This window comes from Brevundimonas diminuta (genome assembly GCF_050310045.1).
Taxonomy (GTDB): domain Bacteria; phylum Pseudomonadota; class Alphaproteobacteria; order Caulobacterales; family Caulobacteraceae; genus Brevundimonas; species Brevundimonas diminuta_F.
Genome location: NZ_CP190005.1, coordinates 2,037,054 through 2,092,669, shown reverse-complemented (window position 1 = coordinate 2,092,669; position 55,616 = coordinate 2,037,054). Strand labels below are relative to the sequence as shown.

The window sequence follows — 55,616 nt, the reverse complement described above, 5'->3', positions numbered from 1 at the left end:
CAGAGTCCATCTCGATCATCACCCGGTCCCGCGCCGTCTTGGCCAGGATCGAGGCCGCCGCAATCGACAGCGACCGGCTATCCCCCTTGACCACGGGCGTCACCGGGCAGGGCAGTTTGAAGCGATAATTGCCGTCCACCAGCGCATGAACGGGCGGATGGCCCAGCACCTCGACCGCGCGCCGCATGGCCAGGCCCGTGGCGTGCAGGATGTTCAGTTCGTCGATCTCCTCCACCGAGGCGAACCCGACGCCCCAGGCCAGAGCCTTCGCCTTAATGATCGGCTCCAGCACGGCCCGACGCTTTTCCGTCAGCGCCTTGGAGTCATCGATGCCCGGCGGCAGATCGTCCGGGTTCAGGATCACCGCCGCCGCCGACACCGGCCCGGCCCAAGGCCCGCGCCCCGCCTCATCCACCCCGCAGATCAGACCGTTCCAGGTCGCGCCCGCCTCAAGCTCCAGCATCAGGGTGGGGAAAGGGCGGTCAGGTTTGGTGGAGGTTTTGGACGCAGGCATTCGGAGGCAGTGCCACGAACCGGGCCTGGACAAAAGCTGTGTGTGGTTGCGCGGGGCTGACAAGAAAAGGATGCGTCTGAATGGACGTTTCATGAAGAGGACGGACTCAGGCCCTGTCCCTGTTTTTAGACCCATGACCCATTGATGAGAGGCGCGCGATCTGATTCAGGCTCCCGAGGAGTCTGAATATGAGTGACCTCCATCTGCCGACAGACAAGCAGAAGCCCTCGCCGCAACAGCGCTCTCCTGACTCTGAGGCCTGAGCCTTGAGGCGCACGCCACACTGAAAACTTGCAAAACCTTGATGTCTAGGGCGGTTATCAGCATCCGACCGGGGTTGCGCTGCGGCGGGCAGGCAAGGTCGGCTGTGGATATCGTCCGTGATTGATAGAGATTCCCAACGTTACGCCCACTCCCTGCAGGGGCGTCCCCGCTCAGAATGGGAGACGCTGGCTGAGCATCTGGAGGCGGTCGCCGTTCTGGCCGCTCTGCATGCTCAGGCGTTCGGCATGGCGGGCATCGGCAGGACGTTGGGTCTGCTGCACGACATCGGCAAGGTCGCGCAGGCGTATCTGACCTATATTTCTGCACCGCCGGAGGACGGTCGAAAGGGGCCGGACCATTCCACCGCCGGTGCGCGAGAGGCGCAAAAACTCTACGGCCCGACTATGGGGCGGATGCTCGCCTATGCGATCGCAGGCCACCATGCGGGTCTGGCAGATCCCGAGAGCCTGAATCGTCGACTGTCACCTGATGACTACGAAATCAGGGATTATGATGGATGGCGAAATCATACAGGTCCCCTTCCCTCAGCGTCCGATCTGGCGCCATCACGACAACTGGTTTTAAGTGATGAAAGCGGCTTCACGCCGTTTTTCCTGACGCGGATGCTGTTTTCCGCTCTGGTCGACGCTGATTTTCTGGCGACCGAAGCCTTTTATGCTCGCGCCAACAGGGAAGACGCAGGACGCGGCTCTCATCTGCCCCTAGATGTCCTGCGCGATCGACTGCGATCTTTCATGGCGCAAAAACAGGCTGTAGCGGTGAATACGCCGGTTAACGCCCTGCGCCGGAAAATTCTGGATCACGCAGTTTCAAAGGCCGAGCTTGAGCCAGGCCTGTTCACCCTGACTGTACCGACAGGCGGCGGAAAAACGTTGGCGTCGCTGTCATTCGCCCTGGAACACGCCGCCCGCCACGGCATGCGGCGGGTGGTCTATGTCATCCCCTACACCTCGATTATTGAGCAAACGGCCCAGGTTTTCCGAGACGCTCTCAAGACAGAGGATGACGTTCTGGAGCATCATGCGACGTTCGATTGGGAAGGTCGAGCGGAAGAGGGCGACGACGAGGGACGCGCAGGCCTTTCTAAACTTAAGAAGGCCGCCGAGAATTGGGATGTCCCCGTTGTTGTGACCACGGCGGTCCAGTTCTATGAGAGCCTGTTCGCCAGTCGCACGTCGCGGTGCCGTAAGCTGCATAATCTGGCCGGTGCGGTGATCGTGCTGGATGAGGCCCAGACGCTGCCGCCGCATCTGTTGCGTCCCTGTCTGGCCGCGCTCGACGAACTGGCGCGCAACTATGGGGCGAGCGTAGTGGTCTGCACCGCGACCCAGCCCGCATGGCGCAAACTGGATCAGGCCCTGCCGGACGGGCTGGGCCTGGATATCGGGGCTGAACGGGAGTTGGCGCCCGATCCCGACGATCTCTATCAGCGGCTTCGTCGCGTCACCGTCGAGGTGCAGGCGGAAACCTCGGACGAAAACATCGTCGGCCGTTTTACGGTGCAGCCGCAGATGCTATGCATCGTCAACACGCGCAGCCATGCCCGAAGCCTGTTTGAGGCGATCCGCCATCTGCCCGGCGCCGTTCATCTCAGCACGCTGATGTGCCCGCTTCATCGGCGACAGGTGCTGGAGAACGTCAAGGCGCGGCTTCGGGACGGGCGGCCTGTCCGGCTTGTGGCGACCTCCCTGATCGAAGCCGGAGTCGACGTCGACTTCCCTGAAGTCTGGCGCGTCGAGGCGGGGCTGGACAGCGTGGCGCAGGCGGCGGGGCGCTGTAATCGCGAAGGTCGGCTGGAGACGGGCCGGGTGGTGGTTTTCACGCCTGCGGACGCCAAGACGCCCCAGAGCCGGAAGATCTATCAGCAGGCTCTGCGCCATGTCTCTCGCGCCGGACATGATGATCTTCTGGGGCTGGCGGCCAATCGAGATTATTTCAATGAAGTCTATTTCCAGAAGGGCGTCGACGCCCTCGACGCGCTGGAGATCGACGGCGCGCCGGGCGTCATGCGCTCGGTTCGCGCGGGAGCTGGCAGGCTGAACTTCCGGTTCCGCTCCATCGCCGAGGCGTTCCGCTTGATCGACGATGTGATGGAGCCGGTGGTCGTACCGTTCGACGACAGAAGCAAGGCCATCCTCGCGGAGCTGAAGGCCGCCGATCGCCCGCTGGCGCGTCACCTGCGCGGGCTTCAGCCCTATATCGTCGCCATTCCGAAAAAAGCGCGCGATGAATGGCTCTCGCGCGGCGTGCTGAGGCCGCCTCACCCTGAAATGGGACAGGGCCTGCTGGCCTTCGACGACCTGGCTCACTACCGCGAGACGACGGGGGTGAATCTGGCCGATATCAGTCAGCGCGACCCGATGCTAAATATCCTGGATATCTAGGCCTCTTTCAAAGCTTCACTGTTCGTGGTTACCTGAGGTTGTAAGGGAGGGGCGATGAGTTACGGAATCAGGCTGCACGTCTGGGGCGACAGGGCGTGCTTCACTCGGCCGGAGATGAAGGTCGAGCGCGTCTCCTACGATGTGATGACGCCCTCGTCCGCGCGCGGGATCCTGGAAGCGATTCACTGGAAACCCGCCATCGTCTGGGTGGTGGATCGCATTCATGTGTTGAAGCCTGTGCGGTTCCAGTCGTTCCGTCGCAATGAGGTCGGAGCCAAGGCCAGCGCCGCCAACGCCGCCACGGCCATGAAGAAGGGGTCGACCGAAGGGCTGGGCATCGTTGTCGAGGACAATCGGCAGCAGCGAGCGACGACCTTGCTGACCGACGTGGCCTATGTGATCGAGGCCCATTTCGAGATGACCGGCCGCGCCGGTCCGGACGACACGCCGGCCAAGCATCTGTCGATGTTCAACCGTCGGGCGTCGACGGGGCAGTGCTTTCATCGCCCCTGTCTGGGCGTGCGGGAATTCGCTGCCGACTTCGCCCTGATCCCCGAAGGGGCGGACCTGCCGGACAATCTCTTGCCGCCCGATTGGCGCGACCGCGACCTGGGCTGGATGCTGCACGACATCGACCATGCAGGCGGCGGCGTCTCGCGGTTCTTTCGCGGGCGCCTGAAGGACGGGGTGCTGGACGTTGCGGCCTGTCTGGCTGATGGCGGCGCGGCATGAGCGTCCTTCAGGCGCTGGACCGCTACTATCACCGCATGGCCGCGCGCGGCGAGGCCGAGGCGCCGGGCTGGTCGCGTGAGAAGATCGGTTGGGCGATCGTGCTGTCAGCGGACGGCGCCCCGGTAGATGTGCAGGACATGCACGAGGCCAGCGGCAAGAAGCGGATCGCGCGGCTGTTGGACGTTCCTGCGGCTGTGAAACGCACGATGGGCATTTCTCCAAACCTGCTGTGGGACAAGACCGCCTATGTGCTGGGTCGCACGGCAGGGGAGGGCAAACGCACCGCCGAGGAACGCGCCCGCTTCCGCGACGATCATCTGATCCTGTTGAAGGATGAAAGGGACGAAGGTCTGGCGGCCCTGCGCCGGTTCCTGGAAAACTGGACGCCTGATTGGTTCGACGCCGCGCCGTTCAGTCCCGAAATGCTGGACGCCAACGTGGTTTTCCGCCTGGCGGGCGACAGCGGTTATCTGCATGACCGTCCGGCGGCGCGGCGACTGGTCGAAGCGCGGACGCAGGCGAGCGGGGATCAGGCCTTTTGTCTGGTGACGGGCCAGGAGGCGCCGATCCAGCGACTGCACCCGCCGATCAAGGGCGTTCAGGGTGCGCAAACGGCAGGCGCGGCCTTGGTGTCGTTCAACCTCGAGGCTTTCACCTCTTATAACAAGGCGCAAGGCGCCAACGCCCCGACGTCCCAGGCCGCAGCATTCCGCTATGGGGCGGCGCTGAACCGGATGCTGGACCGGGGCAGCGCCAATCGCCTGCCGCGTCCTGTCGGCGACGCCACGGTGGTCTTCTGGGCCGACGCTGAGGATGAGGAAAAGGCTGCCGCCGCCGAGGATGTCTTCCTGCAGATGTTCGAGCCGGCCCTGCCGTCTAAGGACGCCGACCCCCAGCTCGAGCGCGACCTTCAGGAAGCCGAGGTCATCCGCCAGGCTCTCAGACCCTTTTCCGAGGGGCGGCCCGTCAAGGCGCCGAAACTGGAACTGGCGCGCGGCGTGCGTTTCCACATTCTGGGCCTGTCGCCCAATGCGGCGCGCCTTTCGGTGCGGTTCTGGATCACTGACGACTTCGAGGCCTTCGCCCGCCGTCTGGCCGATCACCACGACGATCTGAACATCGAGCCGAAGCCGTGGCGAGCGACTCCGCCGTCGGTTTCACGTCTGTTGGTCCGAACCACGGCCCTGATGGAGAAGTTCGACAATATTCCGCCCCTGTTGGCCGGCGAGGTGATGCGTTCGGTTCTGACCGGCGCGCATTATCCGCGCACGCTTTTGAGCGCCGCCATCATCCGTCTGCGCGCGGGTGACGATCCGACGACCGGCTGGCATGCCGCCGCCATCCGCGCCGTGCTGGTGCGCGAGCGCAGGCTGAAAAATCCCGACGAAAGGAACTGGCTGATGAGCCTGGAGAAAGACAGAGACGATCCGCCCTATCAGCTGGGGCGTCTGTTCGCGGCGCTGGAGATCGCGCAGAAACAGGCGCTGGGGCAGGTCAACGCCACGATCCGCGATCGTTATTTCGGCGCCGCCTCGGCCACGCCCGCCCATGTTTTTCCGCTGCTGCTGCGCGGGGCGCAAAGCCACCTCGGCAAGCTGAGGAAGGACCATAAGGGCGGTTGGATCGAGCGCGAGATCGAAGACATCACCGCCCATCTGCCGCCTGAACTGCCGCGCAGCCTCAGGCTGGACGCTCAGGGGCGGTTCGCCATCGGATATTACCATCAGCGCAAGGCGCAGTTCGCAGGCCGTCCGGCTGGCGAAACCGACAATGAAGAAGGAGCTGGCGATGTCGACTGAAACCGGAAAAGGCCTGTCTCAGCGTCATGAATTCGTTCTTTTCTTCGATGTGACGAACGGGAATCCGAACGGTGATCCGGATGCCGGCAACCTGCCGCGGCTCGACCCTGAGACCAATCGCGGCCTGGTGTCCGATGTCGCCCTGAAGCGCAAGATCAGGAACTATGTCGCCCTGGCGCGAGGAGAAACGCCCGGCCACGAAATCTATATGCGCGACGGCGCCACGCTGAACGTCGAGCATGACCGAAGCTGGAAGGCCGTCATGCCCGAGGTCGTCAAAGCTGAAGACAAGAAGAAACTGCCCAAGGACGCGGCCAAGGCCCGCGAACTGACGGCCTGGATGTGCGCTAATTTCTGGGACATCCGCACCTTCGGCGCCGTCATGACCACCGGCGTCAACGCCGGTCAGGTGCGCGGTCCGGTCCAGATCACCTTCGCCGCCTCGGTCGAGCCGGTGCTGCCGCTGGAAATCTCGATCACCCGCCTGGCCGCCACCACGGAAAAAGATAATGAGGACAAGGGCGGCCGCACCATGGGCCGCAAGCATATCATTCCCTATGGCCTCTATCGCGCGCACGGTTTCATCAATGCGCCGCTTGCCTCGCATCCCACCAAGGGCACCGGCTTTTCCGAAGATGATCTGGACCTGTTGTTCCAGGCTCTGACCGACATGTTCGAGCACGACCGCTCCGCCGCGCGAGGAGAGATGGCGACACGCAAACTGGTGGTGTTCCGCCATGCTTCGGCGCTGGGCAACGCCCACGCTCATGACCTGTTCAGCCGGGTGAAGACCCTGCGCGCCTTCAAGGGCGAACAGCGCCCGATCGGCGACGATGGCATCGACAACTGGCCCGCCGCCCGCAGCTTTGAGGACTACGCCATCACGATCGACCGCGATGGCCTGCCGGAGGGTGTCGAGATTATCGAGCGGTAATGACCATGGGACCGGCGCAGCTTCTCGATGCCGCTGTTGAGGATGCGCTGGTCCCCATTTCGGCGTTGCAGCACTATCTGTTCTGCCCGCGCCAGTGCGCCCTGATCCATGTCGAGCGTCTGTGGGCCGAGGACGTCGCGACCGCAGAAGGGAGGCTGCTGCATGAGCGCGCCGATTCCGGGCGTTGCGAACGTCGCCCAGGCGTTCGTATCGCGCGGGGGCTGATGTTGCGTTCGGTGGCGCTGGGTGTGACGGGCAAGGCCGATGTGGTGGAGCTTCATGATGGTCGCCCCTTTCCCGTCGAATACAAGCGCGGCCGTCCCAAAAGCCATCGCGCCGACGAAGTGCAGCTCTGCGCCCAGGCGATCTGCCTTGAGGAGATGTTTGCCCGGCCTGTGTCAGAGGGCGCGTTGTTCTATGGTCAGACACGCCGACGTCATGACGTATTGTTCGATGACGATCTGCGCGCGCTCACTTTCAATACGGCTGAGGCCGTCCGGCGCGATATCGTTAATTTTCATACTCCGCCGCCAATCGCTACGCCGCGCTGCAGGCGCTGCTCCCTGATGGAGCTGTGTCAACCTGAGCAGTTGGAAAGGCCGCCTCAGGTTGTGGCTTGGATGGCGCGGCAGATGGCCGCTCTGTCACGTGAAATGGATGCTGGAGGCAGAGTCTGATGAAGCGGATGCTCAATACGCTTTATGTCTCTAGCGAAGACGCCTGGTTGCGCAAGGACGGTGAAAACGTCGTCGTAGAGGTTCAGGGCGTCGAGCGGGGCAGGGCGCCGTTGCACATGCTTGAGGGGCTTGTGGGTTTTGGTCGCCCCGGCGCCTCGCCTGCCTTGATGGCCGCCTGCGCTGAGGCCGGGATTTCCCTGTCGTTCCTGGACCCCAACGGTCGGTTCTTGGCCCGCGTTGAGGGCGCACGAAGCGGCAACGTGCTTTTACGTCGCGCGCAATACCGCATTGCCGATGACGACGCGCGCAAGACCCCGATTGTGCGCGGCATGGTGGCGGCAAAGGTCTCTAATCAGAGAACGGTCATCCAACGCGCCCTGCGCGATCATGGCGCCGGCATGGACCTGGCCCAGAAGTCGTCTCTGGACAGTGCGGTTCGCCGGCTTTCGGATATCGCGCAGCGAACCTTGACCCATGACAGCGTCGATGGATTGCGTGGATTGGAAGGAGAGGCGGCGGCGATCTATTTCAACGTATTCGACAGCCTGATCCGCTCCGATGATGCCGCTTTCCAGTTCGTCGGGCGATCACGCCGCCCGCCTCTGGACAGGGTGAACGCCTTGCTGTCCTTTCTTTATGCAATGCTTGGCCATGATTGTCGTTCGGCGCTTGAAGCGCATGGGCTGGATCCTCAGGTCGGGCTGCTGCACGCTGATCGACCTGGCCGCAACAGTCTGGCGCTGGACTTGATGGAAGAGCTTCGTCCGGTTCTGGCCGATCGTCTCATGCTGTCACTGGTGAACAGGGGGCAACTGAAGAGTGCTGATTTTGTTCACGAGGAAGCCGGGGCGGTACGGCTGAGCGATGATGCGCGGAAGTCTGTGCTGATCGCCTGGCAGGAGCGTAAACGCGAAACCCTGCGACATCCATTTATGGGAGAGACGGTCCCACTGGGTATGGTCGCCCATATTCAGGCGCAGCTTCTGGCGCGACACCTGCGCGGCGACCTCGACGGCTATCCGGGCTTTATCTGGAGATGACCTATGTTGATGTTGGTCGCCTATGATGTCTGCACTCAAACAGTAGAAGGGCGCCGCCGTCTGCGTCGTGTCGCGCGCGCCTGCCTTGACTTTGGCCAGCGGGTCCAGAACTCGGTGTTTGAGTGCGAGGTCGATCCCGCGCAATGGACCATTCTTCGTGCGCGCCTGATAGGCGAGATAGACTTGGCGGCGGACAGTCTGCGTTTTTATCGTCTCGGCGCCGAGGGCCGCCGTCGCGTTGAACATATCGGCGCCAAGCCAACCATCGATTTGGAGGCTCCCCTCATTTTCTGATCCGCGAACCTCAAGCGCGCATGATTTCGTCATGAGGTTCGCGACAAGATTTCCTACTTAAAATACAGACTGTTCTGCCTGTTGGGCCCATTGGAACCATCTTAACAGTTCAGCTTGTGAGGTCGTTTCGCGGAACTAATGTGATTTTGGCCTAAAATTTAAAGGGTTATGTTTAGGCAGTTGCTCCCTCGCGGGAGCGTGGATCGAAACCCCGCCCCCCGCAAATAGGCGACTACTCCTGACGGGTTGCTCCCTCGCGGGAGCGTGGATCGAAACGTCAATGATGACGTGGTGAACAGGATCGCCCCATGTTGCTCCCTCGCGGGAGCGTGGATCGAAACCAGTCGAGTTAGATTGACCCGTCTGCGTCTGCCCGTTGCTCCCTCGCGGGAGCGTGGATCGAAACACCAACCCGCTGAACGAAGAGAGCGAGTCCGTCACGTTGCTCCCTCGCGGGAGCGTGGATCGAAACCCGTTGGTAATCACGGAAGCGCTCACGTCAGGAGTTGCTCCCTCGCGGGAGCGTGGATCGAAACGTGCTGGACTGCCCCGACTTTGTGGGGCCGGGCGTTGCTCCCTCGCGGGAGCGTGGATCGAAACCAGGCCCATGCGTCTCCGTCGACAGTCCACAGAGGTTGCTCCCTCGCGGGAGCGTGGATCGAAACCGGCGTCAGGCCCAGCAGGTCGCCCCACGCCTGCGTTGCTCCCTCGCGGGAGCGTGGATCGAAACATGAACCCAGAGCGTCGCAACCGCCATCAACAAAGTTGCTCCCTCGCGGGAGCGTGGATCGAAACACGCCGGGCGCCAGTTCAGCAGCGCACTCGATTGTTGCTCCCTCGCGGGAGCGTGGATCGAAACAGCCCGAACCATTCCCAAGCACTGGATCCGGCTGGTTGCTCCCTCGCGGGAGCGTGGATCGAAACAGCGTGACAGGGTGTGCAGAAGCAGACTTCTGGAATGTTGCTCCCTCGCGGGAGCGTGGATCGAAACAGGCAACGGTCAACGAGATCAGGCGCACGGTTGTGTTGCTCCCTCGCGGGAGCGTGGATCGAAACTGGCCGTAGAGCATCTCGGCAACGCCATCGACGGTTGCTCCCTCGCGGGAGCGTGGATCGAAACCCGCCCGCCCCTATGGTGACCGTAATCGGTCCAGGTTGCTCCCTCGCGGGAGCGTGGATCGAAACCCCCGCATCATGCCTCAACTTATCCTCTTCGACGTTGCTCCCTCGCGGGAGCGTGGATCGAAACAGGGCCATGATAGGGCTGAGTGATCGGACGATCCCGTTGCTCCCTCGCGGGAGCGTGGATCGAAACGCGTCGGCACGAGCGTCGACGATCTTCTTTCCACCGTTGCTCCCTCGCGGGAGCGTGGATCGAAACTAGCTGCCGCGGTTGCGGCGACTGCGGTCTGCAGTTGCTCCCTCGCGGGAGCGTGGATCGAAACTCCAGTTCAGATTGTCAGGGGTTCAGTCCGGCTTGTTGCTCCCTCGCGGGAGCGTGGATCGAAACAGCAGCACCGACGCCCCGTCGATCCGGCCCAGCGGTTGCTCCCTCGCGGGAGCGTGGATCGAAACGACGTGGTTTTAGATTTGCTCTTCAAGGCTTTTCGTTGCTCCCTCGCGGGAGCGTGGATCGAAACAGGTCGAGGCTCAGAACGCCGCCCGCGATGCTGCGGTTGCTCCCTCGCGGGAGCGTGGATCGAAACTCCATGATCATCGGCGGCGAGTCCTACCTCTATCGTTGCTCCCTCGCGGGAGCGTGGATCGAAACAGGACATCAAGACCTGGATCAACGACAACCTGGGGTTGCTCCCTCGCGGGAGCGTGGATCGAAACTTTGCCGATGGCGGCACGCTGCGCCCCGGCCAAGGTTGCTCCCTCGCGGGAGCGTGGATCGAAACATCGTCCGCCGCGCCACAACGAACCATCAGTCGGCGTTGCTCCCTCGCGGGAGCGTGGATCGAAACTTTTTAACGCCCCCGCCCTGACCATCTGAACTGGTTGCTCCCTCGCGGGAGCGTGGATCGAAACGCCTACATCATGGCCCTCGATCCCGAGGACGACGTTGCTCCCTCGCGGGAGCGTGGATCGAAACTCCAAGGCCGACGCCATCCTCACCGCCCTCGCATGTTGCTCCCTCGCGGGAGCGTGGATCGAAACCATTTTGTCGACAACCTAGCCCGGGCGATCCGGTGTTGCTCCCTCGCGGGAGCGTGGATCGAAACTCCCTGCCCCCGCTGACCCTGCCCGATCTGTAAGTTGCTCCCTCGCGGGAGCGTGGATCGAAACCGAACGCCATTGCGAGAAGCATTGGTCGGCGGCGGTTGCTCCCTCGCGGGAGCGTGGATCGAAACCAGGGTGGGTTCGTGATGAACACGTCAGCCGAGCGTTGCTCCCTCGCGGGAGCGTGGATCGAAACGCCGCCGAGAACGACGTCCAGGTCTGGATCGAGCGGTTGCTCCCTCGCGGGAGCGTGGATCGAAACTGGTGGCGAACCTGGGCGAGCCTGGCGCTCGGGCCGTTGCTCCCTCGCGGGAGCGTGGATCGAAACCGGGCGATCCCCTACATCCCGGATGCGATCCAGGGTTGCTCCCTCGCGGGAGCGTGGATCGAAACCTGGAGGGGCGGCCTCCTGGTGACGGAAGAGCGGGTTGCTCCCTCGCGGGAGCGTGGATCGAAACATCGTTCCGCAAGGTGTAACGTCAATATGCGCTGGTTGCTCCCTCGCGGGAGCGTGGATCGAAACGTATGTCCGCAACGATAACGGCCTCGGCCCGAGAGTTGCTCCCTCGCGGGAGCGTGGATCGAAACCGCAAGAAGTCTCACACATTTGGTCATGGTACTTCGTTGCTCCCTCGCGGGAGCGTGGATCGAAACTATGAGATCGCCTCAGCCATGCGGGAGCGGCCTCATCCAGACTGCGCCACCAATAGAGGCTGTGCAGGACGATGAAGACGGCCAGTCCGGCGGCCAGGATGACGGCGCCGATCGACGGCGCGTGGCCCCAGGCTTCGGGCCAGAACGGAGCGGCGGCAGGGGCGCTGACCCCGACGACGGTCAGGGCGCACAGGACGACAGTCAGGTCGTCCATCTTCTTCTTCTTGCGAGCGGCGGTCGCGCCAGCGGCGGTGATTTCGGTGTTTATGACAAACTCCCTTGTCGTGTTGACAAGTGAGATTTGCCAATGAGGCTGCGTTTACATCAAGCGACGTTTACATCGCGACAAGTAGATTTTCCGTTTTGATGGATTTGGCCTTACAAATCAGGAATCCAGACGGGTTTTTCGACCTGAACCGGGCGGCCGTCGACGGTCAGGCCGCCATCCATGCGGTCCAGCCGCATCAGTGCGATGGCGCGGCCCTCGGCGCCGGTCATGACCTCGCCTGCGCGCAGTTCGCCCTTCAGCACTTCGGCGCCGCGTGCGGGGGCAGGGCCGTCGAAGGCGATGGCCATCATGCGGTTCTTGATCGTGCCGCGTCGCTTCATGCGCGAGGTCGTCTCCTGACCGATGAAACAGCCCTTGTGGAAGTCGATGCCGTTCAACAGGTCGAAGTCCGCCTCGATCGGATAGGTCTTGTCCATCAGGGCGTCCTGCGTCGGGTCCGGCACGCCCAGCGCCAGCCGGTGCGCCTGCCAGTCGGCCTCGGTCGCGTCGGCCTCACCCTGATCGCCCCAGCGGCGAGCGCCCAGTGCGGGCAGGCGCGGATCAGCGACGAAGCCCTCCGGCATATCGGCGCCCCATGCAACGAAGACGGCGTCGGGAATGGGCATGACCGCGACATCGGCCCGCAGCTTGTAGAGCGTCAGGCGCTGGATCAGCGCGTCGCGCCGCTCGGCCGCGACGTCCAGCACGACGCTGTCCTCCTCGCCCCAGATGAACAGGTCGAACAACAGCCGCCCCGGCGGCGACAGCAGGGCGCCGAAGCGAAGCTCGCCCGGCTTTATCGTCTCCACATCCTGCGTCAGCAGATTGTGCAGGAAGGGGCGGGCGTCGGGGCCGTTGATGCGGATCAGGGCGCGACTGTCGAGGCGGGCTATGGACATGGCGTCTAGATAGGCAGGCCGGGCGTTTTCCTCCAGTGCGGCGTCTTGCGTCGATGAGACGAATTTCAGGAAAAACATGGGGCAAGCGCGGGGGGCGCGACGGAGATTGCAGTCCTCTGCGTTTCTCTTTCGATTGAACGCCGATAGACTGCGCGTTCAGCCGCTGTTCAGAGGATCTGGTTTAGACGGCGACACATGATGCGTATTCAAGCCCTTCTTCTGGCCGGCCTGATCGCCCTCGTTCCTCTGACGGACGCGGCGGCCCAGTCGCGCGGCCGTGACCGGGATGACAACGAATCCCGTATGCAGGATCGCCGTGGACCGCCGCCCTCCTATCCGGGGCAAGGCCTGCGCGCGCCGCCGCGCGGCGACAGCGGACCGCGCGCCAATCCGGGCGACATCGCCCGCCGCGTCCAGTCGGGGCGCCCCGGCCGGATGCTGGGCGTTCAGGAACGCGGCGGCGACTATGTGGTGCGGTGGGAATATCCAGGCGGTCGCGTCTCGGATATCCAGGTTGACGGCCGTTCGGGCCGGGTTCGTGGGGACGACTGAATGCGGGTTCTGCTTGTCGAGGACGACGTCGATCTGTCGCGTCAGCTGAAAAGCGCCCTGACCGACGCCGGATACGCCGTCGACCACGCCCCTGATGGCGAAGAAGCCTGGTTCCTGGGCGACACCGAACCCTATGACGTGGTGGTGCTGGATCTGGGCCTGCCCAAGATCGACGGCGTCTCGGTGCTGGAACGCTGGCGCCGTGAAGGCAAGACGACGCCGGTGCTGATCCTGACCGCGCGCGGCGCCTGGTCGGACAAGGTGGCGGGCTTTGACGCCGGGGCCGACGACTATCTGACCAAACCCTTCCACACCGAGGAACTGCTGGCTCGCCTGCGTGCCCTGCTGCGCCGTTCGGCCGGTCATGCGGCGGCGACCCTGACCTGCGGCGGTCTGAGGCTGGACCCGCGCGCGGCGCGCGCCACGGTCAATGGCGAACCGCTGCGTCTGACCAGTCTGGAATACCGGCTGCTGCACTATTTGATGATGCACCAGGGCCGGGTCATCAGCCGCACCGAACTGGTCGAACACCTCTACGATCAGGATTTCGATCGCGACTCCAACACCATTGAAGTCTTCGTCGGCCGCCTGCGCAAGAAGATCGGCGCCGACCGCATCGAGACCGTGCGCGGCCTGGGCTATCGCCTGTCGCCTCTGGCGGGCGAGAGCGACGCGGCCTGAGCGCCGCATGACCGACGCCGCATCGCCTGAAGGACCGTCGCGCGAGGCGCGGCCCGGCAACCGCTGGTTCGGACGGCGCGGCCGGTCGCTGACGCGGCGGCTGATCTGGCTGGCGTCCGCGTGGATCCTGATCGCGCTGGCCGCGGCGGCGCTGGTGCTGACGGCGGTGTTTCAGGAATCGGCGCTGCGGCGGCTGGGCAACACCCTTGGCGACACGATCGACGAGGCGGTGGTCGCCGCCTACATCACGCCCGAGGGCGAGGTCTTCGTCGGCGATATTCAGGACGCCCGGACCCAGCGCCTTCTGTCCGGAAAATACTGGATGGTGGGCGAGCCGACGGCGCAGGGCGGCCTGATCATCCTGGCGCATTCGGCCTCTCTGGGGCGAGCGCATCTGGACTATGCGCCGGATCTGGTGAACCGGCTGCGCAGCGCCTTCGGCCAGACCATCAGCTACAACGCCGAAGACGGCCCCAAGGGCGAGCCGCTGCGCATCGCCGCCAGCATGAAGCAGCTTCCCGGCCGCGACCGGCCAGTGATCTTCTTCGCCGGGATCGACCGCTCGGATGTCGACGCCGACACGCGCCAGTTCGCCACCGTCACCTGGATCGCCATGCTGCTGCTGGGGGCGGGGCTGGTCACGGCGGTCTTCATTCAGGTGCAGGTCGGCCTGCGCCCCCTGTTCGATCTGGGCGACGAGATTTCCGACGTGCGCAAGGGCCGCTCGCACCGGATCGAGGGCGCCTATCCGGTCGAGATCCAGCCCCTGGCCGAACAGGTCAACCGCCTGCTGGCGCATAATCAGGAGACGGTGGAGCGGCAGCGCACCCACGTCGGCAATCTGGCCCACGCGCTCAAGACCCCGCTGGCCGTCATGCTGGCCGAGGCCGGGACGAAGGAAGGCCAGTTGCCCGACCTGATCCGCCGTCAGACGCGGGTGATGCAGGATCAGGTCGACCACCACCTGCGCCGCGCCCGCGCCGCCGCCCGCGCCGCCCACGGCCTTGGCGAACGCACGGCTGTCGCCGAGGTGCTGGACGAGATGGCCGTCATGCTGGAGCGGGTGTTCGAGGACAAGGGCGTCGAGATCGACTGGCGCGCGCCCGACGATCTGGCCTTTCTGGGCGAGCGTCAGGATTTGCAGGAAATCTTCGGCAACCTGATCGAGAACGCCGCCAAATGGTGCCGCCGCCGGGTCCGCATCTCGGCCGGACCGTCCACGCCGGGCCAGATGGTCGCCGTGGTCGAGGACGACGGCCCGGGCCTGCCTCCCGACCAGCGCGACACGGCCCTGAAGCGCGGCACCCGCATGGACGAGGACACGCCCGGCACGGGCCTTGGCCTGTCCATCGTCGACGAACTGACCCGCGCCTACGGCGGCCGCGTCACCCTTAGCGACAGCGCCATGGGCGGCCTGAAAGTGGTGCTGGAGCTGCCCGCGGCGGAGGGGTGAGGGCGGGCCGCTCGGGGTGTTTATCTCTCCGAGTGAGTTCTCTGGGCGATGCAAGTATCAGCTGTCGGGCCAGCCAAAATAAAAATGGCCGACATAGAAAGTTGACCAAAGAAATGACAGATCGTCTTCCCATTCTGAGATAGCTTGGGTGTAGTCTCGACCTGTATTGCGTTTTGCGTTTCTGATTAGTGCTGCGATAGTCTCGGCGAGTTTCTGAAGTCGTCTTGCGGTCCCTGGTTGGCCCCACTCGGCAGTGTAAGCTGTATCATAAACCAGCGGGATACGTTCTTCGAATAAAAATTGCAGAATTTGGCGCCGTGTTTCGGAGGGTATTCCTCGCGTTTTTCCTACATGATATTCAAATGCATCAAGCATACCTGATATTGGCCAATTGCTTTTTACGTTCGAATATCCCGTGACTTCTGATATAATAGTGCTGGGCCAGCGAAAGTATATTTCACTACCATTGACTGCAATTTTTCTTCTATCCCATTCAGATTCCAGTGCGGAAAGAAAGTCTCTATCTCTCCAGGATCTTTCCTGTACTCGAATTCTTGATATGTATTTTGAGAATTTAAGCCAAATCGTAACGATTTCTTCATCGCTGTGATTTGGAGGAAGAGAAAGTTGTTTTTTGAGAATTATCTGATAGATAAGACTTGGGCGATGCGCTGAAGTCGATGCCGGATATATCTATCGGTAGGCCAAAAATTGGGACGTAACGCTCTCGTATTAGAGGGATTGCCGCTTTGCGGGCGGCTATCTTTGAGGCTTGTTTTGTTGCTTCTTCAGCAGATTTTTTTGCAGATTTCTTGGCCTCTTCCTTGGCGAAACTCTCCGCTCGCGCCCGATTAAGTGCTGCATTTTTCTTGTGCTTGTTTTGGGTGATACTTTCTTAGGTGTATTCATTTTAGATTGAGGAGTTATCCTGTTCATATTGAGGATGTGGTAACAAACGAACTCTTCCGAGTGGCCAAGCCCTCAAGTCAGCGCGGTGATCGCTGATTGCATCTCAGTTGTCACTCGCGAAGGGCGATGGGCGCGGGTGTTAGTGAGGCGGGGCCTCAAAATCCCCTGTTAACCGACGACAGGGCACCTTCCGCCTCTTCTGTTGGCGCCGGGGAGCGGAGGGGCGGGAATGGCGGACCTGTCGGTCGCGCAGAGGGCCGCGCTGGCCCGGTTGATCGAGCGGTGCCCGGATCATTTTCTGCCGCCGCTTTCGAAGCTGGCGGGGACGATGGCGGGCGCGCGTTCGGCGGCGCTGCGCGATATGGTCGAGGCCGAGGCCACCGACAGGCGGCGGCGCAATATCGCCTTCGGGCCGCTGCTGCCGCTGTTTCAGGCGCGGGCGGATGGTCTGCCGGGGCCGGAGTTTCCAGCGGCGGTGCTGACGCGGCTGTGGCGCAGCGCCACGCGCAGCGAGCCTGAGCTCCTGCCGCAACTGGATCGTGACGACGACCTGTCGCGGATGATCGCCGACCGTCTGTGCCTCGGCGCCGCATCGGCCCTGCGCGACCGACCGGGCGAGGTCTGGCCCGATGCGTCGGAAGGGCGGACGCAGGCGTTGGCGACCTGTCTGGATCTGGCGGCGACGGCGCGGCGGGCCTTGCCCTTTCTGCCGGAGTGGATCGGGCGGCCCGGAAACGAAGCCGTCGCCGAGTTGAAGCTGGCCCTGCGTCAGGCGGCGGGCGTGGCGCCGGACGGCGCTGTCTGGCTGCTGGAGATTCTCTTCGCCCATCTGGAGGACGCGCGCCTGATCCTGCGCGTGACAGCGCTGGCGTCGTCCGGCGAGGACGGCGGGGCGGAGGTGTTCGTCGACCGCATCCTGATGGCGCTGGCGCGGCGGGCGGCCGATGTCGCCGCCTTTGATCCGGCGCAGGCGGCGGGCGGGGCGGCGGCGTTTAAGACCGATCTGGACTGGTGCGCGGCGACGCTGACGGAGATCGACGTCAGCCTGCCTTTGAAGACCGACAGCGCCTGGGGCCGGGCGGTGCGTCAGGCGCGGCTGAAGACGGCGCTCAGCCTGTCGGAACGGTTCAGCGCGGCTGAACGCGCGGTCGACGCCGTCCTGCCGGTCGAGCGGGCGGCGCTGGTCGGGCGGATGACGCGGCCTCGGCCCCGGCTGGACGGGCCGGTTGATGCGGCGACGGCGGACAGGGCGCGGGCGCTGACAGCCGTGGTCGGTCTGGTGCGCGGTCCGGCGGCCGTCTTCGGCTGCGAGGCCGAGCGGCGCCAGACGGCGGAGGGCCTGACCGGCCGTCTGGCGACATGGGCGGATGAGGCGATGGAGCGGCTGAACGACGGTCAGGCCGATGAGGCGACGGCGCGCAGACACATCGCCCTGAGCGCCGAACTTCTGGCTCTGGTCGGGGCGCAGGAGGCGTCGCGCACGGTGCGGCGCCGGCTGATGGCGTCCGGTGCGGCGTCGCGCGCCTCGCCTCCGGCCGCCTGATCCGCTACAGCGGCGGCCATGACGATCTTCTGGATCATGACGGCTCTTGTGACGGCGCTGGCGGGGTTGGCGGTGCTGTCCGCCGCCCGGCGAGGGGCCGAGGCCGAAAGCGTGGCCGATCGCGACGCCGGCGCGCGCGAACTGGCCGAACTGGACCGGCTGAAGGCGCGCGGCCTGCTGGACGAGGCGGGCTGGACCGCCGCCCGGGCCGAGGCGGGGCGTCGCCTGCTCGCCGCCCGACGCGCGGATCGCCGCCCGGTCGCGGGTTCGGCCGATCGCTATTGGGTGCTGGGCGGGATCGGAGCGACGGCCGCCGCGTCGCTGGGCCTCTACGCCGTCTTCGGCGCGCCGGGCATGAAGGATCAGGCCTATGAGACGCGCGTGCGCGAATGGGCCTCGGCGCCCGAGACGCTGGAGCCGGCCCAGGTCGCGGCCGTGCTGGGACAGGTGGTCAAGGACCGGCCCGACGACCGTCTGGCCTTGGCCATGCTGGGCGCCGCCCGGTTCGAGGCGGGCGACCCCATCGGTGCGGCCTCGGCCTTCCGCCGCGCTCTGGCGATCCAGCCGGACGACGCCCGCAGCTGGGCGCGGCTGGGCGAAAGCCTGGTGCGGGCTAACGGCGGCGCGGTCGACGGCGACGCCGAGGCGGCCTTCCGTCAGGCGATCAAGCTGGACCCGGATCAGCTGGGCGCGCGCTTCTATCTGGGCGAGGCGGCCCTGGCGCGCGGCGACCGGGCCGAGGCCGAGGCCATGTGGACGCCTCTGATCGCCATGGTGGACGCGGCCGATCCGCGCCGCGCCGACCTGCAGCAACGTCTGGCCGGGGCGGCGCGATGAGCCGTTGGCCGACCCTTGCTCCCGCCCTATACGCGGCGATGTATTCCGCCGTTTCCGGATCGTCGACATGAGCTGGTTGCCCAAATCGCCCAAGGCGCGCCGTCGCCTGTGGGTCGTGATCGCCGCGGCGCCCGTGCTGGCGCTGGCCGTCGGCCTGTCGCTGTGGGCGATGAAGGACAATGTGACCTTCTTCTACTCCCCGTCGGAAGTGACGCCGCAGAAGGTGCCTGCCGGTCAGATGATCCGCCTGGGCGGTCTGGTCGAGGCGGGCAGCGTGACCAAGGCCGCTGACGGCTCGGTCGTCTTCGCCGTCACCGACAACGGGGCGACGGCGCGGGTGATCTATCACGGCGACCTGCCCGACCTGTTCCGCGAAGGGCAGGGCATTGTGGCCCAGGGCGCCTTCCGTCCCGACCGCGTGTTCGAGGCCAGTCAGGTGCTGGCCAAGCACGACGAGACCTATATGCCGCGCGAAGTCGCCGACAGGCTGAAGGAAAAGGGCGAGTGGCGGCCTGACGATGCGGCGGCGCCCGCCGTGCCTGCGCAACAGGGGGCGTAAGCGTTGATCGTCGAACTGGGCGCCTTCGCCCTGATCCTGGCGCTGGCGTTGTCGGTGCTGAGTCTGGCGCTGACCACGGCGGGGCGTCTGCGTCTCAGCCCCGTGCTGGCGGGGGCGGGGGGCGGCGCCATGCTGGCCTCGGCCGCGGCGATCACCCTGGCCTTCGGCGCCCTGATCTACGCCTTCGTGGTGTCGGACTTCTCGGTGTCGAACGTGGCCATGAACAGCCACACCGACAAGCCGGTCTTCTACAAGGTCGCCGCGGCATGGGGCAGCCATGAGGGCTCGCTGCTGCTGTGGTGTCTGGTGATGACGGTCTTCGGCGGGGCGCTGGCGCTGGCGCGCGGCCTGCCGTTCGGGCTGAAGACCTCGGCCGTGGCCGTGCAGGCGGGCCTGTCGAGCCTGTTTCTGGCCTTCGCCGCCTTCACCTCCAACCCCTTCTTCCGGCTGGACCCGGCGCCGGTGCAGGGCGCGTCGCTGAATCCTCTGTTGCAGGACCCGGCGTTGGCGGTGCATCCGCCGCTGCTCTACGCGGGCTATGTCGGGTTTTCGGTCTGTTTCTCGCTGGCGGTCGCCGCCCTGATCGAAAAGCGCGTCGATCCGGCGTGGGGCCGCTGGGTGCGGCCGTGGGCGCTGGCGTCGTGGGCCCTGCTGACCGTGGGCATCGCCCTGGGCTCCTTCTGGGCCTATTACGAACTGGGCTGGGGCGGCTGGTGGTTCTGGGACCCGGTCGAGAACGCCAGCTTCATGCCGTGGCTGGCGGGCGCGGCCCTGCTGCACTCGGCCATCGTGACCGAGCGGCGCGGGGCGCTGGCGGGCTGGACCGTGTTTCTCGCCATTCTGGCCTTCACCTTCTCCATGCTGGGCGCGTTTCTGGTGCGCTCGGGCGTGCTTACCTCAGTCCACGCCTTCGCCGTCGATCCCCAGCGGGGGATGATGCTGCTGGCCATTCTGGGCCTGGCGGCGGGCGCGGCCTTCATCCTGTTCGCCCTGCGCGCGCCCGCCATCCGTTCCGGCGCGGCCTTCGCCCCGGTCAGCCGGGAGGGGACGCTGGTGCTGAACAACCTGTTCCTGACGGCGGCGGCGGCCACGGTGCTGCTGGGCACCCTCTATCCGCTCATTCTGGAGGGCGTGACGGGGGCGACGATCTCGGTCGGGCCGCCCTATTTCAATGCCGTCTTCAACCCGCTGATGATCGTCGCCTGCCTGATCCTGCCCGCCGGACCTCTGCTGGCGTGGAAGCGCGGCGATCTGAAGGGGGCCTTGCAGCGCCTGTGGCTGGCCGCCGTTCTGGCGATCGCCGCCGCCTTCGCCGCCTTCTTCCTGTTCGAGCCGAAGAAGGCGCTGGCCGCCGCAGGGCTGGGCGTCGGGGCGTGGCTGATCTGCGGCGCGCTGGCGGAACTGGGCGTGCGGACCAAGGCCCTGCGCGCGCCCTTGGCCGAGACGCTACGCCGCGCCAAGGGCCTGCCGCTGGGCGCATGGGGCATGGCGATGGCCCACGCAGGCCTTGGCGTCTTCATTCTGGGCGCCGTCGTCGAGACCAACTTCAAGGCCGAGGCCGCCCTCGCGCTGCCGCTGGGCGGGGAAGTCGCCGCCGGGCCGTGGAAGGCGCGGCTGGACGCGGTTCAGGTCATCGAGGGTCCGAACTATCTGGCCGAGCAGGGCCGTCTGACCATCATCCCGGTCGATGGCCGCGCGCCCGAGCGCGTCATCACCGCCGAGCGCCGCTTCTTCCCTGCGGGCGGCCAGACCACGACCGAGGTCGGTCTCGATTTCCGCGGGCTGGACGATGTCTATGTCGTCGTGGGCGACCGGGCGGCGACCGATGACGGCCAGCGCGCCTGGATCGTGCGCATCTATTATAATCCGTGGGCGCGGTTGATCTTCCTGGGACCGGCGCTGATGGCCTTGGGCGGACTGATCTCTCTGCTGGACCGGCGGCTGCGTGTCGGCGCAGGTTCGCGCGGCAAGAAGGTCGCCCGACCTGCCGAGGTTCAGGCGTGAGGCGCGCCGCCGCCCTGTTCGCCGCCGTTCTGCTGGCCAGCGCGGCGGCGCCCGCTGTGGCCGAGCCGCCGCCCGCGCCTGACCGGCCGCTGACGGACCCGGCGCAGGAGGCCCGCGCCCGCGCCCTGTTCGGCGATATCCGCTGCGTCGTCTGCCAACATGAATCGATCGCCGACAGCCCGGCAGGCATCGCCGCCGACCTGCGCGGTCTGGTGCGCGAACAGATCGCCGCCGGAAAGACGGACGACGAGATCAAGGCCGACCTGATCCGCCGTTATGGCGACTATGTGCTGTTCCAGCCGCCGGTGCGGATCGGCACATGGCTGCTGTGGTTCGGTCCATTCGCGCTGGCGGCGGGGGCGGGCGTGGTTCTGGTCCTGCGGGCGCGCCGTCGCGGGGCAGGCGAGGCCGCCCCCCTGACGCCCGAGGAAGAACGCGCCCTGGCCGCCCTGACGGCGGACGAAGACGACGCCTGAAGCTTTCCATTTGGAAAGGCTTTCGCCGCCTTCCTGACGCAGCTGCGCCATACGTCGAACGATCATCAGGAACAATCATCGTCATGGGTGCATTGGCTTGAGCCGTAACGCCCTATATCCATAGGCGAACGGAGCTTTCCGTATCCGCCAGTTAGGACTGCAAGGACGACGATGCTGAAACGCAAGGAGTTCATTCTGGGGGCCGCTGTCGGCCTGACCTTCGCCGCCGCCGCGACGGCGGGCGGGGTCATCAGCTGGCCGGGCGCCAACGCCGCGCCCGCCGCTCAGGTCGGGCAGCTGGTTCCCTCGGCCGGGGCCGGGGCGCTGGCTTTCGCCCCGCCGCAGGGCGCGCCGCTCAGCTTCGCCGACATCTTCCAGCAGGTCGCCCCCGCCGTGGTGCAGATCGACGTGAAGACCCGCGTCCAGCGCCCGCGCGGCGTTTTCCAGATTCCGGGCTTCGGCGCCGTGCCCATCCCCGGCGCGCCGGGCGGCTCGGGCTCAGGCGAGGAAGACAACACCCAGCTGGCCGCCGGCGCCGGGTCGGGCTTCTTCATCTCGGGCGACGGCTTCATCGTGACGAATAACCACGTCGTCGAGAACGCCGAGGAGATCACGGTCCGCCTGAACGACGAGCGTGAGCTGAAGGCCCGCCTGATCGGCCGCGATCCGCTGACGGATCTGGCGGTCATCAAGGTCGAGGGTTCGGCCTTCCCCTTCGTCTCCTTTGAAGACAAGGCTGAGCCGCGCGTCGGCGACTGGGTCATCGCCGTGGGCAACCCCTTCGGTCTGGGCGGCACGGCGACGGCGGGCATCATCTCGGCCAAGTCGCGCGCCATCGGCGGCAATGAGAACCCCTATACCGACTTCATCCAGATCGACGCCGCCATCAACCGGGGCAACTCGGGCGGCCCGACCTTCGACATCTATGGCCGCGTCATCGGCGTGAACACGGCGATCTTCTCGCCGACGGGCGGCTCGGTCGGCATCGGCTTCGCCATTCCGGCCGGGATCGCCAAGCAGACGACGGACCGCCTGATGCGCGGCGAGACGATCGAGCGCGGCTACATCGGCGTGACGATCGGCAACCTGACCAACGAATACCGCGAAAGCCTTGGCCTGCCCGAAGGCACCAAGGGCGCCTACATCACCGAGGTGACGGCGGGCGCGCCGGGCGATCAGGGCGGGCTGCAGGCGGGCGATGTCGTCGTCTCGCTGAACGGTCGTCCGATCGTGGGCAGCAATGAACTGACCCGTGCTGTGGGCACGGCGAAGCCCGGCGACGTGCTGCGTCTTGAACTGCTGCGCGAAGGCCGTCGCCAGACCATCAATGTCCGCGCTGGAACGCGTCCGGCGAACCTCGGCGCGCCTGACGCCGACAAGGATGACCCGACGACGCCCGACAGGCCCGACGCCGTCGCCGGCGAGAAGATCGAAGGCCTGACCGTGGCGCCGATCAGCGCCGCTTTGCGCAGCCGTTATGATCTTCCGGCGGATGTGCGCGGCGTGGTCATTACGGCGGTCGAGGCGCAGTCGCGCGCGGGTCGATTGGGCTTCCGTCCCGGCTTTGTCGTGGTTCAGGCTAACGGCCGCGCAGTATCGTCGGTGAAGGATTTCCGCGACGCGGTCGAAGCCGCCCGGTCGGCGGGGCGTCCCGGCGTTCTGCTGCTGGTGCGGACGCCGTCGGGCAACAACCCGGTCGTGGTGCCCTTCGCCAAGTCTGAATAAGGCGTAACTCACAGGATCGGCGGCGATGCGCTAACATCGCCGCCGAATCTTTATCTGGAGAGGCCCATGCGTATTCTGGTGGTTGAGGACGACGCCGAGGCCGCGACCGCCATGGTGCGCGGCCTGACCGAGGCCGGGCATGAGGTCACCCACGCGGTGGACGGCGCCTTCGGCCTGCTGGAATCGCAGAAGGGCGGCTACGACGTCTATGTCGTGGACCGCATGATGCCGCGCCTGGACGGCGTCGGCATGGTCGAGACGATCCGCAAGGGCGGCGATCAGACGCCGGTACTGTTCCTGTCCGCCCTGGGCGAGGTCGAGGACCGCGTCACGGGCCTGAAGGCGGGCGCCGACGACTATCTGGTCAAGCCCTACGCCCTGGCCGAACTGGTCGCGCGGGTCGAGGCCCTGTCGCGCCGCCGCGAGACGGGCGGGGTGCAGACGGTGCTGAAGGTCGGCGACCTCGAGATGAACCTGATCGCCCGCAGCGTCCACCGCGATGGCCAGGAGATCGACCTGCAGCCGCGCGAGTTCCAGCTGCTGGAATTCCTGATGCGCCACGCGGGCCAGTCGGTGACGCGCACCATGCTGCTGGAGAAGGTCTGGGAATACCACTTCGACCCCCAGACCAACGTCATCGACGTGCACATCAGCCGACTGCGCTCCAAGATCGACAAGGGCTTCGACAGGGCCATGCTGCAGACGGTCCGCGGCGCGGGGTATCGGCTCGAGGCGTAACTAACACGGGCGCAACCTTTGCCTCCCCGTCCCGGGGAGGGTGGTCGCGCAGCGACCGGGTGGGGAGGGCAAGGCGATATGGCGATCATCGCCAGAGCCCGCGCCATGCGAAAGGCGCTGACGCCGTCGGAGGCGCGATTGTGGTCGGCTTTGCGCGGTCTCAGAACCGATGGCCTTCACTTCAGAAGACAGGCGCCGTGGCGAGGCTATTTTCTCGATTTCGCCTGCATTGATCGCCTCGTTGCGGTCGAGGTGGACGGCGCTTCCCATGACGGTGAAGATCGGGCGCGCAAGGACAGGGTGCGGGACGCCGTATTGGCGAGGCAGGGATGGCGGACGCTGCGATATACAAGCCTGGCTGTGAGGGACGATCTGGAGCTCATCGTGGCTGAGGTGCGTCAGCATTGCCTTGCCCGCCCCACCCGGTCGCTGCGCGACCACCCTCCCCGGGGCGGGGAGGGAGAGGCGTAGCGTGAAACTCCCCTCGCTCTTTCGACGGACGCCCTTTCGGCTGACGCTGCTGTTTCTGGCGCTGTTCGTGGCGACGGCCAGCGCCGTGCTGGCCTATGTCTATTTCGCCTCGGCGTCGGAAGCGCGGGCGCGGGCCGAGGCCAGCGTCAGGGGCGAGGTCGAGAGCCTGACGGCGGTCTATCGCACGCGCGGCCGCGACGCTCTGAATCAGCTGCTGGTCGAGCGCACGCTGAAGGGCGGGCCATATCTCTATCTGCTGATGGCGCCGGATCGGTCGGTCATCACCGGCAATGTGTCGGAATCACCCATCGACCCGCCAAGAGCAGATGCGCCGCCCTCGACGGCGCGCTGGGAGACGTTCCGCCTGACCGACACGGATGAGGACGGCCGTGTGCGTCGGCGCGGCGCCATCGGGGTCGAGATGACCCTGTCGGGCGGCGAACACCTGTTCGTGGGCGAGGACACCGGCGACATCGAGGCCTATCTGTCGCGCCTGACCCAGGCCCTGTGGGGCGCCATGATCATGGTGCTGGTGCTGGGCGTCGGCGGCGGCCTGTGGGTCAGCCGGGGCGTGGAGCGGGCCATGGGCGGGCTGAACCGCGTGGTGACGGCGGTGCAGGACGGCGATCTGAAGGCGCGCGTGCCTGTCCGTCATTCGGGCGACGAGCTGGACGAACTGGGCGAGGGCCTGAACGGGATGCTCGACCGGCTGGAAGGCTCGATGGCCTCGATCCGCCATGCGGGCGACGCCATCGCCCACGACCTGCGCACGCCGTTGAACCGCATGAAGGCCAAGATGGAGGTCGCCCTGATCGACGCCGAGGCGGGGCGGACGTCGGGCGTCGACGCCCTCAGCGTGGCGCTGGACGAGGCGGACGCCCTGCTGAAGACCTTCAACACCGTGCTGGCCATCGCCCGGTTGCAGTCGGGCGGGGCGCCCGATCTGAAGGTGTTCGACGCCGCCGATCTGGCCTCCGACATGGCCGAGCTTTACGAACCGGCGGGCGAGGACAAGGGGCTGGAGTTCGCCGCCGAGATCGAGAAGGGGCTGATGATCGAGGGCAATCAGCCCTTCCTGGCTCAGGCGCTGGCCAATCTGATCGACAACGCCATCAAATATACGCCCGAGGGCGGGGCGGTGATGTTCCGTGCGCGGCGACGCTCGTCCGGCGATGTGGAGTTTTCCGTGACCGACAACGGACCCGGCGTGCCAGACGAGGATCGCGAGCGGGTGCTGCAACGCTTCGTCCGCCTGGACAACAGTCGCACTGAGCCGGGTTCGGGCCTTGGCCTGTCGCTGGTCACGGCGGTGGCCGAGGCGCACGGCGGGCGCGTCCAGCTGGACGAGGGGCCGGGCGTCTATGACGGGCGCGGGCCGGGTCTGCGCGTGGCCCTGATCCTGCCCGCCGCGACGCGGGCGTCAGAGGCAGGGATCGAAGCGTGACGACAGCTCTGGCGATGCGGTTGCAGCCGTGCGGCCCTTTGCGCGACGTCGAGGCGGCGGCGCGCCTGCATGAGCGGCTGGCCGAGGCGGCGGACGCCGACGGCTGGAGCGCGGCGTTGGATGCGGCGTGGGGCGCGCTGGAGCCGGTCTTCGCCGCCTCGCCCTATCTGGCCGGGTTGGCGCGGCGCTGGCCGGATCGGCTGCGGCGGACGCTGGACAGCGATCCCGAGGCGCGGCTGGCGGAGATTCTGGCGGCTGCAGACGCCCTGACCGTTGGGCCGGATGAGGCCAAGGCGCCGCTGCGTCATCTGAAAGCGGAACTGCATCTGCTGACGGCCCTGTGCGATCTGGGCGGGGTCTGGGGCCTGGATCAGGTGACGGGCGCCCTGTCGCGCTTCGCCGATGCGACGGCGCGCGCGGCGCTCAGAATTCTGGCCGACGACTGGCGCAGACGTGGGCGGCTGATCTCGGCGCCCGACGATCCGCGCGGGCCGGTTCCGGGCCTGTTCGTCCTGGCCATGGGCAAGGGCGGGGCGTTCGAGCTGAACTATTCCTCGGACATCGACCTGTCGCTGTTTTACGAGCCGGAAGCGCTTGAAACCGCCCTGTCCGAGGGCGTGGAGATGCAGGGCTTCGTCAACCGCCTGGCGCAGGGGCTGACGGCTCTGTTGGCCGAGCGGACGGCGGACGGCTACGTCTTCCGCGTCGATCTGCGGCTGCGGCCCGACCCGTCCTCGACCCCGCCCGTGGTCGCGGCGCCGATGGCCTTGGCCTATTATGAATCTGTCGGCCAGAACTGGGAGAGGGCGGCCTTCATCAAGGCCCGCGTCTGCGCCGGGGATGCGGGCGAGGGCGCCGATTTCCTGAAGGCGCTGGTCCCCTACATCTGGCGCCGCAGTCTGGATTATCAGGCGGTTCTGGACATCCAGTCGATCAAGAAACAGATCCACGTCCACAAGACCGGCGAGGGGCTGGATGCGGCGGGCGCCAATCTGAAACTGGGCCGCGGCGGCATCCGCGAGATCGAGTTCTACGTCCAGACCCAGCAGCTGATCCTGGGCGGTCGCAATCGGGCCTTACGCTCGCCGCGCACGCTGGAGGCGCTGGACGCCCTGACCAAGGCGGGCCATGTCAGCCCTGAGGCGCGCGACGAACTGCGCGCCGCCTATGTCGAACTGCGCGCGCTGGAACATCGGGCGCAGATGCTGGCGGACGAGCAGACGCACATCCTGCCGGTCGATCCTGAACGCCGCGCCGATGTGGCGGCTCTGGCGGGGCAGGGCGATCTGGCGGCCTTCGACGCCGGGATCGAGCGCCTGCTGGTGCGGGTCAACACCCGCTATGGCGAACTGTTCGAGGGCGGCGAAGACCTGTCCTCCCCCTATGGCAGCCTCGTCTTCACGGGGGTGGAGAACGATCCCGGCACGCTGGAAACGCTGGCCCGCATGGGCTTTTCCGAGCCCGCCAGCGTGTCGGACACGATCCGCAGCTGGCACCACGGCCGCATTCAGGCGACGCGCACGGCGCGGGGACGCGAGCTGTTCACCCGGCTGGCGCCGCAACTGCTGACGGCGGTGGCCAAGACGGGAGCGCCGGACGCCGCCTTCCGCCGGTTCGCCGTCTTCTTCTCCGGCCTCAGCGCCGGGGTGCAGGTGCAGGCCCTGTTCCTGAACCAGCCGAAGCTGTTTGAACTGGTGGTCGAGGTGATGGCCTTTGCGCCGCGTCTGGCGCGGATGCTGGGGCGGCGGCCTCAGGCGCTGGACGGGGTGCTGGACGCGCGTTTCCTGACCGAGCTGGATGAGGATTCGGGCATTGTGGCCCAGCTTCTGACCGAGGCCGCCGCCGCGACCGATTTCGAGGACGCCATGAATGTGGTGCGCCGCCAGCACCGCGAACAGGTCTTCCGTATCGGGATGCACACCATCACCGGCCGCGCCGGGCCGGAGGAGGCGGGCCGCGCCAACACCGCCCTGGCCGACGCCTGTATGCGCGCGCTTGCGCCCGCCGCGTTGAAGGAGGCCGAGCGGATGGGCGGCGCTTTCGACGGCGCGGTCGCCGTGGTCGCCCTGGGCAAGACCGGCTCGCGCGAGATGTCGGCGGGGTCTGATCTGGACCTGATGACGGTCTACGCCGCCGCGCCCGAGGCGGTGTCCGCCGGACGCGGCTGGAGCGCCGAGACCTTCTATGGCCGCTTCACCCAGCGGTTCATCGCCGCCCTGTCGGCCCACACCGCCGAGGGCGGACTGTATGAGGTCGACATGCGGTTGCGGCCCACCGGCTCCAAGGGGCCGGTGTCCGTGCGGCTGGAGGCGATGGACGCCTATTATGCGCAGGAGGCCGACACCTGGGAGTTCATGGCTCTGACACGGGCGCGGGTGGTCTGGGCCAGCGATGACGCCTTCGCCGCGCGCGTGGCCGAGGCGCTGGAGGCGGCCCTGCGGCGTCCGCGCCCCGGCGTCGACATCGCCGCAGACGTGCGCGCCATGCGCGACCTGATGGACCGCGAGAGGCGGCCCAAGGGCTTCTGGGATCTGAAGCTGACGCCGGGCGCTCAGGTCGATGCCGAGTTCGTTGGTCAGTATCGCCAGTTGACGGCGGCGCAGGCCGGCGCGCCGCTGGCGACCTCGACGCTGGGCGCGCTGGCGGATGATCCCGTGCTGGCCGACAGCTGGCGCACGCACCAGCAGCTGGGGCAACTGATGGCCTGCGCGTTTGAGGGCGCGGGCGACCCGGATCAGGAGCCGTCGGGCTTCCGGATGCGGCTGGCGCGCACGGCCGGTGCGCCGGATTTCGACACGCTGAAGACGCGCCTCATCGACCTGAGACAGCGGGCGCGTCAGGCCTTTGAGGCGGCCTTGCCGACGACACGCGACGGAATCTGATCCGGGCGGCGTTACATATCTCGACAGGGATGCTTCGCGGCCTTCGGGCCGGATGGAGAACATCGAGATGAGAAAGACATTCAGCGGCGTCGCCGCCCTTGCCCTGGTCATGGCCGTCAGCGGGGGCGCTGCGGCTCAGGGACAGACGACTGCAAGGCCGGATGCGCGCCCGCACCACGCCCGCATGGCCGAGTCGGTCAGCAAGGCTGACTTCGTGCAACGCCGCGTCGAGCGCCTGCGTGCGGCGGACGCCAATAACGACGGTCAGGTGACGGCCGAGGAAATGCGCGCCTATGCCGAGGCGCGCCGGGCCGAGCGACAGGCCGCCCGCTTCGAGCGGCTGGATACGAACAAGGACGGCGTCCTCAGCCGTGAAGAGTTCGCGGCGGGCCATGCGCGCGGCGAACGTGGCGAAGGCATGGGCGGGCGCCGGATGGGCGGCGGCGGTCATGGCTGGAGCGGTCATGGCCGGGCTGGTGAAACGGATGGCGCAAGGGGCATGGCGCGCGGCGACGCCCGCTTCCCCATCGTCATCGCCGATGTCGAGCGCCGGGCCGAAGAAGCCTTCAACCGCATGGACGCCAACGGCGACGGCGTGCTGACCCAGGACGAACGCCGCGCCGCCATGCAGGCTCGCCGGTCGGAAATGCGTCAGAAGCACGAAGAGCGCCCGCAACGACAGCGTTCTCAACCGCGTCAGGGGCGCGCACCGGCGGCGTCGCCTTCGGCGCCCGCTTCGGAGTAGGGTGATGTCGGGGAAGGCGGCGCGTCCGCCCGCCCTTTGCGGATTGGGCCACAGGTTGGACCAGAGAGGCTGGATTGGCGACGACCGTCGACCCCGACGAGGATCTGCTGCGCCGTGTGGGCGAAGGCGACCCCGCGGCCATTCAGGCCATGGTGGCGCGCAAGCTGCCGCGCATGTTGACGCTCGCCCAGCGGATGCTGGGCGATGCGGCGGAGGCTGAAGACGTGGCCCAGGAAGCGATGCTCAGAGCCTGGAGGCAGGCGCCGCGCTGGACCCCCGGCCAGGCGCGCTTCGACACCTGGCTGCACCGGGTGGGGCTGAACCTCTGTTATGACCGTCTGCGGCGTCGGCGTGAGATCGCGACTGATGTCCTTCCCGAGCGTATCGACGACGGCCCGGCGCCGGATCGGGGGCTGCTGGCCGTCGAGACGGGCGCCCAGGTCCAGGCGGCCCTGTCGCGCCTGCCGGAACGGCAGCGCGAGGCCATCGTCCTTTGCCACTATCAGGAGCTGGGCAATATCGAAGCCGCCGCCCTGATGGAGATCAGCGTCGAGGCGCTGGAAAGCCTGCTGTCTCGGGGCCGTCGCGCCCTGAGAATCGCTCTGGCGGACATCGCGCCGCATACGACCGGGCGGCAGGATGGGCGAAAAGGCGCCGCAGGGCGTCTGGACGGACAAACGCGGGGGAGCAGATCATGACCATGACGCAGGAACGCTTTGAATATCTGGCCGAAGCCTATGGCGGCGACCTGCGCCGCTGGCCCGACGCCGAGCGAGAGGCGGGCCGCGCGCTGGCGGCGGCTGACGCATCGGCTTCGGCCCTGCTGGCGCAGGCGGACGGGCTGGATGCCCTGCTGGACGCCGCGCCGCGCGTGGTCGCGTCTCATGCCCTGCGCGAGCAGGTGATCGCGGCGGCGGTCAGCGTGGGGCTGGGACGCCGTCGGCGTGGCGGTTTCGGCGTCCTGACGTGGCTGTCGGGCGCGGGCTGGGCGGCGGCGGCCTGTGCGGGCGTAGCCTTCGGCGTGGTGCTGAACGCCCAGATGACGGCGGATATCCGCGCCGACACGGTGCTGTATCAGGCGGCCCTGTCCGCCGCCGACGACACGGAGGTTCTGGGCGGATGAGCGCAAGAGGTCTGAAGATCGCCCTGGCGGCGTCGGTTGCGCTGAACATCTTCGCCGTGGTCGGCGGCGGCACGGCATGGGTGCTGGCCAAGCGGGCCGAACAGGCGGCCGAGGCGGGCCGTCAGTCGGGGCGCAACGAGGGCGTCTGGTCGGTGGTCGAAAGCCGCCCGCCCGAGGTGCGCGACCAGATCCGACGTGAACTGCGAGCCACCGCACTTGAGGCCCGGCCTGACTTTGAAGAGGCCCGCGCCACGCGGCGCGAAGCCATCGAACTGACCCGGTCGGATCAGTTCGACGCGGTGACGGTGGCGGCCCTGCTGGAACGCTCGCGCGCATCGGAAATGCGGGGACGGGCGCGGCTGGAATCGGGGGCGGTCGAGACCCTCAGCCGCCTGAGCCCGGCCGACCGCGCGGCCATGGCCGCCATCCTGTCGCGCCACCGCTCGCCGCGCCCGCCGCGTGAGGGCAAGCACGACGGGCATGAAACATCAGGATCGAAGGACGCCGCCGCAGACCATAAGTCCGCCGTAGCGAAACCGGGTCAGGCCGCGCGCGACTGAAGCGGCTGGGCCTGAACGCGACGGGCCGGGGCGCCTGACGGCCCCATGGCGCCCTCCGGCGCGCGGATCGGCAGGTCGAACCAGACGATGGTGCCGCGCCCCGGCTCGCTTTCGATGGTCATGGCGCCGCCGTGCAGTTCGATCAGCGACTTGGTCAGGGCCAGTCCCAGACCGGTGCCCTGCGTCGATTTGGAATGCTGGCCCTCGACCTGCTCGAAGGGGCGGGCCAGCCGCTCAAGATCCTTGGCGGCGATGCCGATGCCGGTGTCGATGACCGAGACGCGCACTGTGTCCGCATCGCGCGGCGCGACCTTGACCGCCACGGCCCCGCCCTCGGGCGTGAACTTCACCGCGTTTGAGATCAGGTTCAGCAGTACCTGTTTCAGCCCGCGCTGATCGGCCTCGATATGCAGGTCTTCGGGGCAGTCCAGAGTCAGTCTGAGGCAGGATTCCTGCGCCTTGCCGCGCATCAGCCGCACCGCCTCGGCGCACAGGATGTCCAGCGCCATCGGCTCATAGTGCAGGGTCAGCTTGCCCGCCTCGATCTTGGCCATGTCGAGGATGTCGTTGATCAGGCTCAGAAGATGCTGGCCCGAGCCGTGGATGTCGGCTGCGTATCCCTTGTAGCGGGGGTCGCCCAGCGGGCCGAACATCTCGGACGCCATGATCTCGGAGAAGCCGTTGATGGCGTTCAGCGGCGTGCGCAGTTCATGGCTCATATTGGCCAGGAACTCGGACTTGGCCTGATTGGCGGCCTCGGCGCGGGTCATGGCGACTTCATATTTGCGGGCCAGAAGCGACAGGTTTTCGCGGCTGGACTCCAACTCGGTCACCATGGCGCGCAGCTCGTCGGCGGCGCGGCGACGCTCGGCCTCCTGAAGGCGGATGATGGTGATGTCAGCGCAGATCACCACCGTTCCGCCGTCGCCGGTCGAGCGTTCGGCCATCTGCAGCCAGCGGCCGTCCTTCAGCTCGACTTCGCGCACGCCGGCGCGTGACCCGGCCGAGGGGTGATCGGCCTTGATCGCCCCGGCGGCGATGCGGTTCAGTTCGTCCTTGTGCGCGCCCAGCCGCACGACGCCCTCGGGGAAGGCGAAGGCGTCCTGGAAGCCCTGGTTCCACAGGATCAGCCGTCCGCGCCGGTCGAACAGGACGAAGGCGTCGGATACGCTTTCGATGGCGTCGCGCAGGCGGCTCTCGGCGGCCTGGGCCTGGGCCTTGGTGCGGCGCGCCTCGGTGATGTCCAGCGCCACGCCCATCAGACTGTCATAGCCGCCCTCGCGACGCGGCTGGCGCGATTGGCCGCGCGCGTCGATCCAGCGGACGCCGCCGCCGCTGAGCGGCACGGGGAAGGCCGCCTCGAACACGCCGGTGGCCGTGGCGACGTCAAGTGCCTGGATCAGGGTCTGGCGATAGCGCGGGTGGACCCGCTCGATCATGGCCTGAGTGGTCAGGACGGCGCCGTTCTCGACCTCCAGCAGGGCGGCCATATAATCCGACAGGGTCGCCTGACCCTTGACCAGATCCCATTCCCACACGCCGCAGCGGGCGGCCTCGACCGCGACGCGAAAGCGGCGCTCGGTGTCGGCCCAGCGGCGGCTGGTCCGCATCTGTCGCCAGTTCTGCACCGCCAGCACCGCCAGCATCAGCACGATCAGCAGCAGCGGCGCAGCCAGAACCCAGGCGTCGTCCAGCCAGGCGGCGAAGGAATCGTCCTGCGGCAGGGCGGCGACGACCGACAGGCCGCTGTCGCCGATCGGCGCCACGGCGGCGGTCTGGGGGCGGCCGTCCGGCCCCTTGGCGGCCAGACGCGGCTCGGCGGGCGCCTGTCTTGAGGGCATGACGTTGAGGCTGGCGCTCTTCACCGTCGGTTTGAGCGCGGGCAGGGGCGCGCGGGCCATCAGGATATGACCGCCCGGCGCCGTGCGGCGCACGATCAGGTCATCGCCGCTGATCGACAGGCCGTCCTTACCGTCTTTGGCGGCGCCGGGCGCCTCGCCGCGGGCGGCCAGAACCCGGCCCTGGGCGTCGGCGATCGACAGGGCGGCCTCGGGATCAGACTGACGGGCGCTGTCCAGCGCCTGAATCGGCGAGAGATTCTGGCTCAGAGCGCGGGCGGCGGCGTCCAGCGCGGCGTCGGCGCGGGCAGCCCGCGCCTCGACCTGTGCGGCGGCCAGACGCGCTTCCAGCGACAGGGCCTCATGGCGGGCGGTTTCGGCCTCACGGCCGGGGCGGCTGTTCTCGCGCGACAGAAACAGGACACAGGCGCCCAGGGCCAGGATGACTGCGAACGCAAGGATGCGGAACCAGGGCGCGGAGCGCGTGGCCTGCTGGTCCGTGGCCCGCCGGCCCGGTCCGTAACTGCGGCGCTCTGTGCCCCGCAAAGGCGATCCTCCTGTAAGGCTTCAGCAAGGAATCTAGGCTGCGTCGCGGGTTCCGTCGAGAGGGGGCGGCCGAGGCCTTGGTCTAAGCCTGAGACCTGTCGTTTTCCGGCGCCGGGGGCTGTGCGCGGGGTGCGGACGATGCGGCGATTTCGGTGATGCGACGCAGGACGGCGCGAGCTTTCGTCGCCAGTCGCCGTGTCTCGGGCGGGGCGTCGTCGGGGGCCTCGGCGACGGCGTCGGCCAGGTCCTGCGCCAGATCCATCAGGGCAGGCGCGGCGGCGATCAGACGGGCCTGAAACTCCACCCGTTGGGGATCGCGGTCATATTCGGCGCCGGGCGTGCGCCAGCCGCCCCAGTCGGCCTTGTCGGTGACGACGACGGGATAGCTGCCGGGGAAGGGGTGATGGGTGCAGTCGGCCGGTTCCTGCCACTTGTTTCGCGCGCGCAGGATGCGCCAGTCGCCCAGGGCGTCGGCGGCGGGATCATGGGCCGAGGCCTGCAGTTCGCCTGCCGCGAACTCGCGGCCCAGTCCGACGTCATAGGTGACGCGCACCGGCTCTTCGAAGCCCTTGGCCCATACGGGCATGACCTTTTCGACCTGGGCCCAGACGCCGACGCTCTCGACCCAGACCTTCTGGCCTTTCTGGAACTGGGCGCGCGCCATCTACTGACTTCCCCTGATGAAAGAAGGGGATGATGCGCCTGCGGCCGTTATCGCCGGGTTCCGGGAAATGGTTAGCGGCGGTTAACCCTGTGGCCGCGAAATCTCTTCCAGCGCCTCTCCAGCATAGCGTTCCTTGACCCGCGTCGACAGGTCGCCCAGCGAGACGACGCCGACCAGACGGCCGTCCTTGTCCACCACCGGCAGACGGCGGATCTGGCGCGAGGCCATCAGGTCCAGCGCGACCTTCAGATCGTCGTCGGCGCGCACGATCAGGGCGTCGCGTGACAGCACATCCTGCACCCGCGCCTCTGGCCCGGCGCCCGAGGCGACGGCGCGCACCACGATGTCCCGGTCGGTCAGGGCGCCGATCAGCCGGTCGCCGTCGGCCACGGGAATGAAGCCGAAATCCCCTGCCGCCATCCGTCCGGCGACGGCCTGCAGGGTGTCTTCGGGGCGGGCGACCTGGACATCGCGGGTCATCACTTCACGGATTTTCATGGCGGCTTTCCTGCTGGGATTTCGGCAGTCGACTGGCAGGTGAACCCCTGTGCGGCGCGGCGGGTTCCGGGCGCGGGGCGGATGACGCCGGGGCGGCGCCCCTCGCCATCGGGCCGTTTCATCCCCACTATCGAAACAACAGGACAAGGGTGAGCGATGGCTGAAGCGGCGACGGGACTGGATCTGGGCCATGTGGCGGCCCTGTTGGCGGCGGGCGTGGCGGCCGTGCCGATCTTCCGCAAACTGGGGCTGGGCTCGGTGCTGGGCTATCTGGCGGCGGGCGCGGCCATCGGGCCGTTCGGCCTGGCCCTGTTCCGCGAGCCGCAGACCATTCTGCACGTCGCCGAATTCGGCGTGGTCATCTTCCTGTTCCTGATCGGGCTGGAGATGCGGCCCAAGCGCCTGTGGGGAATGCGGCGTGAGATTTTCGGCCTCGGCTCGGCGCAGGTGGGGCTGGCAGGGCTGGCCCTGACGGGCGTGGCCATGGCGGCGGGCGTGTCGGCGCCGGTGGCTTTTGTCGGGGCGATGGGCTTCGTCATGTCCTCGACCGCCGTCATCATCCAGATGCTGGAAGAGCGCGGCGACCTGCCGACCCCCAGCGGTCAGAGGGCGGTCAGCATCCTGTTGTTCGAGGATCTGGCCATTGTGCCCCTGCTGGCCATCGTCGCCCTGCTGGGCGCCTCGATGGGCCATGCGGCTGAGAGCGAGACGCCCCTGTGGCAGTCGATCGGTCTGGCGTTGGCGGCGCTGGCGGGGGTGCTGGCGGTGGGGGTCTACGCCATCAACCCGGCGTTCCGTTTCCTGGCGCGCAACGGCGGGCGCGAGGTGATGACGGCCGCCGCCCTGCTGGTGGTGGCGGGCACGGCCTGGATCATGGACGAGGTCGGACTGTCGATGGCCATGGGCGCCTTCCTGGCCGGGGTGCTGCTGTCCGACTCGACCTTCCGGCACCAGCTGGAGGCCGATGTGGAGCCGTTCCGCGCCATCCTGCTGGGTCTGTTCTTCCTGTCGGTGGGCATGGCGCTGGATATCGGCGTGGTCATCAGCGACTGGCGCATTGTCATCGCCGGGCTGGCGGCCTTCATGGTGGTGAAGGTGCTGGTCATCTATGTCGTCGCCCGCCTGTTCAGGGCGCGTCATCATGAGGCGGTCGAGCGGGCGGCCCTGTTCGCCCAGGGCGGCGAGTTCGCCTTTGTCCTCTATAGCGCCGCCGCCAGTGCGGGCGTGATCGGCGGACAGGCCGAGGCGGCCCTGACGGCCATCGTCATCCTGTCGATGGCGCTGACGCCGCTGACGACGCTGGCGCTGAAGCGGTTCCTGCCCAACGAGGCGGGCCTGTCGCCCGACAAAGCCGAGGGCGTCGACGCCGCTGACGGCCTGCGCGGTCAGGTGCTGATCATCGGCTTCGGCCGCTTCGCTCAGGTGGTGTCCCAGCCCTTGCTGGCGCGCGACGTGGACGTGTCGATCATCGAGAACGACGTGGAGATGATCCAGGCCGCCGGCAACTTCGGCTTCAAGGTCTATTACGGCGACGGCACGCGGCTGGACACGCTGCGGGCCTCGGGCGCGGGGCGGGCCGAGGCGGTGCTGGTCTGCGTCGACAAGCCCGAGACGGCCGACCGCATCGTCCAGTTGGTCAAGTCCGAGTTTCCGGGCGTGAAGCTGCTGGTCCGCGCCTTCGACAGGGGCCATTCGCTGCGGCTGATTCAGGCGGGCGTGGACTATCAGGTGCGCGAGACCTTCGAGTCCGCCCTGAAGTTCGGTCAGGCCGTGCTGGAGGAACTGGGCCTGCCGGAAGACGAGGCGCTTGAGGTCATCGCCGACGTTCGCCGCCGCGACGAGGCGCGATTGGATCTGGAAGTCACGGGCGGGCTGGAGGCCGGGCGGGCCATGATGCGGGGCAATATGCCGACGCCGCAGCCGACTCCCTATATCAAGCCGCACCGTGAGGGACGTCTGGTCAATGAGGACGAGGCCCCGGCTGAAGCGGTCATCGAACCGGCGGAACGAAAGGCGGACTGAGCAGGTATGGCGAGCATCGACCTGGCCAAGCGGGCCTATGACCACGGCTGGCGTCTGGACCCCATCGTCCGCAGCCTGCTGGACACCGACTTTTACAAGCTGTTGATGCTGCAGCTGATCTGGCGGCGCTTCCGCGACGTGCCGGTGACTTTTTCCGTCATTAACCGCACGACCTCCGTGCGGCTGGCCGATGAGGTGGACGAGGCCGAACTGCGCGCCCAGCTGGACCACGCCCGGTCCCTGCGCTTCACCAATCGCGAGCTGATCTGGCTGGGCGGCAACACCTTCTATGGGGTGAAGCAGATTTTCAGTCCGGATTTTCTGGCGTGGCTGGCGGACTATCGCCTGCCCGAATACGACCTGTCGCGCAGCGCAGACGGCCAGTATCGGCTGGAGTTCTCGGGAAGCTGGGCCGACGTCACCCTGTGGGAAATCCCGGCCCTGTCGATCCTGAACGAACTGCGCAGCCGCCGCGCCCTGCGCCGCATGGGGCGGTTCGAACTGGACATCCTCTATTCGCGCGCCAAGACCCGGTTGTGGAGCAAGATCGAGCGCCTGCGACAGCTGGAGCCGCTGGCCCTGTCCGACTTCGGCACGCGTCGTCGCCACGGCTTTCTGTGGCAGGGCTGGTGCGTCGAAGCGCTGAAGGAAGGGCTGGGAAGCGCCTTCATCGGCACCTCAAACGTGCTGCTGGCCATGAACAACGATCTTGAGGCCATCGGCACCAACGGTCACGAACTGCCCATGGTGCTGGCCGCCATGGCGGGCGAGGACGAGGCGGCCCTGCGCGCCGCCCCCTATCGGGTGCTGGAGGAATGGCGCGCGGCCTATGACGGCAATCTGCTGATCGCCCTGCCGGACGCTTTCGGCACCGAAGCCTTCCTGAACGACGCGCCTGACTGGCTGGCCGACTGGAAGGGTTTCCGTCCCGACTCCGCTCCGCCGATCGAGGGCGGCGAGATCATCATGAAGTGGTGGGCGTCCAAGGGCCGCGACCCGCGTGAGCGCCTGCTGGTCCTGGCTGACGGGCTGGACGTCGACGGCATCGAGGCGGCCCACGCCCATTTCAAGGGGCGGGTGCGGACCAGCTTCGGCTGGGGCACCAATCTGACCAACGACTTCCGCGACTGCGCCCCCGTAGAGGCGCCTGAACTGCTGCCCCTGTCGCTGGTGTGCAAGGTGACGCAGGCGGCGGGCCGTCCGGCGGTCAAGCTGTCGGACAACGTCGAAAAGGCCACCGGCGACCGGGCCGAGATCGAGCGCTATCTGCGCGTTTTCGGCGAGGCGGGCAGGGGGCGTCAGGCCGTGCGCGTCTGAACAGGAACTGCTAAGCTCGCTTGGGCATTTGACCCTTGTTCCATGAAGGCGGCGACGCTTGCGCCGCCTTCGCTCATCCAAGCGAGACGCGCGTCATGACCACCTATAACGTCGGCTACATCATCGGCAGCCTAGCCAAGGGCTCGATCAACCGCAAGCTGGCCAAGGCGCTGGTCAGGCTGGCGCCTGACAAGCTGAACATGACCGAGATCAGCTTCGCCGAACTGCCGATCTATTCCTACGACTACGACAAGGATTTTCCGGCGGTCGCCACGGATTTCAAGGCGGCGATCAAACAGGCCGACGCCATACTGATCGTCACCCCGGAATATAACCGCTCCATCCCAGGCGGACTGAAGAACGCCCTGGACTGGGCCAGCCGCCCCTATGGAACCAATGTTTTCAAGAACAAGCCTACGGCGGTGATCGGCGCCTCGACGGGCGCCATCGGCACGGCGGTCGCTCAACAGGTTCTGCGGCCCATCCTCGGCTTCCTGAACGCGCCGCAGATGAATGCGGTCGAGGCCTATATCCAGATGAAGCCGGACCTGATCGATGATGACGGCAATGTCAGCGTCCCCGGCACGGAGCAGTTCCTGCGCGACTATATGGAAGCCTTCCACCAGCACATGGCGCACGTGCTGACAGTCCTGCCCCGCGACGCCTGAGGCGTCAGGCGTCCAACGCCCAGACGCGCGTGCGCTTGACCTCCTGGTCCTCCAGTTCGCGCGTCGTCGGCACGCGGTATTCGGCCAGCAGGCTGAGGCCCGACTTCGGGAAATAGGTCCGCCCCGGATCGCCGACCAGCACGCTCGACCCGGCAGACCGCGCCTGTTTCAGCCAGGCCAGCATCGCCTGCGCCATCGGCCCTTCATAAAAGACATCCCCGGCGCAGATCAGGTCGAACGCGGCGGGCGGCGCCTCCAGCAGGTTATCAGCGGTGAAGGCGATCTGAACGCCGTTGGCCTGAGCGTTCGCGGCCACGGCGGCGGCGCACAAGGGGTCGATGTCGGCGGCCAGCACCGAGGCCGCGCCCGCCTTCATCGCCGCGATCCCCACCAGTCCCGATCCGGCCGCAAGGTCCAGAACGCGCCGTCCCTCCACCGCCTGCGGATGGTCCAGCAGCCAGCGCGCCAGCGCCTGTCCGCCCGCCCACGCAAAGGCCCAGAACGGCGGCGGCAGGCCCATCTCGCCCAGCTCCTCCTCCGTCAGACGCCAGATGGGCGTGACCTCGTCGGCCAGCCACAGCGAAATCTCGGGCGTGTGGGAAACGGGCTGAAGGCGGGTGTTGTCGCGGATGAAACGGGCGGGGGCGGCGATGCGCCTAATCGAGCTCACGGGCGCCCTCGATGACGGCCTGATAGACCAGCGACCGATCCGGCCCCCGTGTCATGTGCAGCAGCACCCAGGTCGACCCCTTGCGCGCGACGATCACCCGCAGCTGATCGTTGAAGACGCCGTCCGCGAATCCGGCGGGCGCCGTCTTGTCGCTGAGCAGGATAAGCGACCCCATGCCCGATCCGCAGCGGGCGATCCCGGCGCAGGAAAACACCGTCTCATAGCCCCCGTCGCGCAGGGCGGCCTCATAATGGCGCGTCATCTCCAGCGGCGGGACCGCCGGGCGGATCGCATAGTCCAGATGGCTGATCTGGCCCTGCAGGCGCAGAACGTGTTCGGATGCGCCGCCGTCGTTCACTGTTCCGGTCGGCAGGGTGATCTCGGCCACCGACAGCTGGCGCCAGGCGCGGATGCGCGCGCCGTCCATACGGGGCAGGTCGTCATGCTCGCGCGCGCCGCGCACATCCTGCTGCGAAGACTGCATGGCGGGCGGCGGCATCGGGGCAGGCGCGGCCGTCGCCGTCGTCAGGGGAACGGCGGCCATCATGAGGGCGACGACGACGAGGGCAGGAACACTACGCATGACGCCAAGCTAGGGGCGGCCGCGCCCGCTGGCAAGAAAGTCAGGATAGGCTGATAAAAAGTCAGGTTTACATGACTTAAAATTGATGTAAGGTTCTCCTTACATAAGCCAAGGAGCTTCACGCATGACGACCCTGTCCAGATCACAGACCCCGGCGGGGCGCCGCTATGTCATCCGCACCTTCGCCTTCATGGTCCCCTATGTAGCGATCTGCGTGGCGATGATGACTACGGACGCCTTCGACGGCGTCATGGGGCGGCCCGCAGGCTGGGTGCTGGCCGCGGCCGTCGCTGCGCCGGTGATCGGTCAGATCTGGGCGACGCTGGCCCTGATGCGCGAAAGCGATGAGTTCGTCCGCATGGTCACGGCCAAGCAGTTCATCATCGCCGCCGGACTGGCCATGGCGATCGCGACCTTCTGGGGGTTCGGCGAAACCTTCGCCGGGGCGCCGCACCTGCCTGCCTGGCTGATCTATCCGCTGTTCTGGGCGGCGTTCGGCGTGGTGTCGCCCTTCATCCGGTCGTCGAACTGATGAAGAACCGGCTGAAGCTGCTGCGCGTCGAGCGCAATCTGACGCAGGAACAGTTGGGTCAGGCGCTGGGCGTCTCGCGTCAGGCGATCAACGCCCTGGAGACGGAAAAGCACGATCCCTCGCTGGACCTGGCCTATCGCATCGCCGCCCTGTTCCAGCGGCCGGTCGAGGACATCTTCGAGAACTCCCACAGCTGACGCATCAAAGGGCAGGGGCGTACACAGGACGGGGCTATGATGGCCGCCGCCCTGTGGTCATGCCGCAGACTTTAAGCGGCCGGCGCCTTCAGGCGCAGGTCTTCTGTGACATCGCCTGCCTTGACCGGTTCGCCCGCGAATTCGCCTGCATATTCCGGCGACAGCGCGCTCTGGAAGGCTGACAGCGGCAGGGTCAGATAATAGGGGCCCTCGACATAGGGACCGACCGCATAGGCGTCGAGCAGGAAGGTCAGGCCGCCAGCCTTGCCCGGAACCGTGCCGGGAGCCACGGTCACGGCCACATCCTTCAGCTTGGGGCAGGTCCAGGTGTCGCTGGTGGTGGAGACCGGCGTGGCGCCGGGGCGCTTGGTTTTGGCGGTGTTCACCGCCTGACACAGGGCGCGTTCCAGATTGGTCTTGTCGGCTTTTTCGCCGAACAGGTCGGAGGCGGGGATGCGGCGACCCTCGGACTTGTCCCACAGCAGGCCGGTGGCGACCGTGTTCGGATGGGCGCCGCCCGAATAGTCGAAGTCGATCCGCATCAGGCCGAACAGACGGCCGGTTTCGATCGGCGCATGATAGACGATAGTCTTCTCATACGGCGGCATCCCCTCGGGCGAGCCGGCTTCGGTGCGGTCGGCCTGGGCGCCCTCGGCGTATTCCTTCAGCTTGGCCACTTCGTCGCGATACAGCGGCGTATAGAGGTTCGGATAGGACAGCACGGCCTCGGGCAGGGTCAGGCTGACCTTGGCGTAGGGTGTGGCGCTGTCATACTTCAGCGGGCCTTCGATGGCGTGGGCGGAAGCCGGCGGCGCCGGCGGCGTCTCCTTCTTGTCCTTGCGCTGACACGCGCTGAGACCTGCGCTCAGCATCGCCGCGGCGGCGACGGTGACGACAAGGGTGCGGACGTGGCGCGAAGGGATCATGCCGGGCTCCTTTGGAACGGTTCGATCAGAAAGCTATGCCGTTGAACGCGATGGCGGCCAGAAGGATCAACCCCGCATCGCGATTTGATTTAAACAGACGCAGGGACAAGGCTCCGTCCTCCGGCTGCAACCGCCGCACCTGCCAGACGAAATGCAGGGCGTAGAGCGCCAGACCGACATAGAACACAGGCCCCAGACCGGCGACGTAACCCGCCGCGCCCGCCAGGGCCACGGCCAGGATGTAAAAGACGGCCACGCCTTCCTTCACCCTGCCGCCCAGCGCCCGCGCCGAGGACTTCACCCCGGCCATGACGTCGTCCTCTATGTCCTGAAGCGCGTAGATGGTGTCGTAGCCCAGGGTCCAGAAGATTCCGCCCGCATAGAGCAGCCCGGCGGACAGGGCGAGGTTGCCCATGCGGTCCAGATTTTCAGCCATCCAGTAGCTGTCGCCGCTGAGCTTGACCTGCAGCACATAAAGCCAGCCGAGCGCGAACAGCCCGCCCGTCGCCGCCGCGAAGCCCAGCAGGGCGCCCCAGTTGAAGGTCAGGCCCAGCCACGCCTGCGGCCACCAGGTGATGCGCTTCATGAAGGGATAGGCCGCCACCAGCCCCAGCGACAGGGCGCCCAGCAGCACCGACATCAGGTTCATCGTCAGCAGGATGCACAGGCTGACCAGCGACAGGCCGCCGACGAAGGCCCACGCCTGCTTCACGCTGATCTGCCCCGCCGGGATGGGGCGCAGGGCGGTGCGCGCCACCTGGGCGTCGAAGTCGCGGTCGACGATGTCGTTCACCGCACAGCCCGCCCCGCGCATCAGGGCGGCGCCGATGGCGAAGCCGACGACCAGCCACAGCTCATAGCCCCCGAAGGGCCGGTCATACTGATTCAGCGCCAGCATGATTCCCTGCCAGCCGGGCAGCAGCAGCAGCCACGTTCCGATCGGCCGGTCGAAGCGGCCCAGCTTCAGCCAAGGCTTCAGACGCTCGGGCGCATGGCGGTCGACCCAGTTCTGGCCGGCGGCATCGGGAAGCGGGGCTGTGTTCATGCGCAGGGTCTTAACCCCTGCGTCCGCAGGCGGTCCAGCGCCCCGGCGCAACGACGCGACAACGGGACCTCCAGCGCGCCCAACTCCATCGTCCAGTCGCCTGAGCCTTCGGGCCGCAGTCCGGTCATCCGCGCGGCGTTGGCCGGCCGATTGCGATCCGTCCGGCTGAAGGCGGACCTGCGCAGGTCCTATTCCGCCAGTCGCCCGTCCGCCTGGGCGGGGGCGAAGACCACTTCGGGGTCTGGTTCGCGCGCTTCCAGGCCGGGCCAGTTCAGACGGTGCAGCACATGGCGCAGGATGTTGATCCGGGCTGTCTTCTTCTTGTCGGTCGCCACGATGGTCCACGGCGCGTGTTCGGAATGGGTGCGGGCCAGCATTTCGTCGCGGGCGGCGGAATAGTCGCTCCAGCGCGCCTGCGCCTCGGCGTCCAGGGCCGAGACCTTGAAGCGTTTCAGCGGGTGCTCCATCCGCTCGTCCAGACGGCGGCCCTGTTCATCGCGGCTGATGTCCAGCCACAGCTTGATCAGAATGACGCCCGACTGGACCAGCGCCCGCTCGAAATGCGGCACGTCATGCAGGAACTGGGCGTGTTCCGCGGGCGTGCAGAAGCCCATGACGGACTCCACGCCCGCGCGATTGTACCAGGAGCGGTTGAAGATCACGATCTCGCCCGCTGCGGGCAGGTGGGCGATGTAGCGCTGGAAGAACCACTGCGTCGCCTCGCGGTCCGTCGGCTTGGGCAGGGCGACGACGCGGGTCTGGCGCGGGGCCATGTGTTCGGTCATCCGCTTGATCGCGCCGTCCTTGCCGGCGGCGTCGCGGCCCTCGAAGACGATGACGACCTTCAGCCCCTGTTCGATGGCCCAGGCCTGGGTCTCGACCATCTGGATCTGCAGGGCTTCCAGCGTGTCGGCGTAATCGTCCTTGGCCATCGGCGTGTCCTTTTGTCGTGATCGGACGACCTTGCTGTGAATTCACCGGCGTCGCCAGCCCCGCCGTGCGACAACTCGCCTCTGGCGCCAGCCGGGCGTCGTTTATTCGGCGTTATGTCGGTCGTTCAGGTTGTCTGTCCGGCGACCCGGTGTAGCGGCGCTATAAGCCTGCGTCCGGGGCTGTTTCACCTCGACACGGCGGGGGACGATCAGCGCGGGCGAAGGCCAAATTAACTGTAAAGGCGGGCGATTGGAATTCTCTTTACAGTTGACCGCTGTGGATAGGCGGGTGACAACATCGCTGCAGTCCGGATTTCGCGTGGGGTCCAAACCCGCGTCTTGCTCCTTCGCCTGAACGAGCTTGTCCAGATGGGCTGACGGACGCTCCTGCTAGGACGTCCGCCTGGAAAAGCGCGTTTACGGAGACGCAATATGGCGACCGGCACGGTCAAGTGGTTCAACCCCACAAAGGGCTTCGGCTTCATTCAACCCGACACGGGCGGCGCGGACGTTTTCGTCCACATCACCGCTGTGCAAAAAGCGGGTCTGGTGGGTCTCGATGACAACGCCAAGGTCGAATACGAGCTGGAATCCCAGCGCGGCAAGACCTCGGCTGTGGATCTCAAGCTCCTCTAAGACCTGACGGACCTTCAGGTTCGTCAAAAGATGAAGACGCGGAGGGCGACCTCCGCGTCTTTTTTCTTGGGCGCTATCGCGCGCGGGCGGCGCGCAGGTTCGCCCTTAGCCTTCGAGCGAGACGACGGGCTGGCTGACGGTCGGGTTGCGTGCGCCCGCCTGAAGGCGGGCGCGGATATGGTTCTGGATCGGCTGGTCGATCAGATGGTGCAGGCCGAAGGCGAAGACGAAGGCCGCCAGCACGCCCAGACCCCACAGGCCCCAACGCCAGAACTCGCCCAGCGCCAGCCGGTTCGCCACAGCGTCGGCGCCGCCGAACCAGGCGATGCGGACGACCTCGTTCGAGATGAACATGGAAAAGGACACCATCGCCGCCTGCTCGACCAGCTTCGAGGGCCTGCGCCCCGGCGCCGCCCCCGCCGCCAGAATGATGATGCTGATAAGCGTCAGTGAGATCAGGGCGTGCTTGTCGAACAACTGGATCACGCCCAGTGCGACGGCGGCCAGCACGCCCGCCCAGCCGGCCACGCGCGGATGGATCCAGACGCCCTGTGCGAACCACGCCAGTCCCATGCCCAGAACGAACAGCGGCAAGGCGCGCCAGATGCCCAGGTTGAGGGGCATCTGATAGACGGGATATTTCAGGATCGCCCAGCTCAGTTCATTGGCCGCCAGATAGCCGACGAGGACCAACGCCAGAGCTGTCCATGGCCCGATCCGGCTGAGCCCCCTCAGCACCCAGGGAAAGGCCAGGTAACAGCCCAGCAGGGCCGAGATCGACCACGTCGGCGCATTCCAGCCGATGCCGCCATGCACGCCGAACGCCTGAACCAGGGCCGCCTGCGCCGGAAGCTGGTCCCAGGCGAACCACTCGGGATGGTTGGGCGGCATCCCCGCCGCCGTGGCTCCGATGACCAGCGCCACCAGCAGGCCCAGCACGATCAGATGCGACGGAAACACCCGCAGGGCGCGCTTCAGGAAGAAGTCGGTCTTCGACATCCGGCCTGACCCGACGGCCCGGCCATAGACGCGCATCAGCACATAGCCGCTGTCGATCAGGAAGAAGTTGGTCAGCAGAAAGCCGCTGCGCTCGAACATCGGATGCACGGCTACCGCCAACGGGATGGGCGCTGACATCTGGAAGTGATGCAGGATGATCAGACCCGCAACGATGAAGCGCAGCGCATCCAGCCAGCCGCCCCGCGTGATCGGCGGCGGCTCATTCCGGGACGAAATTACGGCTTGAAGCATCGGAACCTCTCCGTTCGGAAAGGCTCATGCACGAATAGGGCCGAGGGGGCGACCGGTCAGGCCCGGCTGACGCCGCCCGGTTCAGGGCGGCGGCATGAAGGCTTCAGCCCCGGATTCTCAACCCCGAACGAGGCGCAGGAATTCCTCACGCGTGCGCGGGTCTTCTCGGACGGTGCCCAGCAGGCAGCTGGTCGACAGGCTGGCGCCGGGAACGTCGACGCCGCGCATGGTCATGCAGCTGTGCTCGGCCTCGATGACCACGCCGACGCCGTGGGGACGCAGCACGTCCTGAATGGCGTTGGCGATTTCGGACGTCATCTTTTCCTGAATCTGCAGGCGGCGGGCATAGCCGCGCACCACCCGCGCCAGCTTGGAGATGCCAACGACCCGGTCGGTCGGCAGATAGCCGACGTGCGCCTTGCCCACCACCGGCAGCATATGGTGTTCGCAGAAGCTGACGAAGCGGATGTCCTTCAGAACCACCAGTTCGTCATAGCCGCCGACCTCTTCGAAGGTCTTTTCCAGATAGTCGCGCGGCTCGACCTCATAGCCCTGGAACAGCTCGCGATAGGACTTGGTCACGCGCTTGGGCGTTTCGATCAGGCCTTCGCGGTCAGGATTGTCGCCGGCCCAGCGGATCAGGGTGCGGACGGCGGCTTCGGCTTCTTCCTGGGAGACGGCGGGGGAGGAGGGGGTCTGGTCGCTCATACAGGCTGCATACCTCCCCCGCGCGTGTTCTGGAACCGGCCGGATGGTTTTAAAACAGTCTCTTTCCGGATCAGGACAGCCTGCTGATTAAGACAGGCGCACCAGTTCGACGCGGCGGTTGCGGGCGCGGCCTTCGTCGCTGGCGTTATCGGCCACCGGCTTGTCGGAGCCGAAGCCCTTGGCCTCCAGCCGTTTGGCGTCGATTCCCTGCTGCGTCAGGGCGGCGACCACGGCGCGGGCGCGTTCCTCGGACAGGGGCCGATTGCGGGCCGGGGCGCCGGTGTTGTCGGTGTGGCCCTCGACGGACAGACGCAGGGCGGCGTCATCCTTCAGCAATTGGGTCACAGCGTCGATCTGGGGGCGTGAGGCGTCCAGGATGTCGGCCTTGTCCAGCGCGAATTCGACCGGCACGGCGACGCGGCCGTCGGCGGCGATCTTTTTCGCCAGTTCGCTGGCGGGCAGCAGGCCGGCGGTCGGGACCAGCGCCTTGACCTCGGCCACGGCCAGAGAGCCGGACTCGCTGCCGACATACAGGTGGACCCAGACCGTGCGGTTCGCCTGGCGGATGATCCAGGTCTGCGACGGGCTGTTGTAAATGTCGCCGATGCCGTTCAGGGCCGCCATCTGCACCGCCTCGGGCAGGGCGTGGGCGGCTTCATTGGGAATCTGGCCGTCGAAGATGCGCACGGCGCCCGCTTCCTTCAGCGCGTGCTCCATGTTCCGCAGCAGCTCCAGCCGCGAGAAGCTCTTGCCGCTGTCATTGTCGATCTGGGTCTGATGAACGCGGCCCTCGACCATTTCAAAGCGCGAGCCGGTCCAGAAGGGGAAGTCGGCGAAGTCGTGCGTCTCGTTGTTCTGCAGCCTGTAGCCCTCGGGCAGGCGCAGATAGGGGAAGTCGCCCAGATTGGCGCTGGACAGTGCCACGCTGCTCACATCGAAGGGGCCGGCCGCAGCGGTCGGGGCGCCCTCGGCCGGGGCCGCCGCCGTCTCAGCCTGCTCCGACGCCTTGTTGTCGCACGCGGCGACCAGCGACGCCGAAGCCGCGATCATCAGGACGGAGGCGAGGCGCAGGAACGGTTTCATGAAGGCATCCTTCAAGGCGTGGAATCGAGGGAGGAAAGCGTGCAGCCGTCCATCTAATGACGGCTGTTGTCAATCGCGTGAAGCTGGACGCGGACCGTCGTCCATCAGGCGTGCCGGGTTTTGACGCAGTGCGCGCTTTCTCAAATAGATCAGAGGGCGCGGCGTTCGGCGGGCAGGCGGATGGAGGCTTTCAGGCCGCCCAGGTCGCTGCGGCCCAGGGTGATGTCGCCGCCGTGGCTGCGGGCCACGTCGCGGGCGACGGCCAGCCCCAGACCGACCCCCTTGCGGTTCTGATTGCGCGAGGCGTCCAGGCGCGAGAAGGGCCGGAAGGCTTCTTCGTGCATGTCGTCGGGAATGCCGGGGCCGTCGTCCTCGACCGTGATCTCCAGCCCGCCGGAGGGCAGGGGGCGGGCGGTCAGCCGCACCTCTTCGCCGTGCGAGGCGGCGTTGCCGACCAGATTGTTGATCGCCCGGCGGAAGGCCAGCGGGCGGGCCAGCATGTTCAGGTCGTCGGGGGCCTCGACCTCGGCGGTCGCGCCGGAGCGGCGGGCGTCGTCGGCGGCGCGGCGCAGCATTTCGGGAACGGAGATGGTCTGGGCGGCTTCCCCGGCCTCGCCGCGCGCGAAGGCCAAGTATTCGTCGATCATATGCTCCATCTCGTCCAGATCGCCCTTCATCGCCTCGGCGCGCTTGAACGGCGGGGCCAGGGCCAGTTCGAGACGCAGGCGGGTCAGGGGCGTGCGCAGGTCGTGGCTGACCGAGGCCAGCAGGGCCGTGCGCTGGTCGATGTGGCGCTGGATGCGCGAGCGCATGTCCAGAAAGGCGCTGGCGGCGGCCCGGACCTCGCGCGCGCCATGCGGCTTGAAGCGCGGCACGCTCTCGCCCCGGCCGAAAGCTTCGGCGGCGTGGGCCAGACGTTCGATGGCGCGCACCTGATTGCGGATGAACAGCACCGCCACGGCCAGCAGCAGGACGGTGGCGATCATCAGCCACAGGACGAAGATATGGGCCTGTGTCGCCACCGCGCGCTCACGCGGGGCGATGATGCGCAGGACGCCGTCCGGTTCCTGAACGCGGATGTCGACATAGGCGGGGTAGCGGGTGGTGTCGAACCAGAACGGCTGGTCCAGCCGCGAGGCCAGCGCCGCCTCCATCGTCCGGTCGACCAGACCCAGGGCGCCGCGCCGTTCTTCGGCAGGCAGGACGGCGGCGGGCTGGAAGGCGATGGACAACTGCATCGAGCGTTCTGCGCGCTCGGCGATCAGTTCCATGTTCGCAGGCGTGGGGTCGTCGCGATAGCTTTCGGAGGCCCAGGCGACATCCCCGGCCAGCCCCTCGGACAGGCGGGCGGTCACAGCCTGCCAGTGGGCGTCGAAGAAGGCCCAGGTCACCGCCGCCTGCATGATCAGCACCGGCAGGACGATGATCAGCAGCGAGCGCCCCCACAGGGAGGTCGGCACCCGGCGCTTGATCCAGCGCGTCCAGACGTTGAACGGCATCAGCCGCATGAGGGCGTCCCGCTTCTGTCCGTCAGTCCGGCGCCAGCATATAGCCGATGCCTCGCACCGTCTGGAGGTAGCGTGGGTTCTTGGGGTCGTCCTCCAGCTTGCGGCGCAGGCGGGTGACCTGAACGTCCACGGCGCGCCCGGTGATGTCGGCGGTGTCCGGCGACAGGGTCATGCGCTCGACCGGCGAATGGGCGTGGGTGGCCAGAGTCTTCAGCAGTTGGGCCTCGGCCTCGGTCAGGCGCTGCAGGGCGCCGTCGCGGGTCAGCTCCAGCCGCTCCATGTCGAAGACCGCCGAGCCCATGCGGATTTCCTTGGGCGTCATCAGCTTGCCGCCGGTGCGGCGCAGGATGGCCTCGATCCGCAACGCCAGTTCACGCGGGTCGAAGGGCTTGGACATATAGTCGTCGGCGCCGCGCGACAGGCCCTCGATCCGGTCGTCCGGGTCGCCCTTGGCCGTCAGCAGCAGCACGGGCGTCTTGGACAGGGCCGCCTGGCTGCGGATCCAGGTGGTCAGGTCGAAGCCGCTTTCGCCCGGCATCATCACGTCCAGCACGATCAGGTCGAACTCGATCAGTTCAACCATGCGGCGCGCGGCGCCCGCGTGGGCCGCGCCGGTGACGCGATAGCCTTCGCGAGACAGGAATTCCTTCAGCAGCTCGCGGATGCGGTCATCGTCGTCGACGACCAGAATATGCCGTCCGCTGCCTGCGGGGGCGACGGGGCCGGAGCGGCTGTTGGGGCGAGGGTCGACCATGCTCATAGCGATTCTCCTCGCAATGCGGCGTTGACGATGGCGCGCGACAGGCGTCTAACCGAATACTTAGCGCGGGAGACGTTATTCAATGGCCTTCGTTCCTTTCGACGATCGTGACGGCTGGATCTGGTTTGACGGGGAATTTGTTCCCTGGAGGGAAGCAAAAACGCACGTTCTGACCCATGGCCTTCACTACGGCTCGTCGGTGTTCGAGGGTGAGCGTATGTATGGCGGTGAAATCTTCAAGCTGACAGCTCACAGCCGGCGCCTGAAGCGCTCGGCCGAACTGCTCGACTTCGAGATACCCTATAGCGTGGCCGAGATCGACGCAGCCTGCAAGGAAACCTGCGCGCGCAACGGTCTGACCGAGTGCTACATCCGCCCGGTCGCCTATCTGGGTGCGGAGCATCTCAGCGTTTCGGCCAAGGGCAGCAAGGTCCATATGGCCATCGCCGCCTGGGACTGGCCCAGCTATTTCGACCCCGAGGTCAAGAAGAAGGGCATCGCGCTCGAATGGGCCAAATGGCGCCGCCCCGACCCGGCCACGGCGCCGTCGACGGCCAAGGCAGGCGGCCTCTATATGATCTGCACCATGTCCAAGACGGCGGCGGAAAAGCGCGGCTTCGCGGACGCCCTGATGCTGGACTGGCGTGGCTATGTGGCCGAGGCGACCGGCGCCAACGTCTTCTTCGTCAAGGATGGCGTCCTGCACACGCCGCGCGTCGATCACATCCTGGACGGCATCACGCGCCAGACCATCATCGAGATGGCCGCCGCGCGCGGGACCGAGGTGGTGGTGCGCGACATCCTGCCTGAAGAACTGGCGGATTTCTCTGAGTGCTTCCTGACCGGTTCGGCCGCCGAGATCACGCCGGTGGGCCAGGTCGGCGATTACCGCTTCACGCCCGGCGAACTGTCGCTGAGCCTGATGGAAGACTACGGCAAGCTGGTGCGCGGCCAGCTTTAAGCCGTATGGCATCGACGAAAGGCGGAGGTTGTGTCCTCCGCCTTTTTTCGTATCCGTCGCCCCGTCCTCTTGCCAGCGACGGCCGGCTGTCGTTGATGCGCATTTGACAAGCCGGCTCCCGTAGCGCCGGTCGCGGAGCCGCAATCTTCATGTTCAGCCTCCTGAACCTCCAGAGCCTGTTCGGCCTGGCCGTCATCGTTGCCCTGTGCTGGGCGATTTCCGAGAACCGCCGCGCCTTCCCGTGGCGGCTGGCCATCGGGGCGGTGCTGGTGCAGGCGGCTCTGGTGCTGGCGACCTTCGCCATTCCCGGCTCGCAGGTGGTGCTGAACGGGATCAACAACGCCGTCAGCGGCCTTGAGGCGGCGACCGAGGAGGGGACGCGGTTCATCTTCGGCTATCTGGCGGGCGGGGATCAGCCCTATCCGGTTCAGAACGATGCGGCCCTGTTCACCTTCGCCTTCAAGGTTCTGCCGCTGATCCTGGTGATCTCGGCCCTGTCGGCCCTGTTGTGGCACTGGAAGATCCTGAAGTGGATCACCCTGGGCTTCGGCTTCCTGTTCCAGCGGACGATGGGGCTGGGCGGCGCCTCGGCGCTGGCGGTGGCGGCCAACATCTTCCTGGGCATGATCGAGAGCCCCATCGTCATCCGCGCCTATCTGGACAAGCTGACCCGGTCGGAACTCTTTCTGATGATGGTGGTGGGACTGGCGACGGTCGCCGGTTCGACCATGGTGGCCTATGCGACCATCCTGTCGCCGGTGCTCAGCAATGCGGCGGGCCACGTTCTGGTCGCCTCGATCGTTTCGGCGCCGGCCGGCGTCATGCTGGCCCGCGTCATCATCCCTGAAAAGCCCGGCGAGGGCGGGGCGGTGGCCGACTACAACTCGGCCCTGAAGTACGACAGTTCCGTCGACGCCATCGTCAAGGGCACGTCCGACGGCCTGATGGTGGTGCTGAACATCTCGGCCGTGCTGATCGTCTTTGTCGCTCTGGTGGCGCTGGCCAACGCCATTCTGGGCGGTTTTGTCATCGCCGGAGACCCGCTGACGGTCGAGCGCATCCTGGGCTGGCTGTTCGCCCCGGTCGCCTGGCTGACGGGCGTGGAATGGGCCGACGCCCAGAAGGCGGGCTGGCTGCTGGGGGTCAAGCTGACCCTGACCGAGTTCGTCGCCTTCATCGAACTGGGCAAGGTTCCGCTGGGCGACATGAGCGAGCGCACCCGGATGCTGATGACCTACGCCCTGTGCGGTTTCGCCAACATCGGTTCGGTCGGAATCACGGTGACCGGCCTGTCGGTGCTGATGCCAGAGCGGCGTGAAGAGGTGCTGGGTCTGGTGTGGAAGGCCCTGTTCGCGGGGTTCCTGGCCACGCTGATGACGGCCTGCATCGTCGGTGTCTTGCCCGCCTCGGTCTTCGCCTAGTAGCGTCGGCCCCGTTGAAACGAAGGTGCGGAACGATGCAGCCCTGCGACAGCCCCCGCATTTCATCGGCGCGTCGCGCGTCCTGCAGCGACGGGGCCTGAGGCTCTCTTGCGCACGCTGAGCGGATCGGATCGTTGGCTGGCCCTGCTGCTGGCGGGGCTGGCGGGCTATGTCGATAGTCTGGGCTTCCTGCATATGGGCGGGGTGTTCGTCTCCTTCATGAGCGGCAACACCACGCGCATGGCGGTCAATCTGGCCGAGGGACGGTGGGACGCAGCCATCGGGGTGGCGGCCATCCTGATCCTGTTCGTCATGGGCACCATGATCGGCGCCCTGATCGCGGGACGGCAGGGGCCGCGCTCGCGCAGCCGGGTTCTGGCGCTTGAGGCGGCGTTGCTGGCCGGGGCCGCCGCAGCGGCGGGCGTCGGGGCCGCGCCCATGGCCATCGGCCTGATGGTTCTGGCCATGGCGGCCGAGAACTCGGTCTTTCTGCGCGACGGCGAGGTCGGGGTCAGCCTGACCTATATGACCGGAACCCTGGTCAAGGCCGGCCACGCCCTGGCGGCGGCGCTGCGCGGCGGCGAGCCCCTCGCCTTCCGCCCCTATCTGGCGCTGTGGGCGGGGTTGGGCGGCGGGGCGGTGCTGGGCGCGCTGGTCTATAACGGCGTGGGCCTGATAGCCCTGTGGCCCGCCGCGGGATTTGCGCTGATGTTGTCGCTGGCGACGCGGATCAGTCGCGCGGGGTGAATTTACGGATCACGCCCGAGAAGGTCATCAGGATACGCTCGCCCGTGGTGATCTGTCCGCGCACGAAGATCAGGCTCTTGCCCGCCTTGGTGACCTGACCGGTCGCCTCGATCAGCTCGCCGACATAGGCGCCGTCGATGAAGGCCGAATCCAGCTGGACCGTCACGCCCGAGGCGCCTTCCATCTCCTGATAGGCGATCTGGAACATGGCGATGTCGGCGAAGGTCATCAGGCAGCCGCCATGCATCCGCCCGCCCGAATTCATATGCTTCTGCTCGGCGCGGAAGGCGCAGCGCATCTGGCCGTCCGGGTCGGGCTTGGCGTAGAAGGGGCCGACCACCACGTCGAAGGTGTCGCGCAGATTATAGGTCTGCCAACCGGCGAACTCGCCTTCGCTGACGGTGATTATCTCGGCCATGTCGGTTTTGCCTTCTTTCCGATCCTGCAGTGCAGCATATAGCGCCTATGAACGATCCAATCGAAGCGGCCATTTTTGAAAAATTGGCCAAGGCCGACCCCAAGAGCGTCGGCGGCAAGAGCATTGAACCGGCCGACGTGGCCAAGGAACTGCAGCCCGAGCAGTGGCAACGCCTGTTGCCCAAGGTGAAGGCGACGGCTCTGGGCCTGATGCGTCAGGGCAGGCTGACCATCACCAAGAAGGGCAAGGCGGTTGATCCCAACAACTTCCGCGGCGTGATCCGCCTGCGCCTGCCGACCGAGGCCGAGACGGCTGCGGCGCTGGCAGCCCTGCCGCCGGTCGAAGCTTCGGATGACGACTTCGACTGATACGGGCAAGGGTCTGGACGACGTCCTGACCGAAATCCGCGCCTGCCGGGCGTGTCTGGGGCAGTTGCCCCACACCCCGCGCCCGGTCGTCATGGTCGCCTTCGAGACTCGCCTGTTGATCTGCGGTCAGGCGCCGGGACGGCGGGTGCATGAAAGCGGCCTGCCGTTCACCGATCCGTCCGGCGTTCGCCTGCGCGACTGGATGGGCGTGGATGAGGCGACCTTCTACGGCGATCCGCGCCTTGGCGTCGCGGCGCAGGCCTTCTGTTTTCCCGGCACGAACCCGAAGGGCGGCGACTATCCGCCGCCGCGCCGCTGCGCCGAGCTGTGGCGGCCGCGCCTGCTGGCTGAGCTGCCGAATGTCGAACTGACCCTGCTGGTCGGCGGTTATGCGCAGGCGTGGGCGCTGGGCGCGGCGGCCAGGGCGAACATGACCGAGACGGTCCGCGCCTGGCGCGACTACGCCCCCGCTGTCCTGCCGCTGCCGCATCCGTCATGGCGCAACACGGCGTGGCTGAGGAAAAATCCATGGTTCGAGGCTGAGATTCTGCCCTACCTTCGGCGACGGACAGCGGAGATACTGGCGTGACCCATCGCTTTTCGCGCACGACGAAACGCTTGAGAGGGACGGTTGGCGCCGCCGTCATCTCTTTGGCCGTGTCCGCCTGCGCCACGCCGCATGTCCAGCCGCCGCTGACGCCGCCTGCAGGTTTCGTCGGCCCGCGTATCGAGGACGGGACGCTGGGACGCGGCGCCTTCATCGTGCAGGATGGCGCGCGACTGCCCTATCTGCGCTGGAGCCCGGAAGATCAGGCGCCGTGGGCCGTCATCATCGCCCTGCACGGGTTCAATGACCACTATGCCTCCTTCCGCTTCGCCGGGCCGTGGTGGGCGCAGCGGGGCATCGAGACCTGGGCTTATGACCAGCGCGGCTTCGGCCTTGCGCCGCACCGGGGCGAGTTCGCGGCCGAAAGCCTGACCAGCGATGACCTGCGGACGATCGTCGCCCTTGTCCGGGCGCAGAGGCCGGGCGCCCTGATCGTGGTGGCAGGCGAAAGCATGGGCGGATCGTCGACCATCGCGGCCTTCGGCTCGGATACGCCGCCCGACGCCGATCGCGTGGTGCTGCTGGCGCCCGGCGTCTGGGGCTGGTCCAGCCAGAGCGCCTTCAACCGTGCAGGGCTATGGACCGCCGCCCGTCTGATGGGCGCCAAGGTGGTCGAGCCGCCGTCCTTCGCCGTGCGCAACATCCGCGCCTCGGACAATACGCTGGAGCTGATCCGTAATGGGCGTGATCCCCTGTCGATTCTGTCGACGCGGTTCGATTCTCTCTATGGTCTGGTCGACCTGATGGAGACGGCGACCCGGCGGCTGGGCCGCGTCGAAAAGCCGACCCTGCTGCTCTACGGCGCCAACGATCAGATCATCACCAAGAGGCCGATGCGCCGCGCGCTGGAACAGGCGGGCGAGCGTCCGAATATGACGACCGGCTATTACGCCCACGGCTGGCACATCCTGAACCGCGACCAGCAGGCCGTGACCATGTTCGCCGATGTGGAATCGTGGCTGCGCGATCCATCACGGTCCCTGCCGTCCGGCGCGCCGCCGGTGCTGCCAAGCCTGCAGGCGGACCCCGGATTGCGTTGAGCGACGAAGCTGCGCCAAAATTGAACATATGATAACCGCGATTGTCGTAGGCGATGCTGATGAACGTCTCTCGTCCTCATCTGCCCGCGCTGGACAGCCTGCGTGGTTTAGCCGCCCTGTCCGTGTGCCTGATGCACGCCACGCCGCTGTTTGGGCTCAGCGCCCTGGCGCCCCATGCCTATGTGGCGGTGGACTTCTTCTTCGTGCTGAGCGGCTTTGTTCTCTATTATCGGTACGCCCATGTGCTGCTGCCGGGGACGCAGCG

General features: G+C 66.8%; 53 protein-coding genes and 1 CRISPR repeat array (2 of these 54 cut by a window edge). Of the genes, 37 read left to right on the top strand and 16 right to left on the bottom strand.

Annotation, left to right across the window (positions count from 1 at the left end; all coding sequences use genetic code 11):
* Positions 1 to 514 carry the 5' portion of a ribonuclease HII gene (locus ACORJG_RS10150; protein WP_427788915.1) on the bottom strand. It extends 137 nt beyond the left edge of the window, so 514 of the gene's 651 nt are visible here — the first part of the coding sequence; the start codon lies at positions 512 to 514; the stop codon falls past the left edge of the window.
* Between the two features lie 380 nt (positions 515 to 894).
* Between ACORJG_RS10150 and ACORJG_RS10145 the strand changes: the two genes are divergently transcribed.
* Genes ACORJG_RS10145 through cas2 form a run of 7 tightly spaced genes read left to right on the top strand, consistent with a single transcriptional unit; the run spans position 895 to position 8,659 of the window.
* Positions 895 to 3,183 (top strand): CRISPR-associated endonuclease Cas3'', encoded by a 2,289-nt coding sequence (locus ACORJG_RS10145; RefSeq protein ID WP_427788914.1) that lies wholly within the window; start codon positions 895 to 897, stop codon positions 3,181 to 3,183.
* A 54-nt stretch (positions 3,184 to 3,237) separates the two neighbouring features.
* Complete coding sequence (gene cas5c / locus ACORJG_RS10140) at positions 3,238 to 3,915, top strand: type I-C CRISPR-associated protein Cas5c (RefSeq protein WP_427788913.1); 678 nt, start codon at positions 3,238 to 3,240, stop codon at positions 3,913 to 3,915.
* A complete protein-coding gene (cas8c, locus tag ACORJG_RS10135) occupies positions 3,912 to 5,714 on the top strand; it encodes a type I-C CRISPR-associated protein Cas8c/Csd1 (protein ID WP_427788912.1) in 1,803 nt (600 codons plus the stop codon). The genes cas5c and cas8c overlap by 4 nt, the downstream gene beginning before the upstream one ends.
* Positions 5,704 to 6,648 (top strand): type I-C CRISPR-associated protein Cas7/Csd2, encoded by a 945-nt coding sequence (gene cas7c, locus ACORJG_RS10130; protein ID WP_427788911.1) that lies wholly within the window; start codon positions 5,704 to 5,706, stop codon positions 6,646 to 6,648. The genes cas8c and cas7c overlap by 11 nt, the downstream gene beginning before the upstream one ends.
* Complete coding sequence (gene cas4 / locus ACORJG_RS10125) at positions 6,648 to 7,325, top strand: CRISPR-associated protein Cas4 (protein ID WP_427788910.1); 678 nt, start codon at positions 6,648 to 6,650, stop codon at positions 7,323 to 7,325. Before cas7c ends, cas4 begins: the two co-directional genes overlap by 1 nt.
* Complete coding sequence (gene cas1c / locus ACORJG_RS10120) at positions 7,325 to 8,365, top strand: type I-C CRISPR-associated endonuclease Cas1c (protein WP_427788909.1); 1,041 nt, start codon at positions 7,325 to 7,327, stop codon at positions 8,363 to 8,365. The genes cas4 and cas1c overlap by 1 nt, the downstream gene beginning before the upstream one ends.
* A gap of 3 nt (positions 8,366 to 8,368) precedes the next feature.
* A complete protein-coding gene (gene cas2 / locus ACORJG_RS10115) occupies positions 8,369 to 8,659 on the top strand; it encodes a CRISPR-associated endonuclease Cas2 (RefSeq protein WP_427788908.1) in 291 nt (96 codons plus the stop codon).
* A gap of 179 nt (positions 8,660 to 8,838) precedes the next feature.
* A CRISPR array of direct repeats spans positions 8,839 to 11,536; the repeat unit is 31 nt; unit sequence GTTGCTCCCTCGCGGGAGCGTGGATCGAAAC.
* Positions 11,537 to 11,914: 378 nt separating this feature from the next.
* Here the strand turns inward: cas2 and ACORJG_RS10110 are convergent.
* Positions 11,915 to 12,703, bottom strand: coding sequence for a YgfZ/GcvT domain-containing protein (locus ACORJG_RS10110; RefSeq protein ID WP_427788907.1), 789 nt, complete (start codon positions 12,701 to 12,703; stop codon positions 11,915 to 11,917).
* 195 nt (positions 12,704 to 12,898) lie between these two features.
* On the opposite strand from ACORJG_RS10110, the gene ACORJG_RS10105 reads away from it, so the two are divergent.
* The 17 genes from ACORJG_RS10105 to ACORJG_RS10025 all read left to right on the top strand — a co-directional run bounded on the left by ACORJG_RS10105 (position 12,899) and on the right by ACORJG_RS10025 (position 31,405).
* Complete coding sequence (locus ACORJG_RS10105) at positions 12,899 to 13,255, top strand: hypothetical protein (protein WP_427788906.1); 357 nt, start codon at positions 12,899 to 12,901, stop codon at positions 13,253 to 13,255.
* On the top strand, positions 13,256 to 13,936 hold the full coding sequence (locus tag ACORJG_RS10100; RefSeq protein WP_427788905.1) for a response regulator transcription factor: 681 nt from the start codon (positions 13,256 to 13,258) through the stop codon (positions 13,934 to 13,936).
* Between the two features lie 7 nt (positions 13,937 to 13,943).
* Complete coding sequence (locus tag ACORJG_RS10095) at positions 13,944 to 15,389, top strand: sensor histidine kinase (RefSeq protein ID WP_427788904.1); 1,446 nt, start codon at positions 13,944 to 13,946, stop codon at positions 15,387 to 15,389.
* A gap of 1,138 nt (positions 15,390 to 16,527) precedes the next feature.
* On the top strand, positions 16,528 to 17,841 hold the full coding sequence (locus ACORJG_RS10090) for a hypothetical protein (RefSeq protein ID WP_427788903.1): 1,314 nt from the start codon (positions 16,528 to 16,530) through the stop codon (positions 17,839 to 17,841).
* An 18-nt stretch (positions 17,842 to 17,859) separates the two neighbouring features.
* Positions 17,860 to 18,678, top strand: coding sequence for a c-type cytochrome biogenesis protein CcmI (gene ccmI / locus ACORJG_RS10085; RefSeq protein ID WP_427788902.1), 819 nt, complete (start codon positions 17,860 to 17,862; stop codon positions 18,676 to 18,678).
* Positions 18,679 to 18,745: 67 nt separating this feature from the next.
* The gene (gene ccmE, locus ACORJG_RS10080) at positions 18,746 to 19,237 is read left to right on the top strand and encodes a cytochrome c maturation protein CcmE (RefSeq protein WP_427788901.1); all 492 of its coding nucleotides are present in this window, start codon (positions 18,746 to 18,748) and stop codon (positions 19,235 to 19,237) included.
* A 3-nt stretch (positions 19,238 to 19,240) separates the two neighbouring features.
* Positions 19,241 to 21,241: a heme lyase CcmF/NrfE family subunit gene (locus tag ACORJG_RS10075; protein ID WP_427788900.1), complete on the top strand. Its 2,001-nt coding sequence runs from the start codon at positions 19,241 to 19,243 to the stop codon at positions 21,239 to 21,241.
* The gene (locus ACORJG_RS10070) at positions 21,238 to 21,717 is read left to right on the top strand and encodes a cytochrome c-type biogenesis protein (RefSeq protein WP_427788899.1); all 480 of its coding nucleotides are present in this window, start codon (positions 21,238 to 21,240) and stop codon (positions 21,715 to 21,717) included. The genes ACORJG_RS10075 and ACORJG_RS10070 overlap by 4 nt, the downstream gene beginning before the upstream one ends.
* A 171-nt stretch (positions 21,718 to 21,888) precedes the next feature.
* Positions 21,889 to 23,442, top strand: a complete 1,554-nt coding sequence (locus tag ACORJG_RS10065) for a Do family serine endopeptidase (protein ID WP_427788898.1) — start codon at positions 21,889 to 21,891, stop codon at positions 23,440 to 23,442.
* Between the two features lie 66 nt (positions 23,443 to 23,508).
* Positions 23,509 to 24,180 (top strand): response regulator transcription factor, encoded by a 672-nt coding sequence (locus ACORJG_RS10060; protein WP_346530892.1) that lies wholly within the window; start codon positions 23,509 to 23,511, stop codon positions 24,178 to 24,180.
* A gap of 78 nt (positions 24,181 to 24,258) precedes the next feature.
* On the top strand, positions 24,259 to 24,651 hold the full coding sequence (locus ACORJG_RS10055) for an endonuclease domain-containing protein (RefSeq protein ID WP_427788897.1): 393 nt from the start codon (positions 24,259 to 24,261) through the stop codon (positions 24,649 to 24,651).
* A gap of 1 nt (position 24,652) precedes the next feature.
* On the top strand, positions 24,653 to 26,095 hold the full coding sequence (locus tag ACORJG_RS10050) for a sensor histidine kinase (protein WP_427788896.1): 1,443 nt from the start codon (positions 24,653 to 24,655) through the stop codon (positions 26,093 to 26,095).
* 14 nt (positions 26,096 to 26,109) lie between these two features.
* Positions 26,110 to 28,977 (top strand): bifunctional [glutamine synthetase] adenylyltransferase/[glutamine synthetase]-adenylyl-L-tyrosine phosphorylase, encoded by a 2,868-nt coding sequence (locus ACORJG_RS10045; RefSeq protein WP_427793012.1) that lies wholly within the window; start codon positions 26,110 to 26,112, stop codon positions 28,975 to 28,977.
* A gap of 67 nt (positions 28,978 to 29,044) precedes the next feature.
* Complete coding sequence (locus ACORJG_RS10040) at positions 29,045 to 29,722, top strand: hypothetical protein (RefSeq protein WP_427788895.1); 678 nt, start codon at positions 29,045 to 29,047, stop codon at positions 29,720 to 29,722.
* Between the two features lie 74 nt (positions 29,723 to 29,796).
* Positions 29,797 to 30,420, top strand: a complete 624-nt coding sequence (locus ACORJG_RS10035) for an RNA polymerase sigma factor (RefSeq protein ID WP_427788894.1) — start codon at positions 29,797 to 29,799, stop codon at positions 30,418 to 30,420.
* A complete protein-coding gene (locus ACORJG_RS10030; protein ID WP_427788893.1) occupies positions 30,417 to 30,845 on the top strand; it encodes a hypothetical protein in 429 nt (142 codons plus the stop codon). The genes ACORJG_RS10035 and ACORJG_RS10030 overlap by 4 nt, the downstream gene beginning before the upstream one ends.
* Positions 30,842 to 31,405, top strand: a complete 564-nt coding sequence (locus tag ACORJG_RS10025) for a periplasmic heavy metal sensor (RefSeq protein WP_427788892.1) — start codon at positions 30,842 to 30,844, stop codon at positions 31,403 to 31,405. Before ACORJG_RS10030 ends, ACORJG_RS10025 begins: the two co-directional genes overlap by 4 nt.
* Here ACORJG_RS10025 and ACORJG_RS10020 read toward each other — a convergent pair.
* The 3 genes from ACORJG_RS10020 to ACORJG_RS10010 all read right to left on the bottom strand — a co-directional run bounded on the left by ACORJG_RS10020 (position 31,387) and on the right by ACORJG_RS10010 (position 34,951).
* Entirely contained in the window at positions 31,387 to 33,789 is a 2,403-nt protein-coding gene (locus tag ACORJG_RS10020) for an ATP-binding protein (protein WP_427788891.1), read from the bottom strand. The two genes, ACORJG_RS10025 and ACORJG_RS10020, sit on opposite strands and share 19 nt — an antisense overlap.
* A gap of 82 nt (positions 33,790 to 33,871) precedes the next feature.
* Positions 33,872 to 34,453, bottom strand: a complete 582-nt coding sequence (locus ACORJG_RS10015; RefSeq protein ID WP_427788890.1) for a hypothetical protein — start codon at positions 34,451 to 34,453, stop codon at positions 33,872 to 33,874.
* 81 nt (positions 34,454 to 34,534) lie between these two features.
* Complete coding sequence (locus ACORJG_RS10010) at positions 34,535 to 34,951, bottom strand: CBS domain-containing protein (protein WP_427788889.1); 417 nt, start codon at positions 34,949 to 34,951, stop codon at positions 34,535 to 34,537.
* A gap of 156 nt (positions 34,952 to 35,107) precedes the next feature.
* Here ACORJG_RS10010 and ACORJG_RS10005 point away from each other — a divergent pair, with 156 nt between their 5' ends.
* The 3 genes from ACORJG_RS10005 to ACORJG_RS09995 all read left to right on the top strand — a co-directional run bounded on the left by ACORJG_RS10005 (position 35,108) and on the right by ACORJG_RS09995 (position 38,958).
* Positions 35,108 to 36,973 carry a monovalent cation:proton antiporter-2 (CPA2) family protein gene (locus tag ACORJG_RS10005; protein WP_427788888.1) on the top strand — a complete coding sequence of 622 codons (1,866 nt, stop codon included), beginning with the start codon at positions 35,108 to 35,110 and terminating at the stop codon, positions 36,971 to 36,973.
* Positions 36,974 to 36,979: 6 nt separating this feature from the next.
* Positions 36,980 to 38,290, top strand: a complete 1,311-nt coding sequence (locus tag ACORJG_RS10000) for a nicotinate phosphoribosyltransferase (protein ID WP_427788887.1) — start codon at positions 36,980 to 36,982, stop codon at positions 38,288 to 38,290.
* A gap of 95 nt (positions 38,291 to 38,385) precedes the next feature.
* On the top strand, positions 38,386 to 38,958 hold the full coding sequence (locus ACORJG_RS09995; protein ID WP_427788886.1) for an NADPH-dependent FMN reductase: 573 nt from the start codon (positions 38,386 to 38,388) through the stop codon (positions 38,956 to 38,958).
* Between the two features lie 4 nt (positions 38,959 to 38,962).
* Here ACORJG_RS09995 and ACORJG_RS09990 read toward each other — a convergent pair whose 3' ends face one another.
* Positions 38,963 to 39,628 carry a class I SAM-dependent methyltransferase gene (locus ACORJG_RS09990; protein WP_427788885.1) on the bottom strand — a complete coding sequence of 222 codons (666 nt, stop codon included), beginning with the start codon at positions 39,626 to 39,628 and terminating at the stop codon, positions 38,963 to 38,965.
* A complete protein-coding gene (locus tag ACORJG_RS09985; RefSeq protein WP_427788884.1) occupies positions 39,615 to 40,211 on the bottom strand; it encodes a hypothetical protein in 597 nt (198 codons plus the stop codon). The genes ACORJG_RS09990 and ACORJG_RS09985 overlap by 14 nt, the downstream gene beginning before the upstream one ends.
* A 124-nt stretch (positions 40,212 to 40,335) precedes the next feature.
* Here ACORJG_RS09985 and ACORJG_RS09980 point away from each other — a divergent pair, with 124 nt between their 5' ends.
* Complete coding sequence (locus ACORJG_RS09980; RefSeq protein WP_427788883.1) at positions 40,336 to 40,743, top strand: hypothetical protein; 408 nt, start codon at positions 40,336 to 40,338, stop codon at positions 40,741 to 40,743.
* Positions 40,743 to 40,940, top strand: coding sequence for a helix-turn-helix transcriptional regulator (locus ACORJG_RS09975; RefSeq protein WP_427788882.1), 198 nt, complete (start codon positions 40,743 to 40,745; stop codon positions 40,938 to 40,940). The genes ACORJG_RS09980 and ACORJG_RS09975 overlap by 1 nt, the downstream gene beginning before the upstream one ends.
* Before the next feature lie 71 nt (positions 40,941 to 41,011).
* Here ACORJG_RS09975 and ACORJG_RS09970 read toward each other — a convergent pair whose 3' ends face one another.
* The 3 genes from ACORJG_RS09970 to ppk2 all read right to left on the bottom strand — a co-directional run bounded on the left by ACORJG_RS09970 (position 41,012) and on the right by ppk2 (position 43,843).
* The gene (locus ACORJG_RS09970; protein WP_427788881.1) at positions 41,012 to 41,866 is read right to left on the bottom strand and encodes an RsiV family protein; all 855 of its coding nucleotides are present in this window, start codon (positions 41,864 to 41,866) and stop codon (positions 41,012 to 41,014) included.
* A gap of 25 nt (positions 41,867 to 41,891) precedes the next feature.
* Positions 41,892 to 42,911: a UbiA family prenyltransferase gene (locus ACORJG_RS09965; protein WP_427788880.1), complete on the bottom strand. Its 1,020-nt coding sequence runs from the start codon at positions 42,909 to 42,911 to the stop codon at positions 41,892 to 41,894.
* Positions 42,912 to 43,099: 188 nt separating this feature from the next.
* Positions 43,100 to 43,843 (bottom strand): polyphosphate kinase 2, encoded by a 744-nt coding sequence (gene ppk2 / locus ACORJG_RS09960; protein WP_427788879.1) that lies wholly within the window; start codon positions 43,841 to 43,843, stop codon positions 43,100 to 43,102.
* A 432-nt stretch (positions 43,844 to 44,275) separates the two neighbouring features.
* On the opposite strand from ppk2, the gene ACORJG_RS09955 reads away from it, so the two are divergent.
* On the top strand, positions 44,276 to 44,479 hold the full coding sequence (locus ACORJG_RS09955) for a cold-shock protein (protein WP_087140970.1): 204 nt from the start codon (positions 44,276 to 44,278) through the stop codon (positions 44,477 to 44,479).
* Positions 44,480 to 44,584: 105 nt separating this feature from the next.
* On the opposite strand, the gene ACORJG_RS09950 is transcribed toward ACORJG_RS09955, so the two are convergent.
* The 5 genes from ACORJG_RS09950 to ACORJG_RS09930 all read right to left on the bottom strand — a co-directional run bounded on the left by ACORJG_RS09950 (position 44,585) and on the right by ACORJG_RS09930 (position 49,783).
* On the bottom strand, positions 44,585 to 45,730 hold the full coding sequence (locus ACORJG_RS09950) for an acyltransferase family protein (RefSeq protein WP_427788878.1): 1,146 nt from the start codon (positions 45,728 to 45,730) through the stop codon (positions 44,585 to 44,587).
* A gap of 117 nt (positions 45,731 to 45,847) precedes the next feature.
* Positions 45,848 to 46,438, bottom strand: a complete 591-nt coding sequence (gene folE / locus ACORJG_RS09945) for a GTP cyclohydrolase I FolE (RefSeq protein WP_427788877.1) — start codon at positions 46,436 to 46,438, stop codon at positions 45,848 to 45,850.
* An 87-nt stretch (positions 46,439 to 46,525) separates the two neighbouring features.
* Positions 46,526 to 47,521: an OmpA family protein gene (locus tag ACORJG_RS09940; protein WP_427788876.1), complete on the bottom strand. Its 996-nt coding sequence runs from the start codon at positions 47,519 to 47,521 to the stop codon at positions 46,526 to 46,528.
* Positions 47,522 to 47,670: 149 nt separating this feature from the next.
* Positions 47,671 to 49,029, bottom strand: a complete 1,359-nt coding sequence (locus ACORJG_RS09935; RefSeq protein WP_427788875.1) for an ATP-binding protein — start codon at positions 49,027 to 49,029, stop codon at positions 47,671 to 47,673.
* A 22-nt stretch (positions 49,030 to 49,051) separates the two neighbouring features.
* Complete coding sequence (locus ACORJG_RS09930; protein WP_427793011.1) at positions 49,052 to 49,783, bottom strand: response regulator; 732 nt, start codon at positions 49,781 to 49,783, stop codon at positions 49,052 to 49,054.
* A gap of 88 nt (positions 49,784 to 49,871) precedes the next feature.
* Between ACORJG_RS09930 and ACORJG_RS09925 the strand changes: the two genes are divergently transcribed.
* From ACORJG_RS09925 to ACORJG_RS09915, 3 genes are all read left to right on the top strand, one after another.
* Entirely contained in the window at positions 49,872 to 50,750 is an 879-nt protein-coding gene (locus tag ACORJG_RS09925) for a branched-chain amino acid aminotransferase (protein WP_427788874.1), read from the top strand.
* Between the two features lie 149 nt (positions 50,751 to 50,899).
* The gene (locus tag ACORJG_RS09920) at positions 50,900 to 52,171 is read left to right on the top strand and encodes a NupC/NupG family nucleoside CNT transporter (protein ID WP_427788873.1); all 1,272 of its coding nucleotides are present in this window, start codon (positions 50,900 to 50,902) and stop codon (positions 52,169 to 52,171) included.
* Positions 52,172 to 52,279: 108 nt separating this feature from the next.
* Entirely contained in the window at positions 52,280 to 52,918 is a 639-nt protein-coding gene (locus tag ACORJG_RS09915; RefSeq protein WP_427788872.1) for a YoaK family protein, read from the top strand.
* Here the strand turns inward: ACORJG_RS09915 and ACORJG_RS09910 are convergent.
* Complete coding sequence (locus tag ACORJG_RS09910) at positions 52,902 to 53,336, bottom strand: PaaI family thioesterase (protein ID WP_427788871.1); 435 nt, start codon at positions 53,334 to 53,336, stop codon at positions 52,902 to 52,904. The two genes, ACORJG_RS09915 and ACORJG_RS09910, sit on opposite strands and share 17 nt — an antisense overlap.
* Before the next feature lie 47 nt (positions 53,337 to 53,383).
* Between ACORJG_RS09910 and ACORJG_RS09905 the strand changes: the two genes are divergently transcribed.
* The 4 genes in view from ACORJG_RS09905 to ACORJG_RS09890 are tightly spaced (at most 59 nt apart) and all read left to right on the top strand, a layout consistent with a single transcriptional unit that may run on beyond the window.
* Positions 53,384 to 53,704, top strand: coding sequence for a DUF3253 domain-containing protein (locus tag ACORJG_RS09905; protein ID WP_427788870.1), 321 nt, complete (start codon positions 53,384 to 53,386; stop codon positions 53,702 to 53,704).
* Positions 53,688 to 54,293, top strand: a complete 606-nt coding sequence (locus tag ACORJG_RS09900; protein ID WP_427788869.1) for a uracil-DNA glycosylase family protein — start codon at positions 53,688 to 53,690, stop codon at positions 54,291 to 54,293. Before ACORJG_RS09905 ends, ACORJG_RS09900 begins: the two co-directional genes overlap by 17 nt.
* Positions 54,290 to 55,351, top strand: coding sequence for an alpha/beta fold hydrolase (locus ACORJG_RS09895; protein ID WP_427788868.1), 1,062 nt, complete (start codon positions 54,290 to 54,292; stop codon positions 55,349 to 55,351). Before ACORJG_RS09900 ends, ACORJG_RS09895 begins: the two co-directional genes overlap by 4 nt.
* Before the next feature lie 59 nt (positions 55,352 to 55,410).
* Positions 55,411 to 55,616: the beginning of an acyltransferase family protein gene (locus ACORJG_RS09890; protein WP_427788867.1), read on the top strand. Its footprint extends 931 nt past the window's final position; only the first 206 of its 1,137 coding nucleotides appear in the window; the start codon lies at positions 55,411 to 55,413; its stop codon lies off the right edge, out of view.

Coding starts and splice junctions, on each gene's coding strand:
- ACORJG_RS09985 (WP_427788884.1), bottom strand. CDS start 40,211: ATGCGTAGTGTTCCTGCCCTCGTCGTCGTCGCCCTCATGATGGCCGCC.
- ACORJG_RS09965 (WP_427788880.1), bottom strand. CDS start 42,911: ATGAACACAGCCCCGCTTCCCGATGCCGCCGGCCAGAACTGGGTCGAC.
- ACORJG_RS10105 (WP_427788906.1), top strand. CDS start 12,899: ATGATGCGTATTCAAGCCCTTCTTCTGGCCGGCCTGATCGCCCTCGTT.
- cas2 (WP_427788908.1), top strand. CDS start 8,369: ATGTTGATGTTGGTCGCCTATGATGTCTGCACTCAAACAGTAGAAGGG.
- ccmI (WP_427788902.1), top strand. CDS start 17,860: ATGACGATCTTCTGGATCATGACGGCTCTTGTGACGGCGCTGGCGGGG.
- ACORJG_RS10005 (WP_427788888.1), top strand. CDS start 35,108: ATGGCTGAAGCGGCGACGGGACTGGATCTGGGCCATGTGGCGGCCCTG.
- folE (WP_427788877.1), bottom strand. CDS start 46,438: ATGAGCGACCAGACCCCCTCCTCCCCCGCCGTCTCCCAGGAAGAAGCC.
- ACORJG_RS10025 (WP_427788892.1), top strand. CDS start 30,842: ATGAGCGCAAGAGGTCTGAAGATCGCCCTGGCGGCGTCGGTTGCGCTG.
- ACORJG_RS10030 (WP_427788893.1), top strand. CDS start 30,417: ATGACCATGACGCAGGAACGCTTTGAATATCTGGCCGAAGCCTATGGC.
- ACORJG_RS10015 (WP_427788890.1), bottom strand. CDS start 34,453: ATGGCGCGCGCCCAGTTCCAGAAAGGCCAGAAGGTCTGGGTCGAGAGC.
- ACORJG_RS09970 (WP_427788881.1), bottom strand. CDS start 41,866: ATGATCCCTTCGCGCCACGTCCGCACCCTTGTCGTCACCGTCGCCGCC.
- ACORJG_RS10040 (WP_427788895.1), top strand. CDS start 29,045: ATGAGAAAGACATTCAGCGGCGTCGCCGCCCTTGCCCTGGTCATGGCC.
- cas7c (WP_427788911.1), top strand. CDS start 5,704: ATGTCGACTGAAACCGGAAAAGGCCTGTCTCAGCGTCATGAATTCGTT.
- ppk2 (WP_427788879.1), bottom strand. CDS start 43,843: ATGGCCAAGGACGATTACGCCGACACGCTGGAAGCCCTGCAGATCCAG.
- cas8c (WP_427788912.1), top strand. CDS start 3,912: ATGAGCGTCCTTCAGGCGCTGGACCGCTACTATCACCGCATGGCCGCG.
- ACORJG_RS09950 (WP_427788878.1), bottom strand. CDS start 45,730: ATGCTTCAAGCCGTAATTTCGTCCCGGAATGAGCCGCCGCCGATCACG.
- ACORJG_RS09905 (WP_427788870.1), top strand. CDS start 53,384: ATGAACGATCCAATCGAAGCGGCCATTTTTGAAAAATTGGCCAAGGCC.
- ACORJG_RS09940 (WP_427788876.1), bottom strand. CDS start 47,521: ATGAAACCGTTCCTGCGCCTCGCCTCCGTCCTGATGATCGCGGCTTCG.
- ACORJG_RS09980 (WP_427788883.1), top strand. CDS start 40,336: ATGACGACCCTGTCCAGATCACAGACCCCGGCGGGGCGCCGCTATGTC.
- ACORJG_RS10010 (WP_427788889.1), bottom strand. CDS start 34,951: ATGAAAATCCGTGAAGTGATGACCCGCGATGTCCAGGTCGCCCGCCCC.
- ACORJG_RS09935 (WP_427788875.1), bottom strand. CDS start 49,029: ATGCGGCTGATGCCGTTCAACGTCTGGACGCGCTGGATCAAGCGCCGG.
- ACORJG_RS09930 (WP_427793011.1), bottom strand. CDS start 49,783: ATGGTCGACCCTCGCCCCAACAGCCGCTCCGGCCCCGTCGCCCCCGCA.
- ACORJG_RS09900 (WP_427788869.1), top strand. CDS start 53,688: ATGACGACTTCGACTGATACGGGCAAGGGTCTGGACGACGTCCTGACC.
- ACORJG_RS10045 (WP_427793012.1), top strand. CDS start 26,110: ATGCGGTTGCAGCCGTGCGGCCCTTTGCGCGACGTCGAGGCGGCGGCG.
- ACORJG_RS10110 (WP_427788907.1), bottom strand. CDS start 12,703: ATGTCCATAGCCCGCCTCGACAGTCGCGCCCTGATCCGCATCAACGGC.
- ACORJG_RS09925 (WP_427788874.1), top strand. CDS start 49,872: ATGGCCTTCGTTCCTTTCGACGATCGTGACGGCTGGATCTGGTTTGAC.
- ACORJG_RS10060 (WP_346530892.1), top strand. CDS start 23,509: ATGCGTATTCTGGTGGTTGAGGACGACGCCGAGGCCGCGACCGCCATG.
- cas5c (WP_427788913.1), top strand. CDS start 3,238: ATGAGTTACGGAATCAGGCTGCACGTCTGGGGCGACAGGGCGTGCTTC.
- cas4 (WP_427788910.1), top strand. CDS start 6,648: ATGACCATGGGACCGGCGCAGCTTCTCGATGCCGCTGTTGAGGATGCG.
- ACORJG_RS09995 (WP_427788886.1), top strand. CDS start 38,386: ATGACCACCTATAACGTCGGCTACATCATCGGCAGCCTAGCCAAGGGC.
- ACORJG_RS10065 (WP_427788898.1), top strand. CDS start 21,889: ATGCTGAAACGCAAGGAGTTCATTCTGGGGGCCGCTGTCGGCCTGACC.
- ccmE (WP_427788901.1), top strand. CDS start 18,746: ATGAGCTGGTTGCCCAAATCGCCCAAGGCGCGCCGTCGCCTGTGGGTC.
- cas1c (WP_427788909.1), top strand. CDS start 7,325: ATGAAGCGGATGCTCAATACGCTTTATGTCTCTAGCGAAGACGCCTGG.
- ACORJG_RS10055 (WP_427788897.1), top strand. CDS start 24,259: ATGGCGATCATCGCCAGAGCCCGCGCCATGCGAAAGGCGCTGACGCCG.
- ACORJG_RS10100 (WP_427788905.1), top strand. CDS start 13,256: ATGCGGGTTCTGCTTGTCGAGGACGACGTCGATCTGTCGCGTCAGCTG.
- ACORJG_RS09920 (WP_427788873.1), top strand. CDS start 50,900: ATGTTCAGCCTCCTGAACCTCCAGAGCCTGTTCGGCCTGGCCGTCATC.
- ACORJG_RS09975 (WP_427788882.1), top strand. CDS start 40,743: ATGAAGAACCGGCTGAAGCTGCTGCGCGTCGAGCGCAATCTGACGCAG.
- ACORJG_RS09910 (WP_427788871.1), bottom strand. CDS start 53,336: ATGGCCGAGATAATCACCGTCAGCGAAGGCGAGTTCGCCGGTTGGCAG.
- ACORJG_RS09955 (WP_087140970.1), top strand. CDS start 44,276: ATGGCGACCGGCACGGTCAAGTGGTTCAACCCCACAAAGGGCTTCGGC.
- ACORJG_RS10000 (WP_427788887.1), top strand. CDS start 36,980: ATGGCGAGCATCGACCTGGCCAAGCGGGCCTATGACCACGGCTGGCGT.
- ACORJG_RS10090 (WP_427788903.1), top strand. CDS start 16,528: ATGGCGGACCTGTCGGTCGCGCAGAGGGCCGCGCTGGCCCGGTTGATC.
- ACORJG_RS10095 (WP_427788904.1), top strand. CDS start 13,944: ATGACCGACGCCGCATCGCCTGAAGGACCGTCGCGCGAGGCGCGGCCC.